Annotated in this window: 47 protein-coding genes (1 of these 47 running past the window's edge); 5 read left to right on the top strand and 42 right to left on the bottom strand. The window is 43.7% G+C overall.

From position 1 onward, the window contains the following. The 13 genes from NC238_06940 to NC238_06880 form a co-directional block, all read right to left on the bottom strand. Positions 1-652: the 5' end (the start) of a molybdopterin-dependent oxidoreductase gene (locus tag NC238_06940; GenBank protein MCM1565675.1), read on the bottom strand. 2,033 nt of this gene lie to the left of the window's left edge; the window shows 652 of its 2,685 coding nt (coding positions 1-652); the start codon lies at positions 650-652; its stop codon lies beyond the left edge, outside the window. Positions 653-693: 41 nt separating this feature from the next. Then, complete coding sequence (locus NC238_06935; protein MCM1565674.1) at positions 694-1,410, bottom strand: molecular chaperone TorD family protein; 717 nt, start codon at positions 1,408-1,410, stop codon at positions 694-696. Positions 1,411-1,700: 290 nt separating this feature from the next. Further along, complete coding sequence (locus NC238_06930) at positions 1,701-3,401, bottom strand: methyl-accepting chemotaxis protein (GenBank protein MCM1565673.1); 1,701 nt, start codon at positions 3,399-3,401, stop codon at positions 1,701-1,703. A 96-nt stretch (positions 3,402-3,497) separates the two neighbouring features. Next, positions 3,498-3,803, bottom strand: a complete 306-nt coding sequence (locus tag NC238_06925; GenBank protein ID MCM1565672.1) for a hypothetical protein — start codon at positions 3,801-3,803, stop codon at positions 3,498-3,500. Positions 3,804-4,246: 443 nt separating this feature from the next. Beyond that, positions 4,247-4,474 carry a hypothetical protein gene (locus NC238_06920; GenBank protein MCM1565671.1) on the bottom strand — a complete coding sequence of 76 codons (228 nt, stop codon included), beginning with the start codon at positions 4,472-4,474 and terminating at the stop codon, positions 4,247-4,249. A 13-nt stretch (positions 4,475-4,487) separates the two neighbouring features. After that, positions 4,488-5,567, bottom strand: a complete 1,080-nt coding sequence (locus NC238_06915; GenBank protein ID MCM1565670.1) for an endospore germination permease — start codon at positions 5,565-5,567, stop codon at positions 4,488-4,490. Between the two features lie 7 nt (positions 5,568-5,574). Continuing rightward, positions 5,575-6,747, bottom strand: coding sequence for a Ger(x)C family spore germination protein (locus tag NC238_06910; GenBank protein ID MCM1565669.1), 1,173 nt, complete (start codon positions 6,745-6,747; stop codon positions 5,575-5,577). A 21-nt stretch (positions 6,748-6,768) separates the two neighbouring features. After that, positions 6,769-8,376 carry a spore germination protein gene (locus NC238_06905; GenBank protein ID MCM1565668.1) on the bottom strand — a complete coding sequence of 536 codons (1,608 nt, stop codon included), beginning with the start codon at positions 8,374-8,376 and terminating at the stop codon, positions 6,769-6,771. A gap of 247 nt (positions 8,377-8,623) precedes the next feature. Next, positions 8,624-10,639 carry a sigma 54-interacting transcriptional regulator gene (locus tag NC238_06900; GenBank protein ID MCM1565667.1) on the bottom strand — a complete coding sequence of 672 codons (2,016 nt, stop codon included), beginning with the start codon at positions 10,637-10,639 and terminating at the stop codon, positions 8,624-8,626. Between the two features lie 178 nt (positions 10,640-10,817). Beyond that, the gene (locus NC238_06895) at positions 10,818-11,153 is read right to left on the bottom strand and encodes an oxidoreductase (protein ID MCM1565666.1); all 336 of its coding nucleotides are present in this window, start codon (positions 11,151-11,153) and stop codon (positions 10,818-10,820) included. Between the two features lie 22 nt (positions 11,154-11,175). Continuing rightward, positions 11,176-13,425, bottom strand: a complete 2,250-nt coding sequence (locus NC238_06890) for a molybdopterin-dependent oxidoreductase (protein ID MCM1565665.1) — start codon at positions 13,423-13,425, stop codon at positions 11,176-11,178. 539 nt (positions 13,426-13,964) lie between these two features. After that, a complete protein-coding gene (locus NC238_06885) occupies positions 13,965-14,306 on the bottom strand; it encodes an oxidoreductase (GenBank protein MCM1565664.1) in 342 nt (113 codons plus the stop codon). 20 nt (positions 14,307-14,326) lie between these two features. Next, positions 14,327-16,576, bottom strand: coding sequence for a molybdopterin-dependent oxidoreductase (locus NC238_06880; protein ID MCM1565663.1), 2,250 nt, complete (start codon positions 16,574-16,576; stop codon positions 14,327-14,329). Between the two features lie 749 nt (positions 16,577-17,325). On the opposite strand from NC238_06880, the gene NC238_06875 reads away from it, so the two are divergent. Continuing rightward, complete coding sequence (locus tag NC238_06875) at positions 17,326-17,547, top strand: hypothetical protein (protein ID MCM1565662.1); 222 nt, start codon at positions 17,326-17,328, stop codon at positions 17,545-17,547. Positions 17,548-17,938: 391 nt separating this feature from the next. On the opposite strand, the gene NC238_06870 is transcribed toward NC238_06875, so the two are convergent. The 7 genes from NC238_06870 to NC238_06840 all read right to left on the bottom strand — a co-directional run bounded on the left by NC238_06870 (position 17,939) and on the right by NC238_06840 (position 24,877). Next, on the bottom strand, positions 17,939-18,484 hold the full coding sequence (locus NC238_06870; GenBank protein MCM1565661.1) for a rhodanese-like domain-containing protein: 546 nt from the start codon (positions 18,482-18,484) through the stop codon (positions 17,939-17,941). Continuing rightward, entirely contained in the window at positions 18,484-19,062 is a 579-nt protein-coding gene (locus tag NC238_06865) for a YeeE/YedE family protein (protein ID MCM1565660.1), read from the bottom strand. Before NC238_06865 ends, NC238_06870 begins: the two co-directional genes overlap by 1 nt. Beyond that, positions 19,059-19,592, bottom strand: coding sequence for a YeeE/YedE family protein (locus tag NC238_06860; GenBank protein MCM1565659.1), 534 nt, complete (start codon positions 19,590-19,592; stop codon positions 19,059-19,061). Before NC238_06860 ends, NC238_06865 begins: the two co-directional genes overlap by 4 nt. A 120-nt stretch (positions 19,593-19,712) precedes the next feature. Next, the gene (nrfD, locus tag NC238_06855; protein ID MCM1565658.1) at positions 19,713-20,792 is read right to left on the bottom strand and encodes a polysulfide reductase NrfD; all 1,080 of its coding nucleotides are present in this window, start codon (positions 20,790-20,792) and stop codon (positions 19,713-19,715) included. An 18-nt stretch (positions 20,793-20,810) separates the two neighbouring features. Further along, positions 20,811-21,419 (bottom strand): 4Fe-4S dicluster domain-containing protein, encoded by a 609-nt coding sequence (locus NC238_06850; GenBank protein ID MCM1565657.1) that lies wholly within the window; start codon positions 21,417-21,419, stop codon positions 20,811-20,813. Between the two features lie 14 nt (positions 21,420-21,433). Continuing rightward, positions 21,434-24,118 (bottom strand): molybdopterin-dependent oxidoreductase, encoded by a 2,685-nt coding sequence (locus tag NC238_06845; GenBank protein MCM1565656.1) that lies wholly within the window; start codon positions 24,116-24,118, stop codon positions 21,434-21,436. 42 nt (positions 24,119-24,160) lie between these two features. Then, on the bottom strand, positions 24,161-24,877 hold the full coding sequence (locus tag NC238_06840) for a molecular chaperone TorD family protein (GenBank protein MCM1565655.1): 717 nt from the start codon (positions 24,875-24,877) through the stop codon (positions 24,161-24,163). A gap of 644 nt (positions 24,878-25,521) precedes the next feature. Here NC238_06840 and NC238_06835 point away from each other — a divergent pair. The 3 genes from NC238_06835 to NC238_06825 are packed head-to-tail and all read left to right on the top strand — an operon-like array spanning position 25,522 to position 29,388. Continuing rightward, on the top strand, positions 25,522-27,117 hold the full coding sequence (locus NC238_06835; GenBank protein MCM1565654.1) for a spore germination protein: 1,596 nt from the start codon (positions 25,522-25,524) through the stop codon (positions 27,115-27,117). Between the two features lie 43 nt (positions 27,118-27,160). Continuing rightward, positions 27,161-28,213 (top strand): endospore germination permease, encoded by a 1,053-nt coding sequence (locus NC238_06830; GenBank protein MCM1565653.1) that lies wholly within the window; start codon positions 27,161-27,163, stop codon positions 28,211-28,213. 5 nt (positions 28,214-28,218) lie between these two features. Further along, positions 28,219-29,388 (top strand): Ger(x)C family spore germination protein, encoded by a 1,170-nt coding sequence (locus tag NC238_06825; protein MCM1565652.1) that lies wholly within the window; start codon positions 28,219-28,221, stop codon positions 29,386-29,388. Between the two features lie 140 nt (positions 29,389-29,528). On the opposite strand, the gene fdhE is transcribed toward NC238_06825, so the two are convergent. The 20 genes from fdhE to NC238_06725 form a co-directional block, all read right to left on the bottom strand. Continuing rightward, a complete protein-coding gene (gene fdhE / locus NC238_06820) occupies positions 29,529-30,272 on the bottom strand; it encodes a formate dehydrogenase accessory protein FdhE (protein MCM1565651.1) in 744 nt (247 codons plus the stop codon). Positions 30,273-30,331: 59 nt separating this feature from the next. Continuing rightward, positions 30,332-31,012: a formate dehydrogenase subunit gamma gene (locus NC238_06815; protein MCM1565650.1), complete on the bottom strand. Its 681-nt coding sequence runs from the start codon at positions 31,010-31,012 to the stop codon at positions 30,332-30,334. Then, positions 31,012-31,827, bottom strand: coding sequence for a 4Fe-4S dicluster domain-containing protein (locus NC238_06810; protein ID MCM1565649.1), 816 nt, complete (start codon positions 31,825-31,827; stop codon positions 31,012-31,014). The genes NC238_06815 and NC238_06810 overlap by 1 nt, the downstream gene beginning before the upstream one ends. Positions 31,828-31,829: 2 nt before the next feature. Then, entirely contained in the window at positions 31,830-34,877 is a 3,048-nt protein-coding gene (gene fdnG / locus NC238_06805; GenBank protein ID MCM1565648.1) for a formate dehydrogenase-N subunit alpha, read from the bottom strand. 522 nt (positions 34,878-35,399) lie between these two features. Then, positions 35,400-37,955: a carbamoyltransferase HypF gene (hypF, locus tag NC238_06800; protein ID MCM1565647.1), complete on the bottom strand. Its 2,556-nt coding sequence runs from the start codon at positions 37,953-37,955 to the stop codon at positions 35,400-35,402. A 116-nt stretch (positions 37,956-38,071) separates the two neighbouring features. Continuing rightward, a complete protein-coding gene (locus NC238_06795; GenBank protein MCM1565646.1) occupies positions 38,072-39,064 on the bottom strand; it encodes an NrtA/SsuA/CpmA family ABC transporter substrate-binding protein in 993 nt (330 codons plus the stop codon). A 52-nt stretch (positions 39,065-39,116) separates the two neighbouring features. Continuing rightward, positions 39,117-39,860 carry an ABC transporter ATP-binding protein gene (locus tag NC238_06790; GenBank protein ID MCM1565645.1) on the bottom strand — a complete coding sequence of 248 codons (744 nt, stop codon included), beginning with the start codon at positions 39,858-39,860 and terminating at the stop codon, positions 39,117-39,119. Next, a complete protein-coding gene (locus NC238_06785; GenBank protein MCM1565644.1) occupies positions 39,857-40,693 on the bottom strand; it encodes an ABC transporter permease in 837 nt (278 codons plus the stop codon). The genes NC238_06790 and NC238_06785 overlap by 4 nt, the downstream gene beginning before the upstream one ends. A gap of 233 nt (positions 40,694-40,926) precedes the next feature. After that, positions 40,927-42,714, bottom strand: a complete 1,788-nt coding sequence (locus NC238_06780) for an NADH-dependent [FeFe] hydrogenase, group A6 (GenBank protein MCM1565643.1) — start codon at positions 42,712-42,714, stop codon at positions 40,927-40,929. Between the two features lie 9 nt (positions 42,715-42,723). Continuing rightward, complete coding sequence (gene nuoF, locus NC238_06775) at positions 42,724-45,810, bottom strand: NADH-quinone oxidoreductase subunit NuoF (protein MCM1565642.1); 3,087 nt, start codon at positions 45,808-45,810, stop codon at positions 42,724-42,726. Positions 45,811-45,836: 26 nt separating this feature from the next. Beyond that, positions 45,837-46,346 carry an NADH-quinone oxidoreductase subunit NuoE gene (nuoE, locus tag NC238_06770; protein MCM1565641.1) on the bottom strand — a complete coding sequence of 170 codons (510 nt, stop codon included), beginning with the start codon at positions 46,344-46,346 and terminating at the stop codon, positions 45,837-45,839. Between the two features lie 581 nt (positions 46,347-46,927). Beyond that, positions 46,928-48,181, bottom strand: a complete 1,254-nt coding sequence (locus NC238_06765; GenBank protein MCM1565640.1) for a glutamate-5-semialdehyde dehydrogenase — start codon at positions 48,179-48,181, stop codon at positions 46,928-46,930. Between the two features lie 136 nt (positions 48,182-48,317). Next, positions 48,318-49,433, bottom strand: coding sequence for a glutamate 5-kinase (gene proB, locus NC238_06760; protein ID MCM1565639.1), 1,116 nt, complete (start codon positions 49,431-49,433; stop codon positions 48,318-48,320). Continuing rightward, entirely contained in the window at positions 49,434-50,234 is an 801-nt protein-coding gene (proC, locus tag NC238_06755; protein MCM1565638.1) for a pyrroline-5-carboxylate reductase, read from the bottom strand. A 600-nt stretch (positions 50,235-50,834) separates the two neighbouring features. After that, entirely contained in the window at positions 50,835-51,680 is an 846-nt protein-coding gene (locus tag NC238_06750; GenBank protein MCM1565637.1) for an undecaprenyl-diphosphate phosphatase, read from the bottom strand. Positions 51,681-51,706: 26 nt separating this feature from the next. Beyond that, on the bottom strand, positions 51,707-52,021 hold the full coding sequence (locus tag NC238_06745; GenBank protein MCM1565636.1) for a TfoX/Sxy family protein: 315 nt from the start codon (positions 52,019-52,021) through the stop codon (positions 51,707-51,709). A 42-nt stretch (positions 52,022-52,063) separates the two neighbouring features. Then, complete coding sequence (locus NC238_06740; protein ID MCM1565635.1) at positions 52,064-52,549, bottom strand: hypothetical protein; 486 nt, start codon at positions 52,547-52,549, stop codon at positions 52,064-52,066. A gap of 213 nt (positions 52,550-52,762) precedes the next feature. Continuing rightward, positions 52,763-53,551 (bottom strand): DUF3102 domain-containing protein, encoded by a 789-nt coding sequence (locus tag NC238_06735; GenBank protein MCM1565634.1) that lies wholly within the window; start codon positions 53,549-53,551, stop codon positions 52,763-52,765. 608 nt (positions 53,552-54,159) lie between these two features. Continuing rightward, positions 54,160-54,849 carry a nitroreductase family protein gene (locus tag NC238_06730; GenBank protein MCM1565633.1) on the bottom strand — a complete coding sequence of 230 codons (690 nt, stop codon included), beginning with the start codon at positions 54,847-54,849 and terminating at the stop codon, positions 54,160-54,162. A gap of 391 nt (positions 54,850-55,240) precedes the next feature. Beyond that, on the bottom strand, positions 55,241-56,164 hold the full coding sequence (locus tag NC238_06725; protein MCM1565632.1) for a TIGR01777 family oxidoreductase: 924 nt from the start codon (positions 56,162-56,164) through the stop codon (positions 55,241-55,243). A 506-nt stretch (positions 56,165-56,670) separates the two neighbouring features. Between NC238_06725 and NC238_06720 the strand changes: the two genes are divergently transcribed. Continuing rightward, positions 56,671-56,904: a hypothetical protein gene (locus NC238_06720; protein ID MCM1565631.1), complete on the top strand. Its 234-nt coding sequence runs from the start codon at positions 56,671-56,673 to the stop codon at positions 56,902-56,904. A 327-nt stretch (positions 56,905-57,231) separates the two neighbouring features. Here the strand turns inward: NC238_06720 and NC238_06715 are convergent, their stop codons facing one another. Together NC238_06715 and NC238_06710 are read right to left on the bottom strand one after the other, a co-directional pair. Beyond that, entirely contained in the window at positions 57,232-57,378 is a 147-nt protein-coding gene (locus NC238_06715) for a hypothetical protein (GenBank protein ID MCM1565630.1), read from the bottom strand. A gap of 35 nt (positions 57,379-57,413) precedes the next feature. Beyond that, the coding region (locus NC238_06710; protein MCM1565629.1) for a uroporphyrinogen decarboxylase at positions 57,414-57,671 on the bottom strand (258 nt) is incomplete at its 5' end.

Below are 57,671 nucleotides of genomic sequence, written 5' to 3'. Positions count from 1 at the left end.
TATATTTGGCATAGTCCCAATCAGGATACTGGGCAAAACCGCCTTGAACCAGCCCGTTGGTCAAGTGTACCGAACACATGGCCCCGGTAATCATCCCTTGGTTCGGGGTGCCGAAAACCGTCGGGAAAATGGCTCTCATTCCGGTTATTTGATTGGGGAAAGCCGGGAAACCCTGCATCCACCACAACTTGCGCGGATCACTTTTGCGAATAGCCGAAAGCTTTTCTACCATTGTGTTGATAGCTTCGTCCCAGCTGATTTCCACCCATCCCGGATCGACATCCAATCCTTTTTTAGGGTTGGTCCTCTTCATCGGTGATTTTACCCGATATGGATTATACACAAAAGCCGGACTTGACTGCCCTCTTACGCAGCATTTTCCCTTATTCCAGGGCCCCTCCGGGTTTCCTTCAACATGAACAAGTACCCCATCCTTGACTGTGTAAAGCAGACTGCATTTCGCAAGATGACATGAGTGGCAGAGACCAGGTTTTACTACGGTTTCGGACACGGCTGTTCCATCCGTTTGGGCAAAGATCTGCTTTGAAATCGGGAACAAGTTGCCTGATAATGCTAAAAACGCAACCGCTCCACCTGTTCCTTTTAAGAAACCCCTGCGTGTTATCTTGGATTTCTCAACATTTTTAAGCAAAATAAGTCACCTCCATCTTAGTGAAAAAATAAATAAAATGCCTAATTTTTAATAATGATGTCGATTCTCTTTTGTTCATGGGCTAAGAAGCTGTGTAGCATAGATAGATGTCCCTTATAAAAATCAGTATCTGCCATGGATAGCGCTTTTTCAATGAAATTAGGTATCCATAAACACAGATGCTCTGTCAGAAAGTTGTATTGCTTTTCAAGCAACTCTTTGGCTTTCTCTTCATTACTGGATTTCCAAGCTTCTATCTCCTGTACGGCAAGTTGACGCAGGTATTCCAGCTCAACCCCAATATAATCCGGCCTCTCCTTTGCTTCATCTGAAACTTTCATTCCAGACAGCCGATAGATTCCCGACAATTCCTGCAATACCACTGTTGCGTCACGAACACAGGTAATCCATACGGCCTCGCACGGCGGCGGAGGTCCATAGCCTGGTTTAATTCCCCTGTATAGTCTGGTCCTATCGACTCCTAAGGTTTCAGAGAGTTCAGGTGCTTCCATTTTAGCGGTTGATTGAATATACCCCAGCATTAAAGAAGCTCCTACGTCCAGATTCGGACACAAAACATTTTCGTTGGACAGTTCTTCCAGTATGGAGATGAAATCCTCGCTCCGAATTTGCTCTACAAATGTGAGATCCGGCAATCCCATGAAGTGAATATTCATCAAATGACAGAGATAAGCTCGTGCTTGTGCAGCACAAATACATTCATCCGCAAATAAAATACTTTCGCTATCAGTATTCATGAATTGCCTCCTTTCAATTAAATTGTTAAACATCTACCTTCTACCGGAACCCATTTGTGAGTCACCATCTGTAGCAGCAAAGCAACTTCTGATGATATTGGGGATTGTAAAGCTGCACGTCGCAACCCCCATAATAAATCACTAATTGTATAATAGACCGGTCTATATAATATGTCAAATAGAATATTTATTTAAAAATTTATTATAAAGGGCGTAACGAAACTTTATAAGGTTTACAGCCCCTTTCCATAAAATATTAACCTTAATTAAATAAAAACTCTATGTTTGGCCTAAACCCTGAACTTAACCACAGCTTCTTCCAATTTGCTGGCCAGCACCGAAAGCTCCTGGCTTGAAGATGCAACTTCCTGAACCGATGCGGATTGTTCTTCTGTTGCAGCCGATACGGTTTGTGCCTCGTCAACGGACATTTTGCTTTCAGATTCAATTCTGATGAATACATCGGCTATTTTTCGACTCCCGCTAATCGTCTGCTTTACAACCTCAGTAATTCCATCCACTTGATTCGAAACGATATTGACCATTTCAACAATTTCACTGAAGGCTTTTCCGGCATCATCGACCGTTTCCATCCCCAGCTTGACTTCCTTGTTGCCGTTATTAATGGAACATACCACAGAATCTGTATCCGTCTGAATGTCTGCGATAATCCCGGCAATTTGCTCAGCAGCTTTTTGTGACTGTTCCGCCAGTTTCCTCACCTCATCGGCTACTACAGCAAAACCTTTCCCTTGTTCTCCGGCACGTGCAGCTTCGATAGCTGCATTTAACGCCAGCAGATTTGTCTGTCCGGCCAGACCTGTAATGGTATCGACAAACTGTCCTATTACCTTCGAGCGTTCCCCTAATTTCGCTACGGCCTCTGCAGAATAAGATACGGTTTGATCAATATTATTCATCTGGCTTACTGCTTTTTCGACCGCGCCAGCACCTTCTTTAGCCCTCTCTTTAGCTTGAGAAGACTGATTAGCAACTTCACCAATGTTTGATTCAATTAAATGCTGCGCCTTATCCATTTCCTGCATCAGCACTGATAATTCGATTGTGGATTTAAGCTGTTCTTCAACCCTTTGGGCAACATTTGTTATTGAAATTGCGACTGAATTTGCAGCCTGTGCCGATTGTTCTGAATTTTGATTCAACTGTTGGGAAAAAGCTGCAACTTGTTTTGAACTTTGTGCAACCAAACTGATTGTATTGCGAAGAAAAGCCAAAAAATTGTTTACAATATCCGCTAGTTCTCCTGTTTCATCTTTGTTCTGAATTTCTATTCTTTTGGTCAGGTCACCACCGTTTTTGACCAAATTCTCCAATTCTTCCTGCAAACGGGCCAGAGGTTTTGTAATTGACCGGGCAACAAAGAAAGCCAAAATAAGCGCTAAAATGATCAGTATAAGAGAACAGGCGAGTACCGAATAGATGATCATTTTTTCACTGGCAATAACTTGATTAATTGCCTCTTCGATATTTTTTTCTTTTAGCTGAACTATCTCTAATAGTTTTCCGTTGGACTTGTCCCATGTTGTAGAAGCTGATTGAAGTTCGGCAGCTAAGCCTTGGTAATCTTTGGCTTGCCCATAAGCTAGAAGTTTTGGTATATGCGCAACATATTGGCTCCAATAGTCAATGTGTTCCTGGTAAATCTTCCTTTCTTCTGGGGTTGTAATTAACTTTTCATACTCCGGATACTTTTGGTCTGCTATTGCTTTCTTCTCATCTAGTTGTTTTAAGATATTCTCATCCGGATTTATAATATAATTGGCGATTAAACGATTGACATCGCTAGTCCCCCTTGCAAGACCATTTACGATTTCGATACTCAGGAGAGAGTTTGTTCTTATATTCGTCACTTCATGTTGAATAGCATTCAGCTTGTACCAAGTAAAACCACCTAGCCCTGCGATGAACAAAATGACAATCATGAAACCACAAATCAATTTATTATGAATACGAAGGTTTTGAAATCTCATACAATATCCACTCCATTTCTCAATTTTATTTAAATAAATTAATTATATATGACTTTATATAGACCGGTCTATTATTAATTAATATAAAAAACTCTTTTAAGATATTAACAATAAAGAAATACTGTCTGCTGCAATTTGAAGTGGTGCTGTATCTTTTTTTGTGACAGACAGGGTAACAGCCCCATCAATCATGGATTGAATCAGAACCGCTAGCTTTTGAGCTTTTTCCGCAGTAAATCCTCCTTGAATCAATTTTTTAGTAAAAACATTTATCCAAGAGTTATACTCTTGTTCGCAGGCTTTTCTCAACATTTCACTTATTGATGACACTTCTAAGGACAGTAAAGTTACAGATAAATAACTTTCTTCGTGAATAATATATGTTGCTAGTTCTTCAATCATTAGTTTAAAGGCCTGATTAAGATCAGCAACACTTGATAAACTTCCCTCTACATTATTTCGAATGACAGACCCCACTAACTTTATGGATTCTAACGCCAGTTCTTCTTTGCCATTTGGAAAATGATAATAAAGAGAACCTTTCGGTGCACCACTTTCTTTAATAATTTCGTTCAGCCCCGTCGCATGATATCCTTTTTTCTGAAAAAGCTGGGAAGCTGTTTCAAGGATTCTTTGACGTGTATCTACTCTGCCATTAAGAATAAAATCACCCCGTTTTGTTATTGTTTGAAATCAGCGTTCAATTATTGATTTGATTATACGCTGTTTTAGAGAAATGGACAATCCTTATTGATTTCCTCTTTCTTTACATATATGATGGATTGCACGTTATAATCTTTATGTTGTAGCTTTATCAAATGACTTTCAGGTTTCTAGGAAATAATTTATTGTAAAAAATTTTTAAAAGGTACCATATCTCTCAAGAAATTATTTATGCTTACAAATGGACTAGGCAACTTCACCCCTAATATTTGCAGTAAACTTATTATAAAAGCGAATAATAGGATAAACGAACACACGACAAGCTCACGCCAATATTTTTTTCTGATAAGCCCCGGAACATCGATCAACACTCCCGCAATAAAAACAACAATCAATAAAAATATTTTCATATTTCCCTCCTAATTATTTGGGCAATTTTCTAATTTGGGCTACCAGCAAGGATATCAAAGGAATCAAAATTTCGAAATATACACAAAAAATAGGCCAACCCATTTTAATATAAGTTCCTACCGGGGAAGCAAATGATAGAAACGCTAAACTTATACTGATAGCCCCGATGGGAAACACAAGCGGCAAATAAGAACGGAAATTAAATAACTGGGCAGTTCCCAATACAACTGCATAATATTGAACGATAACCTTTACAAACATTGTGATCATGAGCCCAATCGCAACAAGTATTTCCATCCGGGTTATTATGCCCGCTATGTTGATCATCCTCACCGCTTCAAAATAAGGAGAGACCATAATCGCTGAGGTGTCCCCCAATACCGTTGTAAATTGTATACTAATGATTAGCAGGGTTGCCCCTCCGATTATTAACCCCAACAGGACGGAACTTTTTGCCTGTTTTAGCACATTTACATAAGGGATAATCATGAGAAAAACCAAAATCTCGCCAAAGGGCATCGTCACCAAAATTCCAATGCTATAAATGATATCCTTGAGCGGAAGTACCAAAACCGGTAAAAAGTTGGTAAAATCCATATCTTTTAGTAGTAATACAAATGTTACTAAAAATATGATTACGGCAGTTACTGCCAGAATAATCCCAATCCTGGCTATAACCTCTAGCCCTTCACGGACCGCCCAGGCACAAACAATTGCAAACATAATTATGATAAAGCTCGTCGGTGTTTCCGGCATGATGTAAGTCAACACAAACTCTCCAAGATATTGAAAGTTGGCAGGTATTAGTAATATAAAAAATAAGAGATATTGTGCTGAAACCAACTTGCCCAAATAAGTGCCGTAAATGATATCGTTAATCTGGATCAAATTATTGCCGGGAAACTTTTGGACAAGGATTATATAAACCAGAGCAATTAATATACTGATTGCCAGACTGATTAAAGCGATGAGCGATGTATCATGTTTGGCGAATCTTGTCATAAAAGCTACCATCAAGGCTGAACACTGGACAGTTGCTGCTACGAGAAACATCAGTTGCGAGCTTGCAATTTCTCCTTTTTCAATTTTCATAAATTACCTACTCCTGTTTTAATACAACCGGACTTGTAATTCTGCCAGTGAAGCGCAATTTGGCTTCGATAGCAAATTCAACATCAATATCGGGAAACACTTCATCCCAGTTACCTTCCAACTCTTTCCACTCTTTGGGATATTTTTTATTGAAAATATCCCCAAAGCCAAAAATATCTGTATTGAGTTTTTTGGCTTTTTCTAAGGCAGCCATTATTTCATTTTCAATTACTGCAGATTGCTCTTTTTCCAGAGATTCGAAAGCAAGTGGCAATGCTAAATCCTCATGGCTGGACTGGCTGCCTAAGCTACCTTCTTCTTTAATTTCTATTTTAAAGTGAATCTTGCCATCAATAATTTCGGGGATTATTTTGGTGTTGGAGCGAGTTATTTCCAGACTGGCTTTACCATCACCGTTAGGACTCTTTACCTCAATAATGCCGCTTTTTACTTCATTAATAACCCATAAAAGACCACGGGTTTCGTCCTTGTCGAGCTGGCCAACTAATTTGTCCTTTTTAAAAATCGCTGTACCCGATACCATAATTTTTTTCTGTTTTTCTCCACCTGTAATTTCTATAAAAGGAGCTATAGGGGCTGTCGTCTTGCTCATTAACCGGGTTATAAATTGCTCTAAATTCACAATACTTGATTGGGATGTTTTATTTTGGGACTCAACCAGGTGGCCAATCTCCATCGCTGGAACTTTTCCCAATTCCGGTGCTACATTTAAAACTTCACTGGCTCGCTCTTTAGAGATTAAAACCCAAGTATTAAGCCGAGTCTCATGATCGCGAACGAAAAAATCAATATGGTTTTGCAGCCCTTCTTCTGCCAGGTCACGGCTAAATACTAAAATCTGATTGTGTGGAAAGAAAAGTAGTTTATTCATTTCATGAGAAAAACCGCGTGCGATATCAGATTCGCTGTCTCCAGTGTTCGTTAGGTTCAGGTAGCCTTTCGGGCTACTGCCGCCGTTTTCTTCTTTTTTACCTGATTTAATTTCCCCCGGTTTGATAATTTGAACTGTCATTTCTATATCGGGTTCCTTGGCCTTATCCAGGCCTACGCCCGAAACAATAGCCAAGGTATTTAACTCATGCTGGCTCCAACAACCGCTTAAAACAAAGACCAGGCACAAAGCAGGTATTAATTTTAAGATTATTTGAATACTTCTCATTATCCACCTTAAATTTTTCTATTATTTTGGTTTATTTGTCTCTTTAGATGGAGGTTCAGGCCTCAACCTGAAATCCTGCCGTTCAGGATCATGCCACCCGATAGCTCGAGGACGAGTGACCATCGCCCAAATAGGCGCTCTGATAAAAGTATCTTTCATATCAGTGAGACTAAGCGGCGCCAGCGGCGATAAGTATGGGATCCCAAAAGACCTTAAAGATGCAAAATGAACAAGCATCCCCAATAACCCGATCATAATTCCATACCCACCTGAGGTCCCTGCAAGAATAACAAAAATCAAACGCAGAATACCTCCCGAGTCTGTCTGTCCGGGAACCGCAAAACTGGCTACAGCTGTTAAAGCTACCACAATAACCATAGGTGACCCGATAAGTCCGGCTGAAACTGCAGATTCCCCGATTACCAAAGCGCCAACAATACTTATTGCTTGACCGACAGGACGCGGCAACCGGATTCCGGCCTCCCTGAGGATTTCGAATATTATACCCATAATAAAAGCTTCCATTATTGCTGGAAAAGGAACCCCTTCCTCGGCTGCCGCCATTGTGATCAATAAAGGAGTAGGAAGTAATTCCTGATGAAAGGTTGAGATCGCTACATAAGTTGCTGGAGCAAGGATGCTGATTGTATAAGCAATAAACCTGATTACTCTAATCACGCTGACAAAATAGGGCCGGGCATAGTAATCTTCCGAGCTTTGAAAGCTTTCAATGAAAACCATGGGTACGGTTAGCACAAAAGGTGTTCCGTCAACCATGATCGCGGCCCGTCCCTCTAGTATTTTTGCCGCAATAATATCCGGTTTTTCACTGTTGGCAACTGTAGCAAAAATTGAAAAAGGAGCATCTTCAATATATTGTTCAATATACCCTGATTCCAGAATGGCATCAGTCTTGATTCTACTTATCCGTCGTTGGACTTCAGCGATAAGTTTAGGATTCGCAATTCCCTTCAAATAGACGATACATACAGTCGTTTTGGTTTGTTTCCCTATTTTTATTGTTTTCACAGTAAAATTAGGATTCTTTATTTTACGTCTTAGTAAAGTTATATTGGTTAATATTCTTTCGTTAAAACCTTCACGTGGTCCCCGAACAACTGAATCCGTTTGCGGCTCTTCCACACCTCGGTTTTCTCCGTCTCCACCGCTCATAACCAAAGCCCCCGAAGAACCATTTATCAGCAGAACCGTATTCCCTGATAAACACTCTTCAACAATTTCATCTATAGAAGTTACCTTTTTTGCATATCCCACTGAAAGCATAGTCTTTCTAACAACCTCAATACTATCAGATACCAATGAGTCTTTACCCGCTAACCGGCTATCGTACATTAATGGTTTAATAATATTATCATTAATGTTGTTTAGATCCGTCATGCCATTAAGAAAAATAAGCGCTCCGTCAGTTTGCCCCTGAAAGCCAAAAGCAAATTCACGAATCGTGATATCAGGGCTAGTCCCTAAAATACCCCTTAAAATATCGAGGTTGTTTTTTAGATTATCAGAGAGATTAGCCTGAGAAGGTCTCTGAATATTTTCTTCTTCATCGGGATAGCAGTTTTGACTATGCAACAAAAAAAGCAATTTCTTTAAAATATAATTGAACACCTGTTCCAGGCCTTTCCAACAAAATTGATTGTATTTAGTTTCACCAAAAAATTTTATCATATACAAAAATGTTTTATTGCAGGATGCAATGCCGTGAATATATGGTTTGATAAACATTAAAGCAATAAACACTGACATAACAACAATACGCACCGTGAATAGCCGGTGCGTATTGTTTATTTACTTATGTCAAAGACGCTTTTCCCTATTTAATTGTTTTGTTCAAATCCAAGAGTAAACTATTTCATCAGAAGTCAATATTATATTCCTTAAGTTTTCGGTACATCGTCGATTTGCAGATGCCAAGCTTTTCTGCCGCCAAACGGACATTGTTATGATTATTTATAAGCGTATCCTCAATCTGTTTCTTTTCCATTGTTTTGAGAAATTTAAATTCATGGGGCTTTTCCAAAAGTGTATTCTTCCCAAAATTGCCGGTTACATCCGGCGGCAGATGCTCTGGGCAAATAGCACTGCCATCTGCCATGTTGACCGCATAGATAATCGCGTGTTCCAACTGACGAATATTGCCGGGCCAATACAAGTTCTGCAGGTAATTCTCCATCTTGATAGATAATTCAGGTACCGACTTCCTCATTTTACGGCAATAGTTTTTGATAAAATAACGGCATAAATGAGGAATATCATCTCTCCTCTCCCGCAAAGCCGGTATATAAATATAAAATACCGATAATCGATAATACAGATCTTCCCGAAACATTTTCTTCTCGATCAGTTCCAAGGGATTTTTATTCGTAGCGGCAATCACGCGAAAATTAATCTTTTTCGCTACGGAACCGCCAATTCGTGTTACTTCATTATTCTGCAGAACACGCAAAAGAACGGGCTGAACTTCCAACGGCATATCCCCGATCTCATCCAAAAACAGCGTCCCGTCATTGGCCAATTCGATTTTTCCCGGCCGGCCTTTACGGTTTGCTCCGGTGAAACTCCCGCCTTCATAACCAAATAATTCACTCTCGATCAATTCTCTCGGAATGGCTGCGCAATTGATGGCAACGAAAGGTCCATTAGGCCGATAGCTGTTGTGAATTGCCTGAGCGAAAAGCTCTTTGCCTGTCCCGCTCTCCCCTACCAATAAAACATTTTCGGGTGAAGCCGCTACTTTTTTGCCCACTGCTTTAACCTGCTCAAAATATGAATTTTGTCCCATAATATTCTCAAAAGTAAAAACGGCTGAACTCCCCGCCCGGACAGCAGATTGTTTGTTGATCCGTTCGGTTGGGTTCAGTTGTAGGACAGCTCCTTCGGGTGTCTTCTGACCCTTTTTTAAAATCGGGCGGCAGGCAATCAAGTAGGACTGTATTTCCCCATTAATGCACAATGCCTCCTCGAAATCCGCAGATTGTCCTGCATTAACGGCCGCCATCAACCGTGAATTGTCCAATAAATATTTGCAGATGTTTGTTGGCTTTAAATCATCAGCTATACGAGAAAAAATACGGCACCCTTCATTGTTGATTCCGATAATATTGCCCTGCCGATCGATAGTGATAATACTCTCATCGATGATGGACATCGTTGTCTCCAAACGTGAATTGGCTTTTTCCAGTTCGGAACATTTTTCCTCAAAATGAAGACGGCTTTCCAGTGCAGCTGCGATCAACGTCACCAATTGGAATGTTTGAAAACATAAATTTTGAAACGTATCATCCCATGGGGTATCATTTAACAGCTGGGCTGTTGTCAGCGCGGCAACCATTTCACCCTTGGTGTCAAAAATGGGTACACAGGTCCCTACACTATTCCCAAGCGTATTGCAAAAGTGCTCCGGCCCTTGAAGCTGAAAAGGCCTTTTATATAATTTGGCCAAACTGTTTGCGGTGGTTCCAATAATATTCTCTTGAGCGACTGCTTTAAAAAGTTCGCTCCGTGCAGCCTCAGAGGGTTTTAGATTGCGGTACAGCACATTTCCCTTTATGTCCAGCATGAAAAAGACAGGGGGAAAGTCATCGGAATATGGAATATCCTCAAAAATCGACATCAACGAAGAGATCGGAATACTGCCGATTAAAGCGTCGTCCATTGCTGAGTCATCCATCTCAATAATCGGGTGTCTTTGGTCATAACTATTCATGTCCAAATTTTCCGCCAAACAACGCTTCCATGACGACAGTATTTCGGGCGGCAAATACGGAGTCTGCCAGTCTACCTTCTTCCCTGCCAGCAAATCATTTCGAAAACGGATGATCCCTTCCCAGCGTTCCTTCGTCATTCGATGATACTGACCTATTCCTCTCATGGTACCCTCCCCTTCTGGGAAAAACGAATTTCACTTTTCTTTATAACCCGTCGAAAACAGTTAAGATAAAGCTGATTCAATTTTATTATACATGTTTTTTTTCTCAATTCAACTTATAAAAACTGTCAAAGCCACGCCCGTTTTCAGAGTGTGGCTTGACGCTATATGAGAAATTTGGTTAGGGCTTAATTAAATACACTTTTTCCCCTTTTTCTTTCATTTTGGCACTCAGCTCATCTATTGTTCCGTATTCGATGGCGCTGGCCAGACAATGAAGAACACAGGAGGGGACATTTCCTTCGGCAACTCTGTCGGCGCAGAGATCACAATATGAAGTCGGTGTGGGAATATAGTTCCATTCATAAGTTCCCGGCTCAAATTCCCAGGGGCCCATTTCCAGTACCTTGATCCCCCATTTGCCTATGGGAAGCTCTTTTTCGTTTTTACAGGCTATCTCGCAGCTTTTACAGCCGGAGCAATATTGATAATCAATCAGTAAACCATGATTTGACATCGCTTTATCTCCTTACAATTTATTAATCTTGTGCTTTGGAAATTTTGCAGATCATACTCTTATAGGGTGCGCCGTATCCAAGCTTACCGATTTCTTTATGGGGGATCAGGCTGTTGACGTTAGATTTCCATACACCGTACAGGTTTGGCTCTTCCCCATTTTCTTCAGGGAACCACCAGCCATGGGCTGCTGAAACGCAGTCGCGTCTGACAATGGGTGTTACTTCCGCCTTCAGCTTGGCAGAGCCAAACATATTTTCAATGTTGACCCAGTCGCCATTTTGGATGCCGTATTTGGCAGCGGTCTCAGGATGGATTTGCGCCCACGGATCAGGAGTGATTTCACGCAGCGAGGGGATCTGGCGGTGTTCCGAGTGGAACGACGTAATTCTTCTGGCGCCGGTGGTCAAAACCAGCGGATAATCTTTGGCATATTCACTCAGAGGACTATAACGCGGTTCTTGATAATACGGCAGTGGGTCATCACCAAAGGCTTCATACATGCTGCAGTAGAGTTCAACCTTACCTGAAGTCGTTTCAAAGCCGGGCTGACCGTCACGACGCAGTATACCCTTTTCATATTTCCTATAGGCAAATCTGGACTGAATTACGACCTTCTCGCGAAGTTGTTCATAAGTGTGTCCCGGTCCGTGCATGACTTGTGAATTGAGAAACGCCGGCCAATCCATATTAAATGCTTCAGGGTTAAGGATACGACCGAGTCCATAAATGATCTCCAGGTCGGATTTTGCTTCACCGACTTTAATCGCTGGAATGGTGGCACCCTCAATAGCAGGGTTCATGCCAAAGTGCGTACGCACAATGCCTTCATGCTCCGCAAAGGTGGATACAGGCAGGAAGATATCACCGCAGGCCATAATGGTCGGCGTCATGAAGACATCTGCTGCTACGACAAACTCCAGTTCCTTCAATACTTTATGCCATCTCTTAGGCTGAGCCGAACAAGTAGGCGTAATAATATTGGTAGCTTGGATCCAGCCCATCTTAATGGGATAAGGTTTGCCGGTTTCCAGCGTTTCCAAGGATAGGTCGGGATGTGCATGATTGGCCGTCGCAGCCACAGCAGGATATTCTTCACAACCAATACGTTTTTCGTGGAGATGCGCCGGCAGGTCAGCCGCATTTACTTTCGAAACGTCTCTCGCTCCCTGAGCATCCTGAAGTCCGCCGACGGCAAAGCCCAATAAGGTGCCGCCAGGAATGTCGAGGTTGCCGGTAATCGCCGCTATAGACAATACCGCCTGTCCAACCTGAACACCATTGGGATTCTGGTCAATGGATAATCCCCAGCTAATAGCGTTGGGTTTTTTCGTACCGAGAATACGGGCGACTTCGATGATCTGTTCTGCGGGAACCCCTGTGATTTCCGAAGCCATTGACGGCGTATACTCTTGGACACGTTTCTTAAGATCTTCAAAGCCAAAGCACCATTTATTAACAAAATCGTGGTCAACAAGGTCTTCGTTGATGATAACGTTCAGGATCGCCAAGGCCATAGCCGCATCGGTACCGGGACGCAGTCGGAGCACATGCGCTGATCTCGTACCCAGCCATGTCATTCTGGGATCGACCATGATCACCTTCGTTCCGCGTTTCATCATTTCAATGAGACTGTGGCCCCAAAGTCCATCGGGGTTGGAATTGAGCGGTTCCTTGCCCCAGAGTAAAACATATTTCGGCAATACGTATTCAGGATTATCATACCGGCCGGGTAGAGCTCCGGCATAGTCCATTTCCGGCACGCCGGAACCCAGCATAAACGCGGTGATGGCGATACGTGGGCCGTAGCAGGACCAACCGCTCTGTGCATAGCAATCATTCGGAGTCTGCAATACAGCATTACAAAGGGTTGTATGATAAACCGTACCTTCTCTGCCGGTACCGTCGAATTCCATGATTGCTTCGTTGCCGTATTCTTTTTGGACCCGGCGTGTTTCTTTAGCGATGGTATCAAAAGCCTCTTCCCAGGTGATGCGCTCCCACTTGTTCTTACCGCGATCTTCTCTAGCACGTTTCATCGGATAGATAATCCTATCCGGATGATAGACATATTCTTTTAAAGCTAAACAACGAACACATAACCGACCCTTCGTGATCGGGTGTTCGGGATCACCTTCTACCTTGATGAGTTTTCCGTCTTTGACAAACAATTTGAGACCACAGCCAACGGGATGGCATCCCGGTGGTGACCATGCACAAGTTCTGGTTACCACCGTACCGTCGGCTAATGTTTGCCGCCATGTTGAATCCATTCTTATTCCTCCAATACTTTTTCTTAATCGTTGAGCGAATAGTTACCGTAATCAGTATCGGGATCAGAGGCATGACCCCAAGGAACATCTCCAGTCCTATTCAATTTGTTATAGACTCCATAAGAGATCTATTTCAAGATCCGTACCAAGGGGATCACTGAGACAAACTGCGCTTTTTACTTTACTACGTTGTGCATTTTTTAAACTTTTGTCCATTTTTTAAAAATCATGCAAAAGTTTACTTGTTTCAGGAGAATCGTTTTTTGCCTTGTTTTTTCTCCATTCTTCATATCGGGCCTCCTTCATTTCTCCTGTTAAAGGAGAACGACATTTTAGACAACTATCAAGTTCCAGAATATTTTTCGTACTGCAATTTGGACAAATCAGATATTTCGGCCGGCAATGCTCACATGTAGGACTGCAAAAATAACACAAGTTTATCTCTCCTCCCTGAAAAAAAGGCCTATATTCAAACAGCCGAAGCCACACCCTTTTAGCAGGGTGCGGCTTGACGACTTTTAGCAGGAAATATACCGTTGTTAAGGCTTAATTAAATATACCTTTTTACCTTTTTCTTTCATCTTAGCACTCAGTTCATCTACTGTGCCGTATTCAATGGCGCTGGCCAGACAATGAAGCACGCAGGAGGGGACGTTTCCATTTCCCTGGGCAACTCTGTCCGCGCAAAGATCACAGTATGAAGTCGGCATAGGAATATAGTTCCATTCATAAACTCCCGGCTCAAATTCCCATGGTCCCATTTCCAGTACTTTGATTCCCCATTTGCCAACTGGAAGCTCTTTTTCGTTTCTGCATGCTATCTCGCAGCTTTTACAGCCGGAGCAATATTGATAGTCAATTAATAAACCATAATTTGACATCTCTTTACCTCCTACCTTAATTAGTCTTGTGCTTTAGAAATTTTGCAGATCATGCTCTTGTAAGGTGCACCGAATCCAAGCTTCCCGATTTCTTTGTGCGGAATCATGGTGTTGATATTGGATTTCCATACACCGAACAAGTTTGGCTCTTCCCCGTCTTCTTCCGGGAACCACCAGCCATGAGCACACATCACTTGGTCAGGAGAGACAATGGGAGTCACATTCGCTTTCAACTTGGCGGAGCCGAACATATTTTCAACTTTAACCCAGTCGCCTGCTTTAATACCGTATTTGGCAGCGGTTTTAGGATGGATTTCCACCAACGGATCGGGAGTGATTTCACGCAGCGAGGGAATCTGGCGGTGTTCCGAATGGAATGAAGTATATTTCCTGGCTCCGGTGGTCAAAATCAGGGGATAATCTTTGGCATACTCGCTCTTTGGACCGTAACGAGGCTCTTGATAATACGGTAGCGGATCATCCCCAAAGGCTTCGTACATGCTGCAACGAAGTTCGACCTTACCTGAAGTTGTTTCAAAACCTGGTTGACCGTCACGACGGAGCAGACCCTTTTCATGCTTCTTATAGACAGGTGGGGCCTGAATTAAGACCTTCTCTTTAAGATCTTTGTATCTAAAAGGCTCTCCATGCATGGTCTGCATTTCAAAAAACTCTTCGAAAGGCATTGGGAATGCTGCCGGATTCATGACACGACCGAGTCCATAAATGATCTCCAAGTCGGATCTTGCTTCACCGACCGTAAGCGCTTTGTTGGTTGATCCTGTATAGAATGTATTCATGCCGGAGTGGGTACGGATTACACCGTCATGCTCCGCAAAGGTGGAGACAGGTAGGAAGACATCACCGATGGCCATGATAGTCGGTGTCATGAAGGTATCTGCCGCTGCGACAAATTCCAGTTCCTTCAATTTTTTATACCACCTGTTGGGCTGAGCCGTGTTCGTAGGCGAGATTAAATTGGTGCCTTGGATCCAGCCCATCTTAATGGCATAGGGTTTGCCGGTTTCCAGCGTATCCAAACATAAGTCAGGATGAGCATGATTGATTGTCGCGGCCAAAGCAGGATATTCATTAAGCCCGATACGTTTTTCGTAAAGACCCGCCGGCAGGTCTGCAGCGCTTACTTCCGTAACATCTTTAGCACCCTGGGCGTCCTGAAGTCCGCCGACAGCAAAACCAATGGTGGTCCCTCCCGGGATGTCAAGATTACCGGTAATCGCCGCTATTGACAGCACCGCCTGTCCCACCTGAACACCATTAGGATTCTGGTCAATGGCGAGGCCCCAGCTAATAGCGTTGGGTTTTTTCGTACCAAGAATGCGCGCGACCTCAATGATTTGTTCTGCAGGGACTCCTGTGATTTCCGCAACCTTTGACGGAGGATATTGTTGGACGCGTTCTTTAAGTTCTTCGAAGCCATGGCACCATTTATCAATAAACTCATGGTCAACAAGGTCTTCGTTGATGATAACGTTCAGGAGAGCCAACGCCAGAGCCGCGTCAGTACCGGGACGCAGGCGAAGCACATGTGCTGCTCTCGTACCCAGCCATGTCGTCCTGGGATCGATCATGATAACCTTCGTTCCACGCTTCATCATTTCAATGAGGGCGTGTCCCCAGAGTCCATCGGGATTTGAAGGCAGTGGATCCTTGCCCCAGAGCATAACATATTTCGGCAATACGTACTGAGGATCATCATACCGCCCCGGTAAATTGGCTGCATAGTCCATTTCCGGCACACCGGAACCCAGCACAAAGGCAGTAATGGCGATACGCGGTCCGTAACAGGACCAGCCGCTCTGCGCATAACAGTTATTCGGAGTCTGCAGAACAGCATTACAAAGGGTTGTATGGTAAATTGTAGCTTCTCGACCGGTGCCATCGAATAACATGATTGCTTCGTTGCCATATTCTTTCTGGATCCGGTGTGTTTCCTTGGCGATGATATCATACGCTTCATCCCAGGTAGTACGTACCCATTTGTTTTTGCCGCGGTCTTTCCTGTCACGTTTCATCGGATAAACAATCCTATCCGGATGATAGACGTATTCTTTCAAAGCTAAACAGCGAACACACAACCGTCCTTTCGTGATTGGATGTTCGGGATCGCCTTCTACCTTAACGAGTTTCCCGTCTTTGACATACAATCTGAGACCACAGCCAACGGAATGGCAACCCGGGGGGGACCATGCACAAGTCCTGGTTACCACCGTACCGTCAGCCAATGTTTGCTGCCATTTTGATTCCATTCTTATCCCTCCGATAAATTTTTTTATGCGAATAGAGACTGTGAGCAAGCACCTGGATCAGAGGCGTGACCCCAAGAAACTTCTCCAGCTCTATTCATTTAATTTTGGACTCCACGCGTATATAAGTGCATTATCCGTGCCACGAATTTCCTTAGAAAACAGTTCCTTGCAAGAACGCTTAAGTCTACACTTTAAGCGCTTGTAAAGACATGCTGCAGCGCTCTACCTTTTTCAAGGAGTGTATTTTTTAAACTTTTGTCCACTTTTCGATAAATATGCAAAAGGAGAAATGGGCTTCCACTATTAGCTTTCCTAAAAAAATGCCGCGAAAAATAACAACTTCAGAAACAATTCGGATGTTGGTAACAGCACTTCAATATGTTGGCATATTTTTTGCACTATATATTTGGTGGACTCCAAAGAAATTACACCGAATCGGGCATCCAATATTTCCATTTTCCGCTGACCATAGGTCTGCCGGATTGAGGCAGATGGAAATCACATTGCCCACCATAGTACCAAATATCTTAAATCATTGAGGAGGTGGTTATCTCTATGTGTTTTAGACCCCCCACTGCACAGAAGCCCGTCGATTGTCCGAAATGCGGGAAAACAAACTTACCTAACAGTAAGGTTTGTCGACATTGCGGTGCAGAGATCGCAGTGGAAAAAAAGACAGAATAATAAATTGATTAGGACAGAAATAGCGATGTTCAGAAGTAAACTTTTATGATTTAGGAGGTTTATGTATGTTAAAATCTGCTCTTTCTTCTATCCCAGGTTTATTCATAGGTTTTATAATGTGTGTAATAATTGCTAAATTTGTTGCGCCTTTTCCTACAACAGAAATTTCTAATCTCTTAAACAACGGCATTAATGGAGCCATAAGCGGGTTTATGGGAAGCTTTATGGTATCAGTCATTGCATGGCGCAAAACAAAAAAAGAAGCTAATGTGAATCTTAAGGCTTAATCCGAAGTAGCTGTCCTAAACATGTTTCTTGGGATAATCTTCAGATTGATGACCAAATAAAGGGCTGTTGCACAACGAACGCAAATAGTTTGTGCAGCAGTTTTTTTTGTCAATAATAGAACAACTGTAAGCCACGAAGAGCCCCAATTGCAGAATTCAGTAAATTCAATTCCAAGGCTTGATCAGTTAACTGAAATTTTCACATACATCAAAAAATACCCCTATTTGTATAGTATAATTATACCATTTGGATAAGGGTATTTCTTCTTTTGTCTACTGTCTGAGCAGTCTACCGCTAAGGTAGGCTTATTTGGCTAAAGTGATCCTCATATCCCTACCGGTCTTCTTTGGAGGGAATTGAACTTTCAAAAACTATAGCTTACGCATGAGCTTAACACCCAGCTGGTAATCCGTTTTCTGATTTGTAACCGGCCTTTTCCCATTGATCCATCCCACCTTCGAGAACTTTGACAAGATTGGGATCATATCCATTAGATATTAATATCTGCCAACCTTTTTCAGCGTCTTCATCATTAAAAAAAATAAAGATTACTTGTGTTTTTTTAGAAATTTCGTTAATTCTATTTTCTAAGGAGGCTAACGGAATATTTTGGGCAGACGGGACATGGGCCAGAGCATACACAGAATAATTTCTGGTATCAAATATCTGCCATTCTTTTTTTGCTTGAATGCCTTGATATAGTTCTCTGACCGTGATTTTTGAATTAGCTGGTATCGGTGCAAGAGGGCTATCCGGTTCAGAAATTTCATTTATTTGAGAATTGGACTGTTCAACCGTCTGAGATTGGGTCTTCGGAGGAGTTTGTTGAGTTATTAATGTATTTTCGCTGACATTATTTTTTGTACATCCTGTTAGAATCAAGAATAGGATAATTACCACAGTAAAAAACTGGACTGTGAATCTAGTTTTACTCATCAAGCTTTCGCTCCTTCCTCTTTCATTTGCGGTTGAGTTGATAAAGAATGCTCTCTTTTCTTAGATATAAAATAAAAAACCAAAGTCATTAATACAAAAATAACAATGATAAACCAATGATTAATATGGAAAAGATCTTCGAGAGTTTTTCTTCCATAAGATGCAATAGGGTAGATTTTGAGAAAGAATGGCTGATAAGCAATCCCGAACAAGACTGCACCTGTTAGGAAACCTAGGAAACCTGGGATTAGATAATCTAAATTTCCCTGCCCTACCCCGACTATCAATGTTCCCGGACAAGTGCCCGCAATGGCCATCCCTATTCCGAACAAAAGTCCACCTACAAGATTACCAACCACATAAGTATCCGGAACTGCTATAAGATTTAGAAAACCAATATCCTTCAAAAAATAAATACCTACAAGCCCAACTGAAATAGCACTCATCATAAATTTCATCATGGTATTATCTTTAAATCTGAACTGATTCACAATTTTATCATAATGACCTAACCCTGCTTTTTGGAGAGCGAAACCAAAGAAAAGACCAATCAAGATCGGAATTAATATCGTTGTCATCGATAATTCCTCCCGTAGAGAATTTTCGTCATCAAGATTCCGCTAGTGAACACCCCAACGATAAATATTAATCCCGCTGGAGACAACTGTATTGTCCCGGAAATACCTAAACCACTTGTGCAGCCTCCGGCAATCCCAGCAGCAAATTCAATAATTACTCCGCCTAGAAAAATAAGAATCCATCTTTTAACTTTACTTGGGCCAAATCTTTGTACCCATTCTTGATCTGGGATCATTCTAATTTTCAGATCCCGAGAGTAAAAACTAGCAATTAACGCGCCAAAAAACATACCTATAAATTGAACCATCTGGAAACTAACTTCGGGTGGCTTTACAAGCCTAAAATAAATAGAGTTTGCCCAACTCAAGTGAAAAGAAGAACCTAGAATGCTAGCCATGCTTTCAAAGCCGCCTGAAGCACCCAACGTTTTTTCTGCAATAGCATAACAAGCCACAGCCGTTACCCCTAGTAATCCACCTGCGATCCATGGCGACCATCTTTTTTTCTTTAAAGCATCAATCAGCAGCAACTCTCTCACCTCCTGCCTACTTTACTTTTACTGCTAATGTTGTTTGGAAGGGCCAGGCTAACACCTGACCCTCCATTTCCTAATTTATTTTGTATTCTCAATTAGGATAGGTGTACCCCTCTATAAATCCTTTTTTACCGGTAGAACAAGTATACCTAGAATATACAAGAAAGCCGCAATTCCTAACCCTCCAATAAATCCTCCCCACTCCACCAACGACGGTACGTAGGTGACCTGGAAATTTTCAAACGGCAATGCTTGCCCCGCCACCAGCAAATTCATCTTGGCTACAAATATCCCCGCAAAAGCCAAGATTGAGGCCGCTTTCACGTTATTGCCGCTCTTGTATTTTACCAGCAAAACGAAAGGCAATAGGATGCCCAGAAGGATCTGTCCCCAGAAAAACGGCGCTAAGTTTCCGCTCAGGAGAAGCTGAAAACTCGTTTTGGCTTCTGCATGCATTCCGAGAAGGCTTACAGCAGCAATTTCGACAAGGCTGACTGCCAAGGTTGCCAGTAATAAAACAGCTAATGTTTTCTCCAAACGGCCATCGCTTTCCTTTGTATCTCTTATAACCAAAGCAACCGCTGTCGCCGTTACAAACGCCTCGACCACAAACAACAAAGGCGTCAAAACACTGGTCCACATGGGGTTTCCGGTACTGACAGTCAAAATTAATCCTTCAACAATTAACAAAGCCAAGGCGACCAACGTTGTTAAACTAGCGAGAATTTTGCTTGGTTTGCTAAAGAGGCAAACAATGCCTAGAATCAAAGACAGACCCAGAGAGTAAAAATCCCATATAAACATAGACGAGAAATTGGGAGAAAAAAGCATGTTGAGGACACGCTCCGGCCTGCCAATATCCATCAGAATCGTAAAACCGGCAGCGATGAAACAAGCAATCGCAGCGATCAGCAACGAACGGCGCTGCATTTTAACGGCAGAAAGTATTCCGAAATCTCCCAAAGCTGAGAGAATCAGCAATCCGCCTCCGGTGCCGGCCAGCAGAAAGAAGGATGCAATGTAAACGCCCCATGCCATGCTCTTCCCTGCTGCTAAGACATCTAATCCTACAGTAAGCTGAATGATCCAGGCGGCTATGCCAATTAAAGCCAAAACACCAAAACCAATTATTTTTTTATTGCCCGGAGAATTTCTAAATTTTTCTATTGTTGTCACTTCATTCAGTGTATCCATATTTTTTCACCACCCCTTCTATCCTTTGATATAGTACACTCTTGGATTTGTACCGGCTTCAGGCAAAAGTGTATACGCTTTTCCGGAACTCACCAATTTTGCAGCTTCGCTATTCGGATCATCAAGATCCCCAAATATTCTGGCAACAGCCGTACAAGCCTGGACACAGGCCGGTTGCTTGCCCTCGGCCAATCTGCCTTGACAAAACTCACATTTTTCGACAGTGCCCTCCTGATGAAGCGGGTACATGGCCTTTTCAAAAGTCGAAAGCCCTTTTTCCGGATAATATCCTTTAGAAGTTGACGTAACAAAATGCCTGACATCATACGGGCAAGCCGCAATGCAGTACCTGCAGCCGATGCATTTGTCCGCATCAACCGCAACGATACCATCTGCCTGTTTTTGTGTTGCTCCTACCGGACATACTTTTTTACAGGGCGGATTATCACAATGGTTGCAAAGTACAGGAGAATAAACCGGCCGGGCATCCGGGTATTTCCCCTCCTGAGTCTTATACACCCTGCACCAGAATTCGCCAGGTCCGGTTCCATTTGTCTGTTTGCAGGCAACAGTGCAGGCATCGCAGCCGATACACCGAGTTAGGTCAATTATCATACCATATCTCATGGGTAATCATCCTCCTATGCCTTCGTTATTTTCATTCTAGGGCTGTTTTCAATACCCCCGGTTATAACCTCAATGCTCTCCCATGTTGAGGCAAGCAAGCGGTTATACGGAATATTTTTCTTTGACAACGGATTCATTGTCGAGACTAAACGCCCTATACCTGATGCAACGCCCATGCAATCGGGATGCAGCAACTCAGTGGTTTTAACGGGATAAGGCCCGATTTTCCCACCGAATTGACTTTCGACATAGACCATATCCCCGTCTTTTAATCCTTTTTTGTCCGCAGTTGCCGTATTCAGCAGAATTTTGCCGAAATCGGGGTTTTGTTCTGCTGTTTCGACAAGCCAGGGGTTGGTCCCAACGCCGCTGATATCAAACAGGAATTGGGGAATTTTCCAAACGACGCCGTAAAGATCATATTCTGCCGGCGCACTTTGCGTTGGCGTCGGCTTCCAAGCCGGCACACCCGTATAGTAAAACTTAATCTCTTCGTCACTGAAGCCCGGATGTTTAACTCCTGCTTTTTCCATGCCGGCCAGCAACTGTTCTCCCGCTCTCTTGTAATAAACATTGTAAAGCGGGTGACGTGTCGTTTTGCCAGGAAAAGCGGTGTAGTTGTAGACATCCTGCGGTTTCATCTCATCATAGACAAAACCTTTTGCGGCCAAAGCATCAAGCGTGATTTGCGGACCGTATTGCCCTTTCAAGTAACGCTCGACAACATCCGCCGCCTTGTGTTTCTTGCCCAGATCAAGCCAGAATTGGGGCGGAATGCCCAAAATAATGTTGGTCATAAAATTCAGTTTGTCCGGTCCCGGCCCATAGAGCATTCCCATCCGTTCCGCGATATCGGTGAACACTTCGTCCATAATCCGCACATTATTGACAGGTTTAATGATCTCTCTGTGCCCGATATGGATGTTGCCTAATCTTGCTGATCCCGGTCTGTACATTTGGAAGTAGAAAGCTGTCGGCATCTCCAGATAAGATGCTTCCGGCATGACCAGATCGGCGAAGGCTGTGTGTTCATCAACATGGTGAGCAATCGATACAACAAACGGTATCTTGGCTAAGGCTTCCCCGATCCGTTCCGGATTTCCGCCCTTCGTATAAAGGTTTGCGGCGAAACTAATGAACATTTCCGGGGTATAGTTAGCATAATAGGGTTTCGGGTCGAGAATCAAATCGATCATGCGGTAGGTGATGTCAAAACAATACGGCTGGAACTCTCTGGCCTCCAGTGCTTGCGGCGGCCATTGCCAAGGTGTGAATTTGCAATGGAAATTCTCCGGAATGACGACACCGTCTTCACCCGGCGTAAGCGCCTTCGGATCAGGGGCCACAATATTTCCTCCCGGCACGGCTACAGCACCGATCAACTGGTTAACGACCATGGACATCCAGAATGCATGGTGACCGTCACGATGACTGGTCAATCCGCGGCTGACGCAAATTACAGCCGGGCGAAGCGGCAAGGTAACCCCGTTGATGTTAACGGTACTGCCGATCTGGGCATTCTCGATAAGGTCCTTCGCAATTTCACGAATCTTAGCGGCCGGAATCGTCGTCAGTTCCTCAGCCCATTCCGGCGTGTATTTAACCATTCCCTGTTTCAGAAGTTCAAAAGCAGGCTGTACCTTAACACCATTGACTTCATAGGAACCTTCAAGCGCATAATCTCCAATGCTCGGATCATCAAAAGCCTTCGCGGCTTTGGCCACGGAATCCCAGACGAGCGGCTTGTTGGCGGCATTCTTCAGGTAATCCCCTTCAGGACTGATCAGGTACGGTCCGGTTGTACGGTTCTTTACAAACCAAACATCAAATGTGTTCAGTTCATGCAGGATGACATGGGCCAATGAAAGCATAAACGGAAAATCCGATGCCGGTCTAATCGGAACCCATTCCCCAAGCTTGGCCTCGGGTGAACAGCGCGGATCGACAACGACTAACCGTGTGCCACTTTTCACTTTATCAACAATATAATTTGCAGCTCCGTCTCCAGGCCCGATGTTTGGTGCTGTCGTATTCCCTACCGAGAGAATATATTTGGCATAGTCCCAATCAGGATACTGGGCAAAACCGCCTTGAACCAGCCCGTTGGTCAAGTGTACCGAACACATGGCCCCGGTAATCATCCCTTGGTTCGGGGTGCCGAAAACCGTCGGGAAAATGGCTCTCATTCCGGTTATTTGATTGGGGAAAGCCGGGAAACCCTGCATCCACCACAACTTGCGCGGATCACTTTTGCGAATAGCCGAAAGCTTTTCTACCATTGTGTTGATAGCTTCGTCCCAGCTGATTTCCACCCATCCCGGATCGACATCCAATCCTTTTTTAGGGTTGGTCCTCTTCATCGGTGATTTTACCCGATATGGATTATACACAAAAGCCGGACTTGACTGCCCTCTTACGCAGCATTTTCCCTTATTCCAGGGCCCCTCCGGGTTTCCTTCAACATGAACAAGTACCCCATCCTTGACTGTGTAAAGCAGACTGCATTTCGCAAGATGACATGAGTGGCAGAGACCAGGTTTTACTACGGTTTCGGACACGGCTGTTCCATCCGTTTGGGCAAAGATCTGCTTTGAAATCGGGAACAAGTTGCCTGATAATGCTAAAAACGCAACCGCTCCACCTGTTCCTTTTAAGAAACCCCTGCGTGTTATCTTGGATTTCTCAACATTTTTAAGCAAAATAAGTCACCTCCATCTTAGTGAAAAAATAAACAAAATGCCTTAATTTTTAATAATGATGTCGATTCTCTTTTGTTCATGGGCTAAGAAGCTGTGTAGCATAGATAGATGTCCCTTATAAAAATCAGTATCTGCCATGGATAGCGATTCTTCGATGAAACGGGGCATCCATCTTCCAGGATGTTCGATTAAAAAATGGTACTGCTTTGCAAGCAATTCTCTGGCCTTGTCTTCATTACCAGATTGCCAAGCTTCTATCTCCTGTACGGCAAGTTGACTCAGGTATTCCAGCTCAACCCCAATATAATCCGGCCTCTCCTTTGCTTCATCTGATACGATCATCCCGGACTTTCGATAGACTTCCGATAATTCCTGCAACACTGCTGCAGCATCGTGTGTATGTTCAGTCCACACGGCTTCGCAAGGAGGCGGAGGTCCATAGCCTGGTTTAATTCCCCTGTACAGTCTGGTCCTGTCCACTCCTAGAATATCCGAGAATTTAGATGCCTCTATTTGAGCAGTTGATCGAATATACTCCAGCATTAAAGAAGATCCTTCACTCAGCTCAGGCCACAAAACATTTTCGTTGGACAATTCTTCTAGGATGGAGATGAAGACCTCACTTCGGATTTTTTTCACAAACATGAAATCCGGCAATATCATGAAGTGAATGTTCATCAATTGACATAAATGAACGCGTGTTTGTGCAGCGGAAACAGGTATATCTGAAAAAATAGTACAACCTTTATCAGTATCCATGAATTGCCTCCTTTCGTTAGAAATTCTGATGTGTTTAATTTCTGCCGGACTCATTTTGTGAGATTTAAACTTAGCTGCAACTTGACTTTACCGGTATTTGGGATTGTAAGGGTACATAGAAATTTCTACATAAATGTATTCCCCTTAAATCAATAATAGACTGGTCTATATATTTATGTCAATGGAATTTTTCCCTTCCATTAAAGATTATTGCAATAAAAAGGGAGCTTATCCAGGATGCAATTTTCAAAACACCTGAACAAGCTCAGCAAGAAATTATAAATCATATTAAATTATATTTAAGATTCTTTGACGAGTATCCACTTTATCATTCAGAATAAGATCACTCCGTTTTATTAAAAGTTTGAACAAATATTCAACATTTGATTATACGCTGAATAAGAGAAAAGGGCCAAATAAAATTTTCGTTAACCATTCGGTCTTCAGGATTGAAGATTGTCCGAAATGCGAAAAAACAAATCTGTCGAACAGCAAGACCTGCCGATATTGTGGAGCAGAGATCATCGTATAGAAAAAGTCAGAAGAATAACATTGATCCGAAGGGCATAGACAAATCTGTTAAGTATAAATTGCACTGCCTAGGATAAACTAAATAAAAAATCAGAGCTAGGATACAATAACAAATGATTAAGGAACTGTTAACTAAGATACTTAGCAATTCACCCCAGATAACATTTAAGACACCTCAAAATGATTCTCAAGAAACAAAAAAATTAACTTCTGAAATTGATATAAATCTCAAAATATTGCAAGCGTTTTTCCATCTTTGTGAAGACATTGTAAGCAAGGAATTTTTACTTGATCTTCCAGTCCCAACAAGAGCTTTTATCATTTACGCCGCAAGTCTCTGCGATCCGGTTATGGTTAACGAATCAATACTTAAATCATTAATGCAGGAAAACTTTTTTCGGACACTTGAAATATCAACAACCAAAGCCAATCTGCCTGAAATCATTCTTCAAAGGCTGTTGCCTAATCACCAGACTCAACTCGTATCAGACATTCAACAATTAAGCAACTTTTTGCTTAGCGGTCACCTTATTTTAGTGATCGACGGTTATTCCACAGCGATTGCTACAGCAGTTCAAGGGTACGAACAAAGAGCCGTCAATGAACCCTCCACGGAACAGAGCATAAGGGGTCCAAGAGACAGTTTTGTTGAAAACCTGTCCACAAATGTTAGCTTATTGCGAAGACGGATCTCTTCCAACCGCCTGAAATATCAATCGATAACCCTTGGGAAACTTACTCAGACCAAAGTAGGAATCTGTTATATTCAAGGAATTGCGAATGATAAAATTGTCGAGGAAGTAAAGGTACGCCTTAACAGAATTGACATTGACAGTATTTTAGACAGCGGTTATATCGAAGAGTTAATCGCTGATGAATCCTTTACGCTTTTTCCACTTGTCCAAAATACTGAACGTCCAGACCGAACAGCGGCATCTTTGTGCGAAGGAAGAATCGCTATTATTGTGAATAATACCCCATCGGTATTAATCGTTCCTTGTACAATTGTTTCTCTTTTGCAGGCATCTGAAGATTATTATAATAACAATCTTTTCGCCACTTTAATCAGAATCGGCCGTTTTATTGCGATCAATATTGCATTATTAGCTCCTGCCATTACCATTGCTGTCTTTTCCAATAACGCCGAGCTGATTCCCTTGACCTTTCTCACCACAGTAGCCGGAGCACGTAGTGATTTGCCATTTCCCATTTCAATTGAAATTATCTTAATGGAGCTCACCTTTGAGTTGTTACGTGAGGCCGGTGTCCGATTACCGAAGACTGTAGGTCAGGCGATAAGTACCGTAGGCGGTCTGGTCATAGGTCAAGCCGCGGTTACCGCCGGCATTGTCAGCCCTATTACGGTTATTGTCGTCAGTATAACAGCAATCGCTTCTTTTGTTTTTCCGGATTATTCTATAGGTACCAGTATTAGAATTTTACGCTTCGTCCTAATCATTTTGTCCAGTATACTGGGCATATTCGGAATAGTCTCGGGTCTGATGGTTATTTTATATCATCTCTGTGGTCTGCGTTCCTTCGGCATACCTTATTTATCGCCGATTGCTCCCCTAAGCGTGTCTGATTTGAAAGATACTTTTTTCCGTGCCCCCTGGTGGGCTATGTCTGCCAGACCACGCCTTACCGGTGCAGAAGAGCCCATACGTCAAGCCTCCAAGCAAGGCCCTACTAAACCGGATAAGGGGTGAATGAGCCATAGATAAAGAAAGAATCTCCGGTACACAAACTGGCATGCTGCTGTTTACGCTGATTACTGCTACCTCTATTCTCTTCGTCCCAGGAATCATTGTGCAGAGGGCCGGACAATCAGCTTGGCTTGTTACCTCATTCTCTTGTCTGGCAGGCGTAATCTCGCTGCTGATTATTTTAAAATTAGGGCAGCGTTTTTCACGGACCACTTTATCTAAATACAGCGAAATTGTTCTTGGGAAAGTAATGGGTAAGGTTTTCTGCCTTGCCTATGTCCTGTTTTTTTTTACAACCAATACCCTTACAATTAGGGAATTTTCAGAGTTCCTGAGTTACAGTCTATCATTCGGAAGTTCACTACTGCTCCTTATCATTGTTATTGTAGCAGTAGCGGGGTTTGGAGCCTATAAAGGAATTGAGGTCATTGTCCGGGCCAACCAATTTGTGTTGCCCCTTTTTATTATCAGCTTCGTGTGTTTATTTGGCCTGGCGCTGTTCAAAGTAGACTACGAAAGAGTGCTGCCTCTTTTTGAAAAAGGAATCCAGCCCCTTTTACCGGATTCGGCGGTTGCTGCCTCCCTTTTTGGAGAGATCGTCGTACTTATCATGCTGCTGCCAATTGTAAACAAGCCTCAGGAGATCTGGAGCAAAAGTCTTTGGGCGATTCTGGCGTCTATGTGTTTTATAACCCTATGTACCCTAATTATTATTACGGTAGTCGGTCCAAATCTTTCCGGTCATTTGCTCTTTCCTTTTTGGAGTTTTGTTAAATCAATAGAATACGGGAACTATGTCCAACGGATTGAAGGTTTCATTTTCTTTTTTTGGCTAACCATCATCATGATTAAAACAACTTTGTTATACTATTTGACCTGTCTCATAACCGCACAAATTTTCGGTTTGAAGTCCTATTACCCCGTCGTCTGTTATTTAGCCCCGTTACAAGTAACAGCTGCAACTTTTGTGAGTAGTAGTACCATTCAGTTACAGGACATTTTTAGAAAGTACTGGCCGCCTTTCGCACTATTTTTTGAAATAGCACTACCTTTGTTCCTTCTCACTGTTGCGATAATAAGAAAAAAAAGAGGAAGTTAATTAAGATGAAACGTAAATTTACGCACGTTGCCCTATTGCTCCTCCTCTTGACGACTATTCTTATGTCGGGATGTAAAAAGGAAGTAGAGGAGCTTGCGGTCGTTACAATGTTTGCTGGAGACTATATCAATATAAATGGGGTTGACCAATATCAAATTTGGTCCAGAATGATGCGCCCAACCAGTATGGAAGACAACCAAAAAAAAGAGGGCGCTTCTTCCGACTATTTGATCAGCGCTTCAAGTACATCATTGAACGATTTAATAAGTAAACTAATGGTGCGATTGCCAAAGACGGCTTTTTATGGACATACTTATGTTTATGTTTTTGGAGCACGTAGTGCTCAGGAAAAAATCTTGCCTCAAATTGAAATTACAATGGGTAACCCTGATTCGCGTCCGGCTGTTTTTGTGTTGGCAACCAAAGGATTAGCTTCACAGATTATACAGTTGGAACCTTCAGGAACTACCACCCTCACCCAACAGGTTAAAAATCAGTCGGAGAAAATAGCAATCGACAAAGGCGTGGCCTGCGGCGTTACAATGAATGAATTTTCAGAATGGCTGCTCAGTCCCGATCGGGACGCGTTACTACCTGAGATAGAACCGATCTCTTCAATGGAAGGAGAAACTGTTCCTGATTCTGTCATTGTTCAGGGTTTTGGCGTTTTTCGTGAAGCTAAACTTGTGGGTTGGCTAGATAAAGAAGAGTCCTTGGGGTACCTGCTAATTTCCAGAAAACTTAAGAATGTTCATATTGTGGTTCCGTTTACAAAAGATAATAAATCTTTATCTTATTATATATCAGGCTCTAAAAATAAGATTAATTTTAAAATAATCGATGGTAAACCTTCCTTTAAGATCAAAATTCAAACGGTAGGATTCGTTGCTGAAACTGATGGATATGACATTACCCCAGATCAAATCAAACCACTAGAAAGAATCATTTCCGATAAAATCCGCGAATATCCGTTAAAATCAATTGCCTGCGCCAAAAAATATGATGCGGATTATTTTGGCCTTATGCAGAAAATACATCGTTACGCTCCTTCTTACTGGCAGGAAATTGCCCCGAACTGGAGGGGTATTTTCCAGCAAGCTGACGTAGAAGTAGAAATAGAGGCAAAAATAGCAGGCAGTGGAGCTGTATCAAAATCGTTTAGTCTGAAACCATGAAAATGTAATTAAAAATCATTAGGAGTGAACAACGGCTTCCCCAGAAGAAGCACTTGTTTCTGCATCATATCATTCAGCAAAAAAAGGAAGACAGGGTATCTTCACTGACACCCTGTCTTCCTCTTATCTGTATCGGCTATTCAGTTTAAGCTCATTATCGGTCTGTTCTTTAAAATCCATTGTTCGGCTGCGTAATTAAGGGGCAGGGTACGTATATTCTCCCAATCTAAATCTTCGACTTTCCGTTCGCGCAAATCAATTTCTTTAAAATATTGGCCGCAATCTAAACAGACAACAACCTCCACTCCAGGAAACTCGGCAGAATTGAGATACGTTTGTTGAAAAGAGTTTTCACTGCCGCAGTGTATGCAGCCCGATATTTTTATTGGCCTCTCGTTTCCGCAGACAAGACAATGTGTAAAGCGTTTTCCATTCAACGCATCCAATGTTGTTATAAGATTATCTTCACCACAAACCGGACATGGGCACATTGGCTGATCATCCACACTTGCAGAGATATGCAATTGCTGATATACCACTTGAGCTACCCCAGCTATTGCTAAGCTCAGACGGCTGAAAAGAGGTTCGTTTCCTTGAATACGGCCTGCGCTGAACTCATCTTGGAGAACGGCAAGTTTGGAGTGGTCTATCTTTTCTTCCGCAACAATGTTCAACCTGTCCCATAAATCAATGATGGCGTTTTCCGGCAGATCATTGATGGTGAATAATGGATACTGCCCGGATCTCGACGGTAATTTCAAATCCTTCAGGTTGTTTTCTTTTTGCCAGGCAGTGATCTCTGCTCTCATTTTTGAATAATTCTCTTTGACAGCAGACAAACTTGTTGCTTGTCCTCCATCGGTCTTTTCAGTACACAAGTACATCCCTCCCAAAGGTTAAGACAGTGTCAAAATGATTTCACCGTACCGGTTCTGGCTTTCGACTATTTCTCTTGGTCCTTGACCTCTTTATACCAGGCAGCGTGATGCGCCTTCGCAAATTTTTCCGAGACGTATCCCTTTAACATGCCCGGCAGAGCAGCCCTTGATTCAGGATGAAGCAAAGATAAATAGAGATGTCCCATCAACGCTGCAACCATCATAAACATCGACATATCGTGAACGGGATAAGCTATCCGGACCAACTGATCTGGGAAAACATGAGGGGACCACATGATAAATCCGCTCAAGGTGATGAATACGGAACCCAGGATCGTAATCAAAGAGTTGATCTTTTCTCCGCCGTTAAACTTGCCCTGAGCCGGGTAGTTGCCGTGTCCTCCAAAAAATTCCTTGGGAAAAGCCATGATATGCGCGATATCCGCTTTCGTAAATCGAAAAGCAGAACGCAGCCATTCCCAGTGATATTTTGGATCCTTGATAAAGAACATCGCTACAACGACCACAACAAAAATCACGGCAAAAACCCTGTGAAGGATGCGGGAAACGTCAACTCCCCCAAAAATCATGAGTACCGGCCGGCTGAATTCGGATAGTATGCCCCACCCTGTGAGGAGGAGAACAAAAAAGCTTACAGCATGAACCCAATGGCTCAATCTTTCCCCTTTGGTAAAACGGAGTATTTTGCCGGGAACTTGATTCGAGCCTGATTTTTTTTCATTCATTACATCTCCTCCTCTCTCTTTATCGGATGCTGATCTTGATCAGAATCTTTTTTGTAGTTTCCCTTTAGCGCATTAATCGCCACTCCCACAACGACTGCCGCAGCAGCACCGCCTATTGCAATTTTGCCGATAGGCCGGATAATATCTTTCCATAGATAAAGTGTTAAATCAGTCGATGGATTTTCAGGCAGACCATAGGCAGCAGGCGTATCGAGCAAAATATAGCGGTAGGTTGTACCTGACTGCCCATTCTGACCATAAAGATTAGCGTTGGGGAACTTCTTTTTTACCTCGGCCAACCGTGCTTGGGCAATCCCCAGCATGGTATCGTAATTACCGAATGACAGCGCTCCTGGCTGGCAGATTTTTACGCAGGCAGGCTCAAGACCGTTTTCCACTCTCCCTACGCAACCGGTGCATTTGTTAGCCTTCTCTGTGGTTTTATCAATCTTAGGTACATTAAACGGACAAAACTGGGCACAGTATCCGCATCCAATACATTTATCTTGATCAATGACCACAAACCCGGAATCTGTTTTGGATATGGCACTTGAGGAACACGCTTTCAGGCAGGAGGGATCATCGCAGTGAAAACACTGCGCCTTGCGCATCAGCCAGTGCATGTTATTATTTTCATACTTTTCCTCAAATGTTACATACGTATAGGTGTTTGGTGTAAAATCGGCCATACTCTGATAACTTTTGACAAGAGAGGTTTTTTCAGTCGGAAGATCATTCCATTCCTTGCAGGCTGCTGAACAGGCTTTGCAGCCGGTACATTTGGATCCGTCCACCAAAATCATTTTTTTTGCCATCTCTAAACCCTCCTTATATTGACGAGACAACATTTATATTCGGGTGTTCCTGCTGTCGGGTCAATTACGCCGATTGTCACTTCATTGATGCTCGATCCAGGATTTAAAGATGCAAAACCCCAACTCCAAGGCACACCGATCGTTTCGGTCGGTTGTCCATGTACCTCATACGACTGAATGCGGTCTGTGACAAGACAACGGATCTCAACCTTGCCGCGTGCCGAAGATATTTCAACGCGGTCACCATCTTGTACGCCAATTTTCGCTGCAAGGTTTTTGCTGATTTCAGCAAAAGGTTCCGGCATAAGTTCGTTCAACATCGGAATGTTGCGGGTGATACCGCCGGCACAGAAGTGTTCGCTTACGCCATAAGTCGTCAGCACATAAGGATAATCTTTACGGTTACCAACCTTCTGAACATCGGGCAATGTTTTGGGCATTGCCACAATCGGATTGCTCGACACATTCGGATGGAAGATATTCTCCGCAGGACTTTCCACCGGCTCGTAAAACTCCGGTAGCGGACCATCGTTGCAGATCCCTCCTACATTCACACCGCCGGCCGGTTTGCCGTCTGCTGAAGGCGTTGTTGGTATCCCGCTTGTATATTTGCCTGCAAACAAACGCCCTACTCCTTCCGGATTCATACGGAAAGCCAGCTTTCCTTCCGGAGTGTCAGGCCCTTTCGTCTTGTCGACTACGTCAGCACCGTCATTGCCGGCCCAAACATTTTTGGCCGCGTCCCACCAAATTAATTTGCGTTTGGGATCCACAGGCTGTCCCTGGGCATCACAGGATGCACGATTGTATAAAATACGGATATTTCCCGGCCAAGCAAAGCTCCATTCGCGGAACAATCCGAGTCCGGAGGGATCTTCATTTCCTCGGCGTGCAGCCAAATTGCCTTTCCCGGTAACACCGGCATAAATCCAGCATCCGGTAGATACTGACCCGACCGGTGCTTTGAGATAATCAGCTAACGTCGGCAATAATTCACCGCTCGTTTCATCATAGCCGTTTAATTCCTGCAACACCTTAAGCGCTTTCGGCTCATGGCCGTAATCCCAGCGCGCATCGAGAATCGGTCTGTCTTTGGGATCCGTACTGCCTTCATATAAGTTTTTCACCCGCTTATACAACAGATCGAGCATATCCAAATCCGGCTTGCATTCGCCCAGGGGCTTGAGTGCTGCATCCTTCCACTGAACCCAGCGGCCTGAGTTCGTCAGCGTCCCGTCTTTTTCATAGACAAAGGCAGCCGGGAAAAAGATTACTTCCGTCATAATTTTAGACGGATCAACACCGGGCTCCCGCCAGAACTGGGCAGTCTCGATTTCAAATAAATCGGAGACGACCAACATCTCTAGTTTAGGCAAAGCCTGGCGGACCACTTCGAGGTTCGGTACGGATACCAGTGAATTGGAGCCGATATTCAGCATCATCTGGAATTGGCCTTTATTCACCGCATCCCAAATTCGAACCAAACTTGAATTGACATTGGAATCGTATTTTGGCAGATAATTGAAACAATAGTCGTTTTCCTTAGTCGCTTTATCTCCAAACCAGGCCTTCAATAACGATACAAGATGTTTTTCCCGGTTGGAGCCGTTTCGTACCAGATAATCTTTGAGTGTCTTGTCGGAATGGGAGGGGGCCGGAAGATAACCTGGCAGATTATTATAGAGATTGGCCATATCTGTGGAACCCTGGACATTCGGCTCGCCGCGCAAAGCGTTGATACCGCCTCCCGCTTTGCCGATATTGCCCATCAACAGCTGGATAATGCCATAACACCGGATGCCTTGTACGGCCGTTGTGTGATGGGTCATCCCCAATGCATAAAGGATAGACGCAGGTTTGGCGCTGCAGAAAGCATCGGCAATTTCCTTAATTTTTGATGCAGGTATCCCTGTAATATTCTCAGCAGTTTTCATATCATAACGGGAATAATGCTCTTTTAATTTGCTGAAGACGCTGTCAGGATCAGTAAGGATCAGAGCTTTAACCGGTTTGTTAGATTCGTCTAATTGATAACCCCAACTATCGGTTTTGTATTTTTTCTTTTCGGGGTCAAATCCGGAAAATAGTCCATCCTTGAATTGAAAATCCTTGCTTATTTTGTACAGAGCATTTGTGTAATTAAGGACATAATCGTGATCATAGAGCTCATTTTCCAATATATAATTGATGATTGCCCCCAGATAGGCAATATCTGTACCCGGGCGAATCTGAGCAAATATATCTGCCTGCGAGGCTGTCCGTGTAAAACGAGGATCAACCACAATCACTTTTGCACCGCGCTCCTTGGCCTTATTGATCCACCGCATAGCAACGGGATGGTTTTCGGCACAATTTGAGCCTGCAATTAAGAAGAGTTCAGCATTCATCAGATCCGGCCAGGAATTGGTCATGGCACCACGGCCAAATGAAGGTGACAAACTTGCCACCGTGGGCGCGTGTCATATCCGGGCCTGATGTTCGTTATAGGGCGTGCCTAAAAGCATTGATAGTTTTTTAACTAAGTAGGATTCTTCATTATCGATTTCAGCGGATCCTAGAACAGCAATCCCCTCAGTCCTGTTGACAGCAAGTCTCTCGGTCTTCCCTGTAGCTGCGTTAATGACATCGGCATCAGTCTTCCAGGTTTTCTCCCTGACATCTTTGACTTTTTTGGCTACTTTGTCGATAGCCTCGTCCCAGGATATTTCCTGCCATTCATTTGCCCCCGGAGCACGATACATCGGTTTCGTGATCCGAGCCTCCGAATAGGCAACTTCTCTCAAGCTGGCTGCCTTAGAACAAAGTGCCCCGTTATTGGTTGGATGATCGGGATCCCCGGCTAAATACACCAGCTTTTCATCTTTGATATAGAGAAGCAAGCCGCACCCTCCGGAACAAAAATGGCAAATGCTCGGAATTTTTTTTGTACCTTCAATCTTAAGTGCATATCCCTGAGCCTGAGCGAGGTCGGGATCAAAACCAAGGCCAAGCGCCAGCGAAGCCAAGGAAGCTCCTGATAATTTCAGGAAATTACGTCTTGATAAATCCATTTTTCTCCTCCTTTACTTTTTTTGAACAACAATTTTTGCTTTTTGCAAGTTTTTAAATTTTCTGAATATTCTAACCTGCAATGTCATTAATATTAAACTGACATAGGAAATTAATCAAGTATTGTTAATTACTTAACAGAATTGGGCTTTTTTTGCGAATACTTGTCAAACGTCTTAACATTTTTGATTCATGGCCGTCACTACTAAAAAACAGGGCTGTTGCACAACGATTTAAGTAATTCGTTGTGCAACAGCTCTGTTTTTTGCTCAAAATCAGCCTAATACTGACCATAAAGATAAACAAAGCTGAAAAGATTGACTACATAAAACCAGAGACTAGGATACGCAATGTATTAGCCAGCGTCAAGCGGAGCACGATGCGGAGCGCGGCTGTTTGACGGCCACGGATGGCCTAATGTCGCGATGCCATGGATGGCAAGGAGCGACTCGCCAAGGAGGGCTCAATCTGCCGAAAGCGGCTATACATTGCGTAGCCCAGCCTTAGAAGGTTTCTTTTTAATATCAGCTAAGATCAAAATTAGAACCCATTGTTTCTGGTTTTTCTTCAATCGCGGCATTTACAATCAGCACCTGACCGAAGGCAAGACCGCCGTCCCCGGACGGAAGTTTCTGCGGGTAAAGGATCTCTACCCCGATCTCTCCCGCCAAGAACAGTAGAATCTCGGTCAACAGCTTATTCTGGAAAACACCGCCTGCAATCGGCAGTTTTTTGTTTTCAAGACCAATAAGCATCGCCGTTTCGAGCATCTGACACGCTAAAGAATAGTGAAATCTAAGCGCAGCTTCCCCAGGGTTTTTCTGAAGCAGCACATCGTTGGAGATCTCTTTTAAGAGGCTCCCCACTTTTACGTGAAGAACACCGGGCTGCGGTTCACCTGAAATCTCCAGACAGGCTGGATATAAAGCAGGATATAAGTCCGGACAGAAACTTCCATCTGTCCTGCCGGCCATTACGTTATATTGCTCAATAAGTCTCAAGCGTCCCTCTGTACTTGTCTGACCGGATTTCTCGTATTGATCCCAAAGAGCTGCCAACGCCTTAACCCTCATTGAAGCCTGCTGCGTTATTCTTTGGAATTCGTTCAGGTTTTTCTGAATGTCCTTGTTCCCGCTGTCCTGCAAGCTAGAAGTTTGTACGTTCCCTTCGCTACAATCCTCCAACCACTTCTCGGCTACACTCTCCAATTCGATCGCTGCTTGTCCCTCGTATGTCACTTCTGTACAAACCCCCAGTATACCGCTAACCGCGTCAAATAGGCGTCCGGCGCTGGAAGTGTCAAACAGCTGAAATCCGCTTCGAAGCTGGCCATCCAGGATATTCTTTTCCTGAGAAGATAATTTGGCCCAAAGCGGTTCCGTCCGCTGCCATTCTTCTTGTGTCATAAGTTTCTTCAAGTAAGCATAGGCAATCCTGAGCGGATATTTAGCTCCGGCATCGCCGCCGGGCAAGGGCAGATATTCAAGGTGTGCTTTGCGCTTATAGCCTTCCTGATTTCCGAAAAGATACTCAAAGCCCCAAATCCTGCCGTCCTCGCCATAACCTGTTCCGTCGCAAACCAGGCCGAGCATCGGATCATCTATCCCATGTTCAGCCATCACGCTGACGAGATGGGCATGATGGTGCTGAACGCGAAATTTCGGGCAATCCATCGACCGGGCAATCCGGGTCGTCGAATATTCCGGATGCATATCATAAGCAGTTTTTTGCGGAGCAATGTTTGTTACCTTCTGAAAGGAGTATAACTCCTGTTCAAAACGTTCCAAATTTTCATATCCATGCATATCTCCAATATACTGGCTCATGAAAGCCATCTTTCCGGAAGCAAGGCAGAAAGCATTTTTCATTTCTCCGCCCAGACCGACAATCGGTGTTTTGATCTCCTGTTTCAAAAATAGCGGCAGCGGCACATAGCCCCTGGCCCTACGGATAAAGGTCATTTGATCCCCGATCATCTGCACGACTGAATCATCGCACGGATGATAAATATCCCTGTTGTTTAGAAGAAAATAATCAGCAATCCCGCTTAAACCTGCCAACGCTTCCTGATTGTCGTAAATTAACGGCCGGCCACTCAGGTTTGCACTGGTCATCACCAGATAATCATTGGTCCCCTGAAAGAGCAGATGATGAACCGGCGTATACGGCAGCATGATGCCAAGTGATTGAAGGCCAGGTGCTGTTTCCGGAGAAATCCGGCTATTTTCATTCTTCTTGCGCGGCAGCAGGACAATCGGTGCAGAGGGACCGGCAAGCGTCGATTTTTCGAGCTCCGTCATGGTCACCTCTTGGAGGGCGGTTTCAATATTCCTAACCATGACAGCAAATGGTTTTGCTCCGCGCTCTTTGACCCGGCGCAATCTGCTGACCGCCTCATCATTGCAGGCATCACAGACGAGATGAAAGCCGCCAAGACCTTTGACGGCCAGGATCGCACCTTCCTGCAGCAAGTCAATGCCGATCCCGTTGCCGCTAATTTCATTGCCTGTACGATCCAGTAGTTTAAGTGCAGGCCCACAAACCGCACAAGCAGTCGGCTGGGCATGAAACCGCCTGTCCAGCGCATCCTGATATTCCTGATGGCATTCCGGGCACATCTGAAAACCCGCCATGGTCGTTTTCTTGCGGTCATAAGGCCGATCCTTGATGATTGTATAGCGCGGACCGCAATTGGTACAATTGATAAACGGATAGAGGTAGCGCCGATCCTTACTGTGAAGCATCTCCTGCAAGCAGTCCCTGCATACTGCAACATCCGGAGAGATCAAAACATCCTTGTCTTCGGACTCCCTGCTTTCTGTGATCGTGAACTCCCGGTAATGCTGAACCGGGATCTCTGTTATCTCCAGCGATACAATCACAGCCAAAGCCGGCTGGTCTGTTCTGATTCTGCGAATAAAATCCTCTACCCGTTCCCCTTCAGCCTGAATCTCGACTCCGCCGCTGAAATTGTTTACCCAGCCTTTAATGTCCAGTTCCCGGGCAAGTTTAAAAATAAACGGCCTGAAGCCGACACCCTGAACAATGCCGTTGATCAGAATCCTTACAGCTCTTTTCACGTTTTTACCACTCTTCTGTTTGTAATATCATCCTTATTTTTCATGTGATTAATATGAGAGACATTCTACATGTTCCGGTAATTAATGATAACTTACATCGGGCTTTTCTCTAATGGTTATTTGGGAAGATATCCGGTATCGACCAGATGATTGATCAACTCGTCGGGATTAACATCGGACTTGATAAAACTATTTTCTTTAAGAAATTCAGCCGATTCTTTGAGTTTTTCAATATCCTGGCTGTCAATCGGCATCGTAAAATCAAATTTCGGATATAAAGCAGTTACCGCTTTAAGCTCCATTCCATTGGTGTCAGCCGTCATTCGCAAAGCTTCATCCTGATTTTCCTGTATCCAGTCCAATATCTGCTGATGGATTTCCAGAAAACGCTTTGTTGTTTCAGGGTATTTCTGGATAAACTCTGTTCGCGCGGCAATCACAGCCTGACCGGGGATAAGGCCTTCAGCATTCCGGATCAGGGTGATTTTTTGGGAAGCAATCCCTTTGGTCAGCAGAGGATCGGGGATGACCGCGGCATCCACTTGTTTTTGCAGCAGCGCGTTTAAGGCGTCGGCTGAGGCCATGCTGATCATCTGGACATCATTCGCAGATAACCCTGCCTCAGCTAGCGCTTTGATCAGCATTTCATGCAGCATCGTCCCCTGCTGCAATGCAACCTTTTTCCCCTTCAGATCCGCTACGGATGCAATTCCGCCATTTTTGGCTGCAACCAGGCCAATTCCCTTCGGAAACTTGGAATAGCTCGCCAGAATCTTGATATCGTTGCCGTTTGCATTCGAGATGATAGCCGAAACATAATTCAGTGATGTGGCAAAATCAATCGATTTGGCAGCAAGGGCTTCAGTGGTTGCCGGCCCTTCCAGTTCGTTCCACTTCACCTGGATTCCATCCTTTGCAAACTCTTTTTCAAAAATCTGCTTTTCAAGGGCGACGATCGCCGGGGCATTCAAAGGCTTCGTCGAATACGATATATTAATAATTTTTGGTTTTTCCTGCTGTTTGGCCGTATTCGGCTGACAGCCTGTCACCGAAATCAGCAGCAATAATGATAATAATACAGCGAAAGAAACTTTAAGATACTTCTTCATGAATAACCCTCCTCGTAATCCTCGTAATACTTATCGAAAACATTTGATTCGCTTAGCGAATGGCCTCTAGTATATATTTCCTCATGTTGATAAATTCTAACCCCTCAGGATTTCTTGGATAAGCAAAAGGTACTTCCAAGACCTCTTTGATCGTACCGGGAGACGGCGACATAATCATGATTTTCTGGCTCACGGTCAGTGCTTCTTCGATATCATGGGTGACAAAGATAACGGTTTTTTCGGTTTTATGCCAAAGATCAATGATTTCTTCCTGCATTCTGGTCCTAGTCTGGGCATCAAGGGCCGAAAAAGGCTCATCCATCAAGAATACTTTCGGTTTAAAAGTGAGCGCTCGCGCCAAAGAGACCCTTTGGGCCATTCCTCCGGACAGTTCGTGAGGATACGCTTTGCTAAACTGTGTTAACCCTACCAACTGAAGCGAGCTGGCCACAATTTTCTCAACTTCGTCTTGTTTCTCTACTCCTTGGATACCCAGCGCGGTATTTTTTTCAACGGTCAGCCACGGAAAGAGCCGCGGCTCCTGAAATACGACGGCACGCCCATAACCGGGCCCGTCAATGTTTTCTCCATCAATCAGCACTTCTCCGCTGCTCGGCGGTTCCAATCCGGCAATAATCCGGAGCAGCGTAGTTTTGCCGCACCCGCTGGCTCCGACAATACTGACAAATTCTGATTGGTTGCACCGGAAATTGACTTCTTTCAGGGCTTCAATACTTCCCCAGTCGCTGTGGAAAACCTTACCGACATCATGGACTTCGACTAAAACCTTATTCATTTGCGCTCACCTGCTTGATACATCTTTTTCCACGGCATTAGCTTATTTTCAATTTTTCTGAGGAAAAGGTCGATAAGCATCCCGGCAGTTCCGATGGTGACTATCGCAACAAAAATTTTATCGTATTGGGCTAATTGTCTGCCTTCAATGATCAAATAGCCTATTCCCGAAGATGCTCCCAGCATTTCCGCTCCGACCAGCGCCCGCCAGCAATTGCTTAACCCAAGCCTCAGGCCCACAAAAATCGACATGGCTGCCGAAGGGATATACACCTTTTTAATCATTTCCCATGGAGAAAGCATATAGGCATGGCCAACTTCGATCAGCTTCGGATCAACACTGGTAACGCCCTGCACCGTATTCAAGAAAACCGGAAAAAATGAGGCATACACAATGATGGCTACTTTGGAAGCTTCATCAATCCCGAGCAAAAGCATAAAAATCGGGATCCAAGCGATTGGCGGAATCTGCTGCAAAAAATGCAGCGTAGGATTCACCCAATGTCTGAATCCTCTGGCTTTGCCTACCAGAATACCCATCGGAACTGCAAAAACAACCGTCAAAAAGAACCCGTACACCAATCTCCGTAAACTTGCCAGCAGATGTTCTTCCCAAATCCCGGTTGTAAGCATATGCAGAAATGTTTTTAATATCTCACTTGGCGAAGGCAAGATGTAGGTATTGATCAGACCGCTGCGTGCCGCTAATTCCCAAACTACAATCACAGCTAATGGGAAAACTGCCCCTCTGAGTATATTCACAAGCTTTATCCGATTATGTGGATTTCCATGCCGGTCAAACCTTTTTTTCGTTTTTTCTTGATTGATTTGCATCAAGCGGTGTACCTACCCTTAGCTCGAATTAAAGCTGCACTGTTTCCTTGGAAATTAATACTACAACATTCGGAAAGAAAAAGAAAGAGCCTAAGCATTCTACGCATTAGGCTCTTTCTTGACGGTGCGTTTTCTAGGGCAGTTGCATCCTCGCACGAAATAATTTTGTGCAAGGATGCAATAATTTGAAGAAATCAGCAAAAATATTGAGAAATCCGGTTGTGATAGCAAGATTACGACTTGCAGAGATATTCATTAAACTTTCCACGCTGCGTATAATGTGTGTGCAGCAGTTCATGCGATTTATGGCCATTGGGTTCTTTCAGAAACTCGGCATACAGTTTCATGACATCTTCATTCTCATGAGATTTCCTAAGCTGCTTGCCTTCATCTTCCTTATAAATAGCCTGGAGACGTTTCTGACGAATCTCCGGTGTGGTCGGTCTGGGCTGGCCGCCGCCGCTGATGCAGCCGCCGGGACATCCCATCACTTCGATAAAGTGATAGGGGGATTCACCTTTGGCAATTTGGTCCAGAAGGATCTTCGCTCCTGCCAGACCACTGGTTACAGCAACTTTGACCGTAACTCCGTCGAGGAACTTATAAGCTTCAACAGGATTCTCGATGATCACATCTGCTGTCTTAATCTGTTCCAGGCCAACGATCGGAGTAACATGGAGCTTATCAAACGGCAGTTCCCGTCCCGTAACCACTTCGTAAACCGTACGCAGGGCAGCTTCCATAACACCGCCGGTAACGCCGAAGATATCGGCAGCACCGGAGGAAAGACCCAGCGGATTGTCAAATTTGCTGTCTTCGAGGTTTACAAAATCAATGCCGGCTTCCTTAATCATCTTGGCAAGTTCTCTGGTCGTCAGTACGGCATCGACATTCGGTACGCCATTGTTCTGCATTTCCGGTCTGGAAATTTCGAACTTCTTGGCCGTACAGGGCATGATCGATACAACATACATGTCCTTCGGATCCACTTCGATCTTGTCGGCATAATAGGACTTCGCCAGCGCCCCAAGCATGGTATGCGGGGATTTGCAGGTCGAGAGATGGTCAAGTTCTTCCGGATAGGCATGCTCAACATATTTGATCCAGCCCGGGCTGCAGCTTGTAATCATCGGCAGGGTAGCCTGGCCGCCGGTCAGCGCATTTTTCACCCTGGTCAAGAATTCGGTGCCTTCTTCCATAATGGTCAGGTCAGCCGTAAAGTTGGTGTCGAACACATCGTCGAAGCCGAGTTCTCTCAAAGCAGAAGCGAGTTTGCCGGTAACGAGTGTCCCGGGTTCCAGCCCGAACTCTTCGCCGATTGCAGCCCTAATCGCAGGGGCAACCTGAACAACAACGCGTTTATTGGGATCATTGATCGCCTGCCAGACATCCTGAATCGCATCGGTTTCCTTCAGCGCGCCTACAGGACAAACCACCGTACACTGTCCGCAGTAAGCACAGTTTACGGAATTAATCGGCAGATCCATAGCCGGACCGACAACCGTCTTAAATCCGCGGTTTTGTGCATTCAGAATACCAACCTGCTGAATTTCGTTGCAGACAGTGATACATCTGCGGCAAAGAATGCATTTGGACATATCCCGGGTAATAGAAGGGGATTTGTCGATGCAGCCGGCTGAACGTTTTCCTTCGAAACGGGCTTCACTGACGCCGAGCATATTACCCATTTCCTGCAGCTCGCAGCTTTGATTGCGTTCGCAGTTCAGACAGTCTTTCGGATGGTCGGACAGAATCAGTTCATAAAGGACTTTCCGGGCCTTACGGACTTTTTCGGTGTTGGTTTTGACAACCATTCCTTCTCTGACCGTAACCATGCAGGAAGGCTGAAGGCTCTTGGCGCCTTCGACTTCAACAACGCACAGTCTGCAGGAACCAAACTTATGAACGCCTTCCAAATAGCACAAGTTAGGAATATGAATATTGTTCTGTTTCGCGGCTTCCAGGATAGTCGCGCCCTCCAAAGCGGAAACACTTTTGTTATTAATTCTTAAATTTACCATGCCTTTACCCTACCTCCTGTCACAGCGTAAACAGCGCATAGATTCTGCAATTGCATTGAGCTTGTGGTACCCTTGAGCCACCTCGCAGAAGCAGTCTTTTCTCTTTTCAGGGTCAAGAACTTCCATTGGGAATCTGGCATGCTCAACGAGTTCGTCCTGATCTGCCGGCGCAGGAATTTCGATCTTTTCGCCTTTATTCAGTACGCCTTTGCCACCCAGGTAGAGGTCAATGGAAGATGCAGCTTTCTTACCGTCTGCAATTGCCGTGATTGCGACATCGGAACCTCTGGCAACGTCACCGCCGGCAAATACGCCATCCATCGTGGTCATCAAGGTGTCTTTATCCGTAATAAAAGTTCCCCACTCTGTTAATTCAACATCATCCATTCCGACAAACGGCAGATCCGAAGACTGGCTGACCGCCGGGATGACCATATCGACCTTCAGGGTGAAAGTGGATCCTTCTTCAATTTTTGGTTTTCTTCTGCCGGCAGAATCAAAGCCGCTCACCTTCATTCTGACGCATTCAATTGCTTCGATTTTGTCTTTGCCAATAAAACGGGTCGGGGCAACCAGCGGAATAATCTCAATGCCTTCTTCAATCATATCGCAGATTTCTCTGGCATCAGCAGGCATATCTTGGATAGTTCTTCTATACAAAACATTGACTTTCTTAGCGCCTAACCTTAAAGCCGTTCTAGCTGCATCAATCGCAGTATTGCCGCCGCCGATAATCGCCACGGTTTCACCGATCTTCACATCCTGTCCGAGGTTCACATTGCGCAGGAAATTCAAGCCGTGAACAACCCCTTCGAGGTCTTCGCCCGGGATATTGATCTTGTTGGACAGCTGGGTTCCTGTTGCAATATAAATGGAATGATGTTTTTTGCGCAGCCCGGCGAAGCTGACGTCATTGCCTACTTCGGTATTCAGATGGATCTTGACGCCGACTTGCTCAATCAGTTTGATTTCATGCTTGAGCACGTCTTTGGGCAGCCTGTATTCCGGAATACCAAATGCAAGTAGGCCTCCGGCCACAGGTGCTGCTTCATAAACATCGACCTCATAGCCAAGTCTTGCCAGGTAATAGCCGCAAGTCAAGCCTGAAGGACCTGCGCCAATAATGCCGACGCTCTTGCCGTTTTTCGGAAAGACAATGTCTTTCGTGGATTCTTCCTCATGCTTGAACGCATAATCCGCCACGAACCGTTTCAGATCGGAAATCGAGATCGCTTCGTCCAGCTGCGCCCTGCGGCATTTGCTTTCGCACGGGTGCGTGCAAATTCTTCCGCAAATAGCCGGAAACGGATTTTCCTGTCTGATAAGGTTGTAAGCATCGATATATCTTCCTGCCGAGATCAAGCCCATATATCCGGGTACATTGACGCTTGCCGGGCAGGCATTCTCACACGGCGAAAGGAATAAATCCGAACATACGCCGGCGCGGCAGTATTTGTTCTTGATATGCTCTTCGTATTCGTCACGGAAATACCGGATGGTGCTTAAGACCGGATTGGGAGCCGTCTGACCCAAACCGCACATTGCGGTTTCTTTGATCTGAGCGCCGAGCTCTTCGAGAAGTTCGATATCGCCTTCCTGGCCTTCTCCCTTGGTAATGCGTTCCAGGATCTCGAGCATTCTTTTGGTTCCCACACGGCAAGGAACGCATTTTCCGCAGGACTCATCCTGGATGAAATCCATGAAGTACCTGGCGGTATCGACCATACAGGTATCCTCATTCATGACGACCAGTCCGCCGGATCCCATAATGGCACCGATTTTGCTGATATTTTCATAATCCATCGGCGTATTCAGATATTCCTTTGTTATACAGCCGCCGGAAGGGCCTCCGGCCTGGGCAGCCTTGAAGTTTTTACCTCCGGGAATGCCCCCACCAATATTGAACAAAATATTGCCAAGGCTCATGCCCATCGGGACTTCGACGATACCGGTATTGACGATATCTCCGGCCAGTGCGAAGACCTTGGTGCCTTTGCTCTTTTCAGTGCCAAACTGCGAATACCAGTGCGAACCCTTCAGAATGATCGGAGGAATGCATGCTAAGGTTTCTACGTTGTTGATAATGGTCGGTTTGCCAAACAAGCCGCGTTCGAACGGGAACGGTGGTTTTTGTTTGGGTTCCCCGCGTTTGCCTTCGATCGAAGCCATCAAAGATGTTTCTTCACCGCAGACAAAAGCGCCTGCGCCAATCCGGATTTCCAGGTTAAACTCAAAATCCGAACCAAACAGTTTCGCTCCGAGCAGGCCGCACTCGCGGGCTTCTTCAATCGCGGCACCCAGACGTTCAACGGCAATCGGATACTCCGCGCGGATATAGACATAGCCCATGCTTGCACCAATCGCATAACCACCGAGCATCATCCCTTCAATGACACTGTGCGGGTCACCTTCGATGACGCTTCTGTCCATGAACGCACCAGGGTCTCCTTCGTCAGCATTGCAGACCATGAATTTCTGATCGCTCGTTGATTTCATTCCAGCTTCCCATTTGATGCCTGTAGGGAACCCTGCACCGCCGCGGCCTCTGATGCCGGACTTTTTAACTTCATCGACAACATCCTGCTGCTTCATGCCACCCACAGCTTTGGCAATCGCATAATAGCCGTCTTTGGCAATATAAGCGTCAATGGAAGCGTATTCGATCTGACCGCAGTTTCTGAGCGCAATTTTGACCTGGTCTTTGAAAAAATCAATATCCTTAATATTGGGAACGTGTTTGCCAAGCGTCTGATCGTAAAATGTATACTTTTCCAGCACCGTACCGTTGATAATGTGAGATTTTACGATCTCGGCCATTTTTTCGGGATTAACATCCGTATAAAAAGTTTCATCAGGTAGAATAAGAAGGACAGGACCGACCGCACAAGTCCCCATACAGCCTGTTTCACTAACTGCAACCTTGTCCTGAAGCTCGTATTCTTCCAGATATTTCACAAGCGCAGCGGATACTTCACCGCAGTTGGAGGATACACAACCTGCGCCTCCGCATACAAGGATTTGATAATTATACTTTGACAGTTTTTCACTGTATTCCTTTTTAATTTGATCCAAATCAGCAACACTATTGACTTTCATGCGCTTTATTTCACCTCCAGCCTACCCTAATTTCTATATTTATTCAGGATACTATCAAGCTTATCCGGGTTAACCTGCTTATACACGACATCGTCAATCATCATGGCTGGAGCCAGTCCGCAGGCACCGATACAACGGGCTACCTCAAAAGTGAAGAGCCTGTCTTGCGTTGTTCCGCCAACTTCTATGTCCAGGATCTGTTCCAGACGGTCGATAATTTTCTTGCCGCCCCTTACGTAGCAAGCCGTACCAAGGCAAACACGGATAATGTGCTTTCCTCTGGGCTGGGTCGAAAAGAAAGAGTAAAAAGTAACAACGCCCGATACCTCCGACAAAGGCTTGTTCAAACTTTCTGCAATAAATCTCTGGATTTCCAGAGGCAAATATCCATAAATATTCTGAGCCATATGAAGAACTTGAATCAGGCTTCCTTCTCTATTCTTGTATTTTTCGATCACTTCAGCAATCATGTCCAATTTTTGTTGGTCAGTTTCTTCGCTACAGCAACATTGACAATTTTCAACTTTGTTGCTCATTTTTTACCTCCTTAGGTAACTTTTTGTGTTCAAATTCACAACCAGTGTCCCAAAAAAAGAATCCCTCCCTACATTTTAAAGAAAACTTGGTTGGCGTCGAGCCTTTGGCGGTCTAGATATATCAAAATATACGTATAACTTTTAATATATCCATTCAAATTTGTTCCAAGTACTAACGATCACAAACTAAAGAATAAAAAATATCGCCCCCTTATAGAAACTTATCTATGGTATTAACACACTGTGCTAACCATCCAAAGGAATCGTTCAAGGTCTCATACCTTTCACGCACGGATCATCAAAATGGGCAAAAAGAAATATCCCAAAGCCGGTCCGGTACAGAGTAAAAAGTATACAGCGATAACACGAATATATCAAAAACAACCTCAATATTTACTTCGAAATCCTAAATATTCACCAGAATGAATATAGAATATCTCTTGAAAAATTATAGCACCCGCCAGATTTCACCGCAACACAAAGATGCGCGAAGAAATCTATAAGCATTCATACCAGAACTTGAAAACATCTATTTATATTACTCCCTATTTGGTATGCGTGCCACAAATCCAGCATCAAGCCTATTCCACAATATGGCCGTTTCCATAAACAATATATTTGATCGTCGTCAGTTCCGGCAAAGCCATCGGACCGCGGGCATGCAGCTTCTGCGTGCTAATGCCGATTTCAGCACCAAAACCGAATCTTCCGCCATCGGTAAAACGCGTTGAAGTGTTAACATAAACCGCGGCCGCATCAATTTCATTTAAAAAACGCTGGGAGGCCGTGTAGTTTTCGGTAATGATCGTCTCAGAATGCTTCGTGCTATACGTGTAAATATGGTCCAGCGCTTCGTCGATACTGTTGACGACCTTAACGCTGATGATCAAATCAAGGTACTCCGTCGACCAATCTTCTTCCGTTGCCGGAATAGCATAATCCAAAATCTTTCTGACTCTTTCACAGCCGCGGATCTCAACACCGTACGCTTTAAATTTTCTTCCAATCATCGGCAGGTACTCTTCCGCCACCGCCTCATGAACGAGCAATGTTTCCAGCGCATTGCAGACGCCGGGTTTCTGAGTTTTGGCGTTAAAGACTACCGATACTGCCTTTTCATAATCAGCATCGAGATCAACATAAGCATGACAGACCCCTGTACCCGTCTCAATCACCGGAACGGTGGAATTTTCAACCACTGTGTGAATCAGTCCTGCCCCGCCCCGCGGAATGATCACATCGATATATTTATTCATGCGCATCAGCTGCAGGGCATACTCTCTATCCGTCTTCGGTATAAGCTGAATCGCACCTTCCGGAATTCCACTCTGTTCAGCGGCTTCAGCGATCACCCTGGCCAGTACTTTATTGCTTTCAATCGCTTCCGAGCCTCCGCGTAAGATGCAGGCATTGCCGGATTTTAAACACAGCACCGCTGCGTCCACCGTCACATTCGGCCGGGCTTCATAAATCATCGCCACGACACCGAGCGGAACCATCGTCTTCTGAATAACCAGACCGTTCGGCCTTTTCCACAGTTCTCCGCCGCCGACAGGGTCGGGCAGCCCGACCACTTCCTTGATCGCATTGCTGATATCTGAAATCCCGGCGCTGCTAAGACGAAGACGGTTGATCAAGCTTTTTTTAAGTCCTTTTTTCTCTGCTGCCGCAACATCCAGCACATTGGCTTCCAGAATTGCATCCTCGTTGTCAAGAAGCGCCTGGGCCATTGCGAGTAAGGCTTTATTCTTTGTTTCCGTGCCAGTGAAAGCCAGTTTGCGTGCCGCATTTTTGGCCCGCTGGCCAATCATGATAAGGTCTTCAGCAAAATCCATATTTCAACAACCTCCTGTCAATCTCCCGTACATTCTATTCGATATCTCTTTTATTCAATATCTCATATATTTCATTACATTGCTATCCAAGATTACTTCTTTTGCCGATGCCCAATGAATCATTTGACTTTTTTGATCAGTATTCCTGCGTAATCGTCAGGTTATCCCTGTGAACCAGTTCCTCTGCTTTAATTTCCGGGATCAGCCTGCGTATCTCCTCAGAGTGGAATCCTTTGACCTTTTCAGTTTCTTCACTGCTGAATTCTGTAATACCACGGGCAATTTCTTCTCCGCGGTTATTCACTATTTTAATCAGATCTTTGCGCTCCCAAAATCCTTCGATCCCGGTTACTCCGGAAGCGAGCAGGCTCTTGCCGTCATGAAGCAGGGCCTTTTCGGCACCAGCGTCAATGATAACCGTGCCCATCGATAACGCTGCATAAGCCATCCAGCGTTTTTTTCCATTAAGCTTATGCTTCAACGGCGGGAAATAGGTCCCTAACGGATAGTTCCCTTCGGCAATGTCTTTGATCTGGGCAATTCTTGACGCATTCATCAGAAAGGTCGGCGTCCCGAACCGGGTTGCCATTTCAGCAGCCTTTAATTTGGTGACCATGCCTCCGGTCCCAACCGCAGACCCTGTGCCGTCGGCCAGATTTTTTGCCTCTGCCACATTCTCTACTTTCGGAACCAGTACAGCCTCCCGGTTATACACTGGATTGGCTGTAAACAGACCGTCGACATCTGTCAGCAGGACCAGCAAATCTGCATTGACCATTCCTGCCACCAGCGCGGATAACCTGTCATTATCCCCGAAGCATAATTCTTCGAAGACCACGGTATCGTTTTCATTGATGATCGGAACAACTCCGAAGTTCAATAGTTTCTCCAAGGTATTCTTGGCATTCCGGTAATGTTCGGCTTCAACCAAGTCGATCCGGGAAAGAAGAACCTGGGCACAGCTCATCCCATATTTGTCAAAATAGTACGAATACCTTTCGATTAATATTCCCTGCCCGACAGCCGCTGTGGCCTGCTTGCCGACAATATCCTTTGGACGTTCCTTCAGCTTCATCTTGGCCATCCCGGCAGCAACAGCGCCGGAGGTAACCAGGATGCAATCTGTCCCCTGCTTTCTCAGCTCAGCAATGACCCCGGCCAGTTGATCGATGACCGTTTCATCAATGCCGCCTTCCGCAAGGCTTAAGCTGTTACTGCCTATTTTTAAAACCGCCCTTTTCAGGGTATTCATTCAAACATACTCTCCTTCCATCTCTTCAGCCCGTTTGGCACAGGCCTCCATAGCCTGATAGACGATATCTGCCAGCCCGGCTTGCCGGAAGCTCTCCAGCGCCGCGTAGGTCGTTCCGTTCGGCGATGTAACAGCTTCTCTTAATTCCAGCGAAGTTTTGCCGCTCTCCGCAAGCATTTTCCCTGCACCGACCATGGTTTCTGCGGCCAGAAATTCAGCTTCGTCTCTCGTCAGGCCAAGCTTTTCACCGGCCAGAGCCATCAGTTCCGTTAAGAAATAGAAATAGGCCGGGCCACTGCCGCTGACGGCAGTCAGCGCATTCATTTTACTGTCGTCAATCCACAGGAATTTTCCCAAAACAGCAAAGATAGCCTCAGCCGTTTTTGCCTGTCCGTCCGTGACACAGCGTCCTCTGGCCAACCCGGATACAGCCTGCAGAACCGCACTGGACGTGTTGGGCATGACCCTTACCACGGCAATGCCCGGAAGCGCCTGCTCGTAAACAGACAGCCCTATTCCTGCCACTACCGTAATAATAAGTTTTCCTGTAAGATTGAACTGAGCGAGCTGGTCAAGAAGACCTTTGATATCTTTAGGCTTTACCGCCAGAAATATAACATCTGATCCCTGAATGGTTTCGGCGAAAGAGGCATACGCAACACCATACGTTTTGGCCAGGAGTTCCGCTTTCTCCTGAAATACGTCATAGGCCATAATCCGGAAGTCCGTATCCTGCCGGGATAACCCCTTGATCACGGAAGATGCCAGATTGCCTGTTCCGATAAATCCGATTGTCTGCATGTTAATACACCCCATCCTATTCATCATTTTTGCAATCATATTTTGCAAACTATTTTTGATCATTTTGTAGACTGATTCGTAAATTAAATAATCGCTCGCATCCATGCTCCTCTTGACGCTAGCCATCCATTACGATGACTAAATTTGTGGTGTTAGCGGAATCTACGAATCCGTCTACGAGTAAATATTAATTGTTCAGCGAAAAAACTTGCTGCAGAAAAAATAAATACTTCTCTGTCCATCTAAGGACGAAAGAAGTATATCTTCCGCGGTACCACCTTAATTGCGAATACGCCGCTTCAAGCTCAGATAACGGTGAGACAGCCGTAGGATTATTCATTCTCACTTCACAACTGGGTTTCTGTTAACTATCAAGAGAACTTCCAGCTTTGTACAAACGTGTACATCGTTCCCCTCTCTGTATGACCCGTTAACATACTGGGTTGATCATCAGTTTTAATTTTCCAATTGTAATTTATTCTAGCACAAAAAATATCCGGAAACAACCTGAATATTCGATGACGAATGTCCCAAAAGGCTGGCTGAATGTTTGAAAGTCTGATAAACTTCAGGACTGGTATTCGGATAAAACGAGCTGATTTAGAATAAACCAGCTGCCCCGGCTGCCAGTACGAACGCGGCAAATATCATTCTGTAGATCGCAAAAATCCGCATCGGTTTTCTTTGTAAATACGAAATGAATTTCTGGATAACGATGACTGCAACCAGGAAGGATACAATGAAGCCGACAGCCAAAGACAAGATTTCCTGCGAAGTGAGAATAGCCAGACCGCCAATTTTAACAACCTTCAGCAGGCTCATCCCAATCATCACCGGAATCGCCAGGAAGAACGAAAATTCCGTGGCGGCCACCGTCGGCAGCCCGGCTACCCACCCGCCGATAATCGTCGATGCTGAACGGGACATCCCCGGAATAACCGCCAAACATTGAAATAATCCGATCATAACCGCCTGTCTTGGGGAAACATTCAAGTCCCGTCCGACCGGTGCATTTTTTCTAAGCCTATTCTCGGCGTAGATCATCAAGATTGCACCGAGGAAAAGTGTTATCGCCACAGGAATCGGGGAAAACAGGTATTTTTCCGCGGTATCGTCAAATAAAATTCCAATCGTAGCACCTGGAATACACGCCAGCACAATCATCAGCCAGAATTTCAGTCCGGATTCCTGGTAGCCGACTCTTGACGGGAAGAAATCCACCAGCGTCTGTTTGATCTTCTTCCAATAGAGTACAATGACCGCCAAAATCGCTCCAAGCTGGATCACATAGGTATACATCTCTACATAATGCGGATTGGTCCCCTGAAACCCGATTAGCTTTTGAAAAATAATTAAATGGCCCGTCGATGAGACCGGCAGGAACTCCGTGATCCCTTCTACGATACCTAAAATAATGGATTGAATAATAAATTGAATTGTTCCCATACGGTCTCCTTATCTGTCATTTTGATCTATGTATTCCCTTTTTTCTTGCCTGGTCTATTTTGGCACTTGTACAGGCTGTCTGTCAACCTTAGGTTATAAAACTCCTTTAACTCACCTTTCATAGCTTCTGAAAGATCATACCATCTAATTCCCTGTATTGCACCTTCTAAAGCATATAACCTATTTATACATGCAGAGTCATCCATTTCTTTTATTCTCAGCCAAGCTTGCTTACTACCAGCTTCAAGCCATTGTTTAATTGTTCTTATGCCAACTTCATTTAATTGTTGTTCAACTGAAGTACCGATATTCAGTAGTGTTGTATAGAAATAATAGTGTATCCTTACTTACGAGTGAATTAGATATACAAGACGGGGACGTTGTTACTTATTTAATTCGCTATTAAGGCTTGATTTCTTTAAATTCTTTAACTTTAATAAAGCTACTATATCTTTGGCTTTACGATATGACAATCTTACATAAAAATAATTTATAATTTCTGCGATACCAAAAAGATAAATAAATATTCCTATCAATGTTGAGAATTTTGTGAATACTACATCGTCATAAGCGAATCCCAAAATGATTATCACTGGATACAATAGAATAAGAATTAAATCAATAATTTTCAAAAGCCTATATGTTCTTCTGAATCCGTTTTTATTTACCTTTTTGCCTGTTATCATTTTCAAGCGATAAAACCAATAATAACTTCCTTGAAATAAAATAAATAATAATACACAGAAAGGGTACATAATAACCACATCTATATTCACGTTTGTATTATTCTTAACCGAAATAAGTGCAAGTATAAATGTAAGAGAAGCCACTATTTCTCCAATACATAAGCTAATTAATTCTTTTTTCACTTTTTTATAAGCTATAATAAATACCTCCCTTTATCCGATTTATTATTTCGACATATCTGAATCATTTCCTACTAATAATCATAAATATTGGTATATGGAAACAGCCGGAACACAATCAAAGGTGTTCCAGCTGTTATTTCGTTACGGTCCGGTAATGCCTATCCGGTGATGAAGCAGGCCAAAGCCGACTCCCGGATAAAGGTGTTGGCGATTCTACCACCTTTCATGGATGGCGTACGTCTCAACCTTCATATTCGTCTTGATAACAGGTGGCCACTCTTTAAGCCTTTCGACCATATTTTCTGCAAGCCGACTCGCGTCTTTACTGCATTTTTCCTTCACCGCCGGATCAAGTCTGGCCAGTTGGCCAAGCGCTGTCAGCAGTTCGTAGAATGTATCGGCGATAGTTTTGCAGCAAGCGGCGCATTTTTCTTCATACTTCGTGGTAAAGGTTGAGGGGGCTGCAGTTGTTGGCCCACTTTTTGGTTTGTCGGTTTTTTTGACGGTTATATATTCTATTTTGATATCCTGAGGATTATTTGGTATGGGCGTGACTTGAGCCTGCTCTTTCTCCGGAGTGGTTTGGTTCCGTTGTTTGAGAGCCTGATCCAGCTCCCGGGTGGTCATATCTTTAACATCATGCTGCAGGATAAATTTCTCCCGCTCGTCTTCCGGAATCCCCAGAAGAAGGAGGGCCTGATAGTAGGTTAAATTCGTCAGCGCTGACGAATTTAAGTTCCCCCCGTCATCGGCGGAAGCGAACAGTTTATCTCCATATTCTTCAAAGAGCTGCATTAGTCTGTTGGCTGTGCGCTGGGAATAGCTCACCGATTCGACCAGCCATGTTCTCCATTCTCCATGCGGGAGCAGGGCCTTGGCCTCCTTCAGGCGCCTGCCGACTTCAATGGCATTGGTAAGCATGATTTTACTAGTCTGTTGTTTGATCCTATTAATCTCAGCCGCGATGACAAGTGGCGTACGTTCAGTGATTGGTTCATTCATTTTGATTCCCGCCTTTTTGGTAGCTTTAATTACAGCATACGTAGACGGGCTTCAGATGGTGAAGGCTTGAGTATAAACCTATCAAAATCGCCTTCCAAAATTGGGGAGCTGGAGGTCACTTTTTTGCTCCAGGACGGCGCGGCCCTTGCGATCAATTTCATTTAACGCTCATTTAACTTCTCTGGCAAATAAAGGTCTGGTAAATAAATTTACCTTGTCAAATTTTATATTCTATGGTATCATTAGGTTTTATGAAAGGAGGTGTGCATTTGAGCAAGAAAGAAATTAATATAATTGAAGAAATTCTCGCTTCAGTTGGGCTTGAATCTTTAAAAGCTTCTGAGTCAAAGAATGTCCTCAAAAAAATCTCCTAAAAAGGGGCGTGATGAAAAATGATGCTAATTTCATATAGCCAAACCTTAAGTGAGTGAAAACGAGTTCCTGATTAAAAATTAAGGAGCTCGTTTTTTATTTTTATTATGTTTCTCTGAAAGGAAAAAGGAAGGTTAGTTTGAGATAATTAAGGTACATATGTCTATATTAGTTTTGCGCTGGCAGCTTCCGTAAATGATGGTAATTTGCACGGGCAAAAACCAAAATATTATGTATTATTCTACAATAGTTTCGGTATTTTTCCTGTTCCAACTAGTATTAATCTCATATCCTTGTGGAATATTAACTATACATTCATTTGAATACCCTACGGCAAGTACCCCAAGAACTTTGTTGCCTTTTGGAATTCTTAATGCATTTTTTATAGCCAGGGCTCTATTTATTGATAATTTGAGGGAATCCATTAAGCAACTACCGATTCCCAAGGCCTCTGCATATATGATCATCGTTGATAATAGATATTGAGCACTACTCTCAGTAACAGGAACCTTAGGATTCCCAATTAATAAGTACAATCCCTGTGTATTTTCTTTAACAACATGTTTATTAATATGTAAATCAAATTCCATTTTCTTTTTTATAGTCGGCAAAGAGTCTGAAAACAATTGAATAAAGCTGGTCAGGAATTTCATAGAAAAAAATATATTATATAATCGCAAAACAAATTTCAATGCTGATCTGTCAATTTTATTAATTAATTCAAGATCATCAATAATAATTATTTCAATATTCTTATTCTGATTAGGAGCATACTTTGCAACAGAAGCTATTTCCAATAAAACTTCTCTGGGTATTTTGCAATCTTTAAATTTTTTTATAGATCTCCTTCGTTTTAAAAATTCTTTTAAATCATCTGCAACAATTCTAAGAGGTTCCTCAATCTTTATCGGTTGTTTGCCATTCATCAATATTGCCTGATGAGGACAAATAGCAATACACTTTTGACATTGGTTACATATCATATAATCAATTTTAGGATTACCGTTCTCATTACTGATGCAATAACCTTTAAAACGATTGATACAAACAGTACAATGTTTACATTTCTCGAAATTGATTGAAATCATTTTATCCTCCATAGATTTTCTTAGCGACACGATGTCGCGGAGGCAACTCGCATGGGAATACATCTAACGTTTTGCATTTCCGCCGGGCAAGCATTCATTGTGCAGTAATTAACAAAATCATTCATATAGCCCAGATAAAAAACAAATATACTAGGATTGTAGATACCGTTCAGGCATTCCCGCAGCGTCCCAACCGCATGCATATTGGCAAAGTTGAGGTAATGCCGTGTTAGACAACGTTCCGATTCCTCAAAGCATCCTCTAGAGCAGACCTTAAATCAGGAAATTTAAACTCGAAACCAATATCACTAATTTTTTGGGGAATAGCCCTTTGACCATGTAATAACATTTCAGACATTTGGCCTAATGCGATTTTCAATACAAATTCGGGAACTGGAAACCATGATGGTCTCTTTAAGACTTCTCCTAAAATCTTTGAAAAGCCTTTCATTCTTACTGGTTCTGGTGCTGTTCCATTTACAGGACCAGTAACCTCATCATGTTCGATTATAAATCTAAACATCCTGATTAGATCTTGAATGTAAATCCACGGAAGCCACTGATTTCCTTTACCTAATGGACCACCGATGTAATATTTAAAGGGTATAACCATTCTTGTAAGAGCACCTTGGCTACCCAATACTACCCCAATACGAATAGTAACGACTCGTGTAAATTCATTTTGGACCTTGTAAGCTTCATCTTCCCATTTCTTGCAAACTTCCGCAAGAAAATCCTGTCCAGGACCTTCACTCTCGGCTATCTTATCATCCTGACGAGGCCCATAGTATCCTACAGCTGAAGCGTTTATTAGAACTTTTGGATTCATAGTCCCATCGTTTATAGCGTTAACAATGGAACGAGTAGTATTTATCCTACTATTCAATATCTCTTGCTTAACTAAATTGGACCAACGATGGTTACCGATTGATTCTCCTGCAAAATTAATAACTACATCAAATTCCTTAAAATCATAAATTGAAGATAGCGGAGAAATATTATCCCACTCTATTAGATCAACATTATTTTCAACTTTGTCTGCTGTGAATTGCCGATTTCTTGTTATAACAGATACTTTATAACCACTAGACATTAACTCCTTGGTTAAGTTCCTTCCTAAAAAACCTGTTCCACCAATAATCAAAACATTCATATTTCATACCTCCGGAATGTCGTCGTCACAGTAGAGATGCCGGTTACCCGACACCCCCCGCACAGAATCCCGGCGTGCGGAATTATCGCACCGGGCTCTTCAAGAGTATTCGCTTCCGTAATCCAGCTCAAAACTCAAATCTAAGTTGCTTCTGACACTTCAGGAGTTACGGTTCTCCCTGTAGCCTATATGGTTCTCTGTATACGCTTCACCTTGCTGTTGCCAGTTTTGGCGCAACACGCGATATGGGTAGTTGGCTAGACCTTGCCCAGCAAGGACTCTCACCTTGCAAGAAGTACCAAGCTTTGCTTGGCGCACTAACATTCAGGGATTTACGTAGCGTCATAACACATTCATATTAATAAAGTTGCGTAAATCCCGTGTTATGTGTAGTGTCCATCTCCAGATAATTACAATTAATTCCATGCACATCCGACAATAACCTTCTATATTCTAAAAAATGGATATAATATTTATTGAAAATAACTTGTTAGGGATGGTATGACATGGATAAGAAGTATAATCGTGAGGAGATGGATAATATGCCAATACCTCAAAAAAAAGAGGACACAGTCTTTACTGACTTCATAATTAAAAATAAAGATGTTATTGATAAGATTGCCAAATCTAATACCAGAATTAATAAATCCGGTCTTACTGTAATCCCAAAAGATGATACCTGGCTTACCGAGACAGAATGGGATGAGATGTACAAAGACCTTAAAAATAATGACTATTAATAATGGTGATGTCTGGTTTGCAAAGTTTCCTCTTGAAGAAGATGCTTCTCAATTCCTCCCTAGGCCAGTAATAATCCTAAACATCGAACGTCTTGAAGTTCTCGTTAAAGTCCCGAAATTGAGCTCGCTTGGTATAATTAACGTCAGCAGCCAAAAAGGAAAAATGAGGACCTTATAAGGCCAATAAAAAGCTTAACTAAATCTTTACTTCTCACAAAGTGAAGCAATTGTCAATGGCTCTAAGGCGTTTTAGTTCCCAAAATCAAGAGACCGTAACGATCAACATCGTTACGGTCTCTTTAAATTAGTCTTCCTTATTCTCTTTGTTTAAAAGAGCGCCAGGAAAGTTACATAAGCGAAAATCATTTCCTGCCCGATATCCCAATTCATACCCATCGCAGGATCTTTATCTGCGAGCTCCGGATGTTGTTTAACGATATCACTCCAAGAGATCAACAATTTTTGTTCTTCCACCCTAAAACACCTCCTATTAATAAATACCATACTCCTTAATAAATACCGTACTCCATGACAAACTTGTTTACTGCAATAATGTTTTCCGCCTTGCCATCAGCCGCCGAAAGAAGTTCCTTATCGGTAGAGAAAATATATCCTCCGCCAGGAGCCAGATCATCCAATAATTCTTTCGCTTTAGTAATACATTCTTCCTTCGTACCATATTGTAACAACGTTACCGGAAAAAGCCCTAGTATACACATGGTATTTCCAAGCTTCTGTTTAAGTTCTTTAGGATCTCCATGTTCGAA

The sequence above is a fragment of the Dehalobacter sp. genome (assembly GCA_023667845.1).
In the GTDB taxonomy this organism is placed as follows: Bacteria; Bacillota; Desulfitobacteriia; order Desulfitobacteriales; family Syntrophobotulaceae; genus Dehalobacter.
Note: the sequence above shows the minus strand (reverse complement) of the source record. Positions and strands in the feature narration are given on the sequence as shown.

Bases quoted from the DNA above. Each gene is read 5' to 3' on its own strand.
- NC238_06815 (MCM1565650.1), bottom strand. From the start codon at position 31,012: ATGAATGAAAAAAAATCAGGCTCGAATCAAGTTCCCGGCAAAATACTC.
- NC238_06870 (MCM1565661.1), bottom strand. From the start codon at position 18,484: ATGAGTAAAACTAGATTCACAGTCCAGTTTTTTACTGTGGTAATTATC.
- NC238_06935 (MCM1565674.1), bottom strand. From the start codon at position 1,410: ATGAATACTGATAGCGAAAGTATTTTATTTGCGGATGAATGTATTTGT.
- NC238_06875 (MCM1565662.1), top strand. From the start codon at position 17,326: ATGTTAAAATCTGCTCTTTCTTCTATCCCAGGTTTATTCATAGGTTTT.
- NC238_06725 (MCM1565632.1), bottom strand. From the start codon at position 56,164: ATGAATGTTTTGATTATTGGTGGAACAGGTTTTTTAGGAAGGAACTTA.
- NC238_06825 (MCM1565652.1), top strand. From the start codon at position 28,219: ATGAAACGTAAATTTACGCACGTTGCCCTATTGCTCCTCCTCTTGACG.
- NC238_06925 (MCM1565672.1), bottom strand. From the start codon at position 3,803: ATGATTGAAGAACTAGCAACATATATTATTCACGAAGAAAGTTATTTA.
- NC238_06735 (MCM1565634.1), bottom strand. From the start codon at position 53,551: ATGAATGAACCAATCACTGAACGTACGCCACTTGTCATCGCGGCTGAG.
- NC238_06810 (MCM1565649.1), bottom strand. From the start codon at position 31,827: ATGGCAAAAAAAATGATTTTGGTGGACGGATCCAAATGTACCGGCTGC.
- NC238_06750 (MCM1565637.1), bottom strand. From the start codon at position 51,680: ATGGGAACAATTCAATTTATTATTCAATCCATTATTTTAGGTATCGTA.
- NC238_06850 (MCM1565657.1), bottom strand. From the start codon at position 21,419: ATGAGATATGGTATGATAATTGACCTAACTCGGTGTATCGGCTGCGAT.
- NC238_06765 (MCM1565640.1), bottom strand. From the start codon at position 48,181: ATGGATTTTGCTGAAGACCTTATCATGATTGGCCAGCGGGCCAAAAAT.
- NC238_06910 (MCM1565669.1), bottom strand. From the start codon at position 6,747: ATGAGAAGTATTCAAATAATCTTAAAATTAATACCTGCTTTGTGCCTG.
- NC238_06795 (MCM1565646.1), bottom strand. From the start codon at position 39,064: ATGAAGAAGTATCTTAAAGTTTCTTTCGCTGTATTATTATCATTATTG.
- NC238_06720 (MCM1565631.1), top strand. From the start codon at position 56,671: ATGGATAAGAAGTATAATCGTGAGGAGATGGATAATATGCCAATACCT.
- NC238_06790 (MCM1565645.1), bottom strand. From the start codon at position 39,860: ATGAATAAGGTTTTAGTCGAAGTCCATGATGTCGGTAAGGTTTTCCAC.
- NC238_06880 (MCM1565663.1), bottom strand. From the start codon at position 16,576: ATGGAATCAAAATGGCAGCAAACATTGGCTGACGGTACGGTGGTAACC.
- NC238_06730 (MCM1565633.1), bottom strand. From the start codon at position 54,849: ATGAATGGCAAACAACCGATAAAGATTGAGGAACCTCTTAGAATTGTT.
- NC238_06785 (MCM1565644.1), bottom strand. From the start codon at position 40,693: ATGCAAATCAATCAAGAAAAAACGAAAAAAAGGTTTGACCGGCATGGA.
- NC238_06915 (MCM1565670.1), bottom strand. From the start codon at position 5,567: ATGAAAATTGAAAAAGGAGAAATTGCAAGCTCGCAACTGATGTTTCTC.
- NC238_06865 (MCM1565660.1), bottom strand. From the start codon at position 19,062: ATGACAACGATATTAATTCCGATCTTGATTGGTCTTTTCTTTGGTTTC.
- NC238_06930 (MCM1565673.1), bottom strand. From the start codon at position 3,401: ATGAGATTTCAAAACCTTCGTATTCATAATAAATTGATTTGTGGTTTC.
- NC238_06830 (MCM1565653.1), top strand. From the start codon at position 27,161: ATGCTGCTGTTTACGCTGATTACTGCTACCTCTATTCTCTTCGTCCCA.
- fdhE (MCM1565651.1), bottom strand. From the start codon at position 30,272: ATGTACTTGTGTACTGAAAAGACCGATGGAGGACAAGCAACAAGTTTG.
- proB (MCM1565639.1), bottom strand. From the start codon at position 49,433: ATGAATACCCTGAAAAGGGCGGTTTTAAAAATAGGCAGTAACAGCTTA.
- nuoF (MCM1565642.1), bottom strand. From the start codon at position 45,810: ATGAAAGTCAATAGTGTTGCTGATTTGGATCAAATTAAAAAGGAATAC.
- NC238_06780 (MCM1565643.1), bottom strand. From the start codon at position 42,714: ATGGTAAATTTAAGAATTAATAACAAAAGTGTTTCCGCTTTGGAGGGC.
- NC238_06885 (MCM1565664.1), bottom strand. From the start codon at position 14,306: ATGTCAAATTATGGTTTATTAATTGACTATCAATATTGCTCCGGCTGT.
- nrfD (MCM1565658.1), bottom strand. From the start codon at position 20,792: ATGGATACACTGAATGAAGTGACAACAATAGAAAAATTTAGAAATTCT.
- NC238_06890 (MCM1565665.1), bottom strand. From the start codon at position 13,425: ATGGATTCAACATGGCGGCAAACATTAGCCGACGGTACGGTGGTAACC.
- proC (MCM1565638.1), bottom strand. From the start codon at position 50,234: ATGCAGACAATCGGATTTATCGGAACAGGCAATCTGGCATCTTCCGTG.
- NC238_06920 (MCM1565671.1), bottom strand. From the start codon at position 4,474: ATGAAAATATTTTTATTGATTGTTGTTTTTATTGCGGGAGTGTTGATC.
- NC238_06900 (MCM1565667.1), bottom strand. From the start codon at position 10,639: ATGAGAGGAATAGGTCAGTATCATCGAATGACGAAGGAACGCTGGGAA.
- NC238_06840 (MCM1565655.1), bottom strand. From the start codon at position 24,877: ATGGATACTGATAAAGGTTGTACTATTTTTTCAGATATACCTGTTTCC.
- nuoE (MCM1565641.1), bottom strand. From the start codon at position 46,346: ATGAGCAACAAAGTTGAAAATTGTCAATGTTGCTGTAGCGAAGAAACT.
- NC238_06895 (MCM1565666.1), bottom strand. From the start codon at position 11,153: ATGTCAAATCATGGTTTACTGATTGATTATCAATATTGCTCCGGCTGT.
- NC238_06835 (MCM1565654.1), top strand. From the start codon at position 25,522: ATGATTAAGGAACTGTTAACTAAGATACTTAGCAATTCACCCCAGATA.